General features: G+C 68.9%; 56 protein-coding genes and 1 tRNA gene (2 of these 57 only partly in view). 40 read left to right on the top strand and 17 right to left on the bottom strand.

Annotated elements, in window-relative coordinates; all coding sequences use genetic code 11:
* The 8 genes from CWC60_RS00590 to CWC60_RS00565 all read left to right on the top strand — a co-directional run.
* Positions 1-344 carry the end of a tape measure protein gene (locus tag CWC60_RS00590; RefSeq protein ID WP_109792118.1) on the top strand. The gene continues 2548 nt to the left of window position 1, outside the view, so 344 of the gene's 2892 nt are visible here — the last part of the coding sequence; its start codon lies beyond the left edge, outside the window; it ends in the stop codon at positions 342-344.
* 8 nt (positions 345-352) lie between these two features.
* Positions 353-835: a hypothetical protein gene (locus CWC60_RS23415; RefSeq protein WP_164516291.1), complete on the top strand. Its 483-nt coding sequence runs from the start codon at positions 353-355 to the stop codon at positions 833-835.
* Positions 835-1365 (top strand): DUF1833 family protein, encoded by a 531-nt coding sequence (locus tag CWC60_RS23410; RefSeq protein WP_164516290.1) that lies wholly within the window; start codon positions 835-837, stop codon positions 1363-1365. The genes CWC60_RS23415 and CWC60_RS23410 overlap by 1 nt, the downstream gene beginning before the upstream one ends.
* Positions 1366-1369: 4 nt before the next feature.
* Positions 1370-1855 carry a hypothetical protein gene (locus CWC60_RS00580; protein WP_109792117.1) on the top strand — a complete coding sequence of 162 codons (486 nt, stop codon included), beginning with the start codon at positions 1370-1372 and terminating at the stop codon, positions 1853-1855.
* Complete coding sequence (locus CWC60_RS00575; RefSeq protein WP_109792116.1) at positions 1852-5178, top strand: fibronectin type III domain-containing protein; 3327 nt, start codon at positions 1852-1854, stop codon at positions 5176-5178. Before CWC60_RS00580 ends, CWC60_RS00575 begins: the two co-directional genes overlap by 4 nt.
* 12 nt (positions 5179-5190) lie before the next feature.
* Positions 5191-7977: a hypothetical protein gene (locus tag CWC60_RS00570; protein ID WP_109792115.1), complete on the top strand. Its 2787-nt coding sequence runs from the start codon at positions 5191-5193 to the stop codon at positions 7975-7977.
* An 11-nt stretch (positions 7978-7988) separates the two neighbouring features.
* Positions 7989-8159 (top strand): hypothetical protein, encoded by a 171-nt coding sequence (locus tag CWC60_RS23405; RefSeq protein ID WP_164516289.1) that lies wholly within the window; start codon positions 7989-7991, stop codon positions 8157-8159.
* Positions 8160-8481: 322 nt separating this feature from the next.
* A complete protein-coding gene (locus tag CWC60_RS00565) occupies positions 8482-9300 on the top strand; it encodes a DNA adenine methylase (RefSeq protein WP_109792114.1) in 819 nt (272 codons plus the stop codon).
* Between the two features lie 203 nt (positions 9301-9503).
* Here the strand turns inward: CWC60_RS00565 and CWC60_RS00560 are convergent, their stop codons facing one another.
* The 3 genes from CWC60_RS00560 to CWC60_RS00550 are packed head-to-tail and all read right to left on the bottom strand — an operon-like array spanning position 9504 to position 11387.
* On the bottom strand, positions 9504-9974 hold the full coding sequence (locus CWC60_RS00560) for a nuclear transport factor 2 family protein (RefSeq protein WP_109792113.1): 471 nt from the start codon (positions 9972-9974) through the stop codon (positions 9504-9506).
* Positions 9919-10686, bottom strand: coding sequence for an SDR family NAD(P)-dependent oxidoreductase (locus tag CWC60_RS00555; protein WP_109792112.1), 768 nt, complete (start codon positions 10684-10686; stop codon positions 9919-9921). The genes CWC60_RS00560 and CWC60_RS00555 overlap by 56 nt, the downstream gene beginning before the upstream one ends.
* Entirely contained in the window at positions 10683-11387 is a 705-nt protein-coding gene (locus tag CWC60_RS00550) for a DUF6134 family protein (protein ID WP_125182698.1), read from the bottom strand. The genes CWC60_RS00555 and CWC60_RS00550 overlap by 4 nt, the downstream gene beginning before the upstream one ends.
* Positions 11388-11542: 155 nt before the next feature.
* Between CWC60_RS00550 and CWC60_RS00545 the strand changes: the two genes are divergently transcribed.
* The 14 genes from CWC60_RS00545 (at position 11543) to ftsH (ending at position 24481) form a co-directional block, all read left to right on the top strand.
* Positions 11543-12520, top strand: a complete 978-nt coding sequence (locus CWC60_RS00545; protein WP_109792110.1) for an alpha/beta hydrolase — start codon at positions 11543-11545, stop codon at positions 12518-12520.
* Between the two features lie 79 nt (positions 12521-12599).
* Positions 12600-13349, top strand: a complete 750-nt coding sequence (locus tag CWC60_RS00540; protein ID WP_109792109.1) for a YebC/PmpR family DNA-binding transcriptional regulator — start codon at positions 12600-12602, stop codon at positions 13347-13349.
* Position 13350: 1 nt separating this feature from the next.
* Positions 13351-13854: a crossover junction endodeoxyribonuclease RuvC gene (gene ruvC, locus CWC60_RS00535; RefSeq protein WP_109792108.1), complete on the top strand. Its 504-nt coding sequence runs from the start codon at positions 13351-13353 to the stop codon at positions 13852-13854.
* 49 nt (positions 13855-13903) lie between these two features.
* Entirely contained in the window at positions 13904-14512 is a 609-nt protein-coding gene (gene ruvA / locus CWC60_RS00530; RefSeq protein WP_109792107.1) for a Holliday junction branch migration protein RuvA, read from the top strand.
* Positions 14509-15561, top strand: a complete 1053-nt coding sequence (ruvB, locus tag CWC60_RS00525; protein WP_109792106.1) for a Holliday junction branch migration DNA helicase RuvB — start codon at positions 14509-14511, stop codon at positions 15559-15561. Before ruvA ends, ruvB begins: the two co-directional genes overlap by 4 nt.
* On the top strand, positions 15554-16015 hold the full coding sequence (ybgC, locus tag CWC60_RS00520; protein ID WP_109792105.1) for a tol-pal system-associated acyl-CoA thioesterase: 462 nt from the start codon (positions 15554-15556) through the stop codon (positions 16013-16015). Before ruvB ends, ybgC begins: the two co-directional genes overlap by 8 nt.
* Positions 16012-16743: a protein TolQ gene (gene tolQ / locus CWC60_RS00515; protein WP_206419692.1), complete on the top strand. Its 732-nt coding sequence runs from the start codon at positions 16012-16014 to the stop codon at positions 16741-16743. The genes ybgC and tolQ overlap by 4 nt, the downstream gene beginning before the upstream one ends.
* Positions 16743-17180, top strand: coding sequence for a biopolymer transporter ExbD (locus CWC60_RS00510; protein ID WP_109792104.1), 438 nt, complete (start codon positions 16743-16745; stop codon positions 17178-17180). The genes tolQ and CWC60_RS00510 overlap by 1 nt, the downstream gene beginning before the upstream one ends.
* A gap of 13 nt (positions 17181-17193) precedes the next feature.
* Complete coding sequence (locus CWC60_RS00505; protein WP_109792103.1) at positions 17194-18258, top strand: energy transducer TonB; 1065 nt, start codon at positions 17194-17196, stop codon at positions 18256-18258.
* Positions 18258-19613 (top strand): Tol-Pal system beta propeller repeat protein TolB, encoded by a 1356-nt coding sequence (gene tolB / locus CWC60_RS00500; RefSeq protein WP_109792102.1) that lies wholly within the window; start codon positions 18258-18260, stop codon positions 19611-19613. Before CWC60_RS00505 ends, tolB begins: the two co-directional genes overlap by 1 nt.
* 189 nt (positions 19614-19802) lie before the next feature.
* Positions 19803-20336 (top strand): peptidoglycan-associated lipoprotein Pal, encoded by a 534-nt coding sequence (gene pal / locus CWC60_RS00495; RefSeq protein WP_109792101.1) that lies wholly within the window; start codon positions 19803-19805, stop codon positions 20334-20336.
* 98 nt (positions 20337-20434) lie between these two features.
* A complete protein-coding gene (ybgF, locus tag CWC60_RS00490) occupies positions 20435-21424 on the top strand; it encodes a tol-pal system protein YbgF (RefSeq protein ID WP_109796328.1) in 990 nt (329 codons plus the stop codon).
* Positions 21399-22403, top strand: coding sequence for a tRNA lysidine(34) synthetase TilS (gene tilS, locus CWC60_RS00485; protein ID WP_109792099.1), 1005 nt, complete (start codon positions 21399-21401; stop codon positions 22401-22403). The genes ybgF and tilS overlap by 26 nt, the downstream gene beginning before the upstream one ends.
* Before the next feature lie 146 nt (positions 22404-22549).
* On the top strand, positions 22550-24481 hold the full coding sequence (ftsH, locus tag CWC60_RS00480; protein ID WP_109792098.1) for an ATP-dependent zinc metalloprotease FtsH: 1932 nt from the start codon (positions 22550-22552) through the stop codon (positions 24479-24481).
* A gap of 317 nt (positions 24482-24798) precedes the next feature.
* On the opposite strand, the gene serA is transcribed toward ftsH, so the two are convergent.
* The 5 genes from serA to CWC60_RS00455 form a co-directional block, all read right to left on the bottom strand.
* Positions 24799-26373 (bottom strand): phosphoglycerate dehydrogenase, encoded by a 1575-nt coding sequence (gene serA / locus CWC60_RS00475; RefSeq protein ID WP_109792097.1) that lies wholly within the window; start codon positions 26371-26373, stop codon positions 24799-24801.
* A gap of 177 nt (positions 26374-26550) precedes the next feature.
* A complete protein-coding gene (locus CWC60_RS00470) occupies positions 26551-27711 on the bottom strand; it encodes a phosphoserine transaminase (protein ID WP_109792096.1) in 1161 nt (386 codons plus the stop codon).
* A 389-nt stretch (positions 27712-28100) separates the two neighbouring features.
* Positions 28101-28889, bottom strand: a complete 789-nt coding sequence (locus tag CWC60_RS00465; protein ID WP_109792095.1) for an enoyl-CoA hydratase/isomerase family protein — start codon at positions 28887-28889, stop codon at positions 28101-28103.
* Positions 28890-28945: 56 nt separating this feature from the next.
* Positions 28946-30142, bottom strand: coding sequence for an acyl-CoA dehydrogenase family protein (locus CWC60_RS00460; RefSeq protein ID WP_109792094.1), 1197 nt, complete (start codon positions 30140-30142; stop codon positions 28946-28948).
* A gap of 4 nt (positions 30143-30146) precedes the next feature.
* Positions 30147-30974 carry an enoyl-CoA hydratase-related protein gene (locus CWC60_RS00455; RefSeq protein ID WP_109792093.1) on the bottom strand — a complete coding sequence of 276 codons (828 nt, stop codon included), beginning with the start codon at positions 30972-30974 and terminating at the stop codon, positions 30147-30149.
* A gap of 155 nt (positions 30975-31129) precedes the next feature.
* On the opposite strand from CWC60_RS00455, the gene CWC60_RS23180 reads away from it, so the two are divergent.
* The 4 genes from CWC60_RS23180 to rpsI all read left to right on the top strand — a co-directional run bounded on the left by CWC60_RS23180 (position 31130) and on the right by rpsI (position 33648).
* Positions 31130-32020 carry a hypothetical protein gene (locus CWC60_RS23180; protein ID WP_125182697.1) on the top strand — a complete coding sequence of 297 codons (891 nt, stop codon included), beginning with the start codon at positions 31130-31132 and terminating at the stop codon, positions 32018-32020.
* Positions 32021-32026: 6 nt separating this feature from the next.
* Complete coding sequence (locus tag CWC60_RS23175; RefSeq protein WP_125182696.1) at positions 32027-32497, top strand: hypothetical protein; 471 nt, start codon at positions 32027-32029, stop codon at positions 32495-32497.
* Positions 32498-32677: 180 nt separating this feature from the next.
* Positions 32678-33136 (top strand): 50S ribosomal protein L13, encoded by a 459-nt coding sequence (rplM, locus tag CWC60_RS00450; RefSeq protein ID WP_109792092.1) that lies wholly within the window; start codon positions 32678-32680, stop codon positions 33134-33136.
* Positions 33137-33213: 77 nt separating this feature from the next.
* A complete protein-coding gene (gene rpsI / locus CWC60_RS00445) occupies positions 33214-33648 on the top strand; it encodes a 30S ribosomal protein S9 (protein WP_109792159.1) in 435 nt (144 codons plus the stop codon).
* Between the two features lie 355 nt (positions 33649-34003).
* Here rpsI and CWC60_RS00440 read toward each other — a convergent pair whose 3' ends face one another.
* Complete coding sequence (locus tag CWC60_RS00440; protein WP_109792091.1) at positions 34004-34714, bottom strand: HAD-IA family hydrolase; 711 nt, start codon at positions 34712-34714, stop codon at positions 34004-34006.
* Between the two features lie 209 nt (positions 34715-34923).
* Here CWC60_RS00440 and CWC60_RS00435 point away from each other — a divergent pair, with 209 nt between their 5' ends.
* Genes CWC60_RS00435 through htpG form a run of 5 tightly spaced genes read left to right on the top strand, consistent with a single transcriptional unit; the run spans position 34924 to position 41545 of the window.
* Positions 34924-35880 (top strand): ABC transporter ATP-binding protein, encoded by a 957-nt coding sequence (locus tag CWC60_RS00435; protein ID WP_109792090.1) that lies wholly within the window; start codon positions 34924-34926, stop codon positions 35878-35880.
* Positions 35877-36611, top strand: coding sequence for an ABC transporter permease subunit (locus tag CWC60_RS00430; RefSeq protein WP_109792089.1), 735 nt, complete (start codon positions 35877-35879; stop codon positions 36609-36611). The genes CWC60_RS00435 and CWC60_RS00430 overlap by 4 nt, the downstream gene beginning before the upstream one ends.
* Complete coding sequence (locus CWC60_RS00425; protein ID WP_109792088.1) at positions 36608-38515, top strand: GldG family protein; 1908 nt, start codon at positions 36608-36610, stop codon at positions 38513-38515. Before CWC60_RS00430 ends, CWC60_RS00425 begins: the two co-directional genes overlap by 4 nt.
* 4 nt (positions 38516-38519) lie before the next feature.
* On the top strand, positions 38520-39647 hold the full coding sequence (locus tag CWC60_RS00420) for a DUF4340 domain-containing protein (protein WP_109792087.1): 1128 nt from the start codon (positions 38520-38522) through the stop codon (positions 39645-39647).
* An 8-nt stretch (positions 39648-39655) separates the two neighbouring features.
* Positions 39656-41545, top strand: a complete 1890-nt coding sequence (gene htpG / locus CWC60_RS00415; RefSeq protein WP_109792086.1) for a molecular chaperone HtpG — start codon at positions 39656-39658, stop codon at positions 41543-41545.
* 191 nt (positions 41546-41736) lie between these two features.
* On the opposite strand, the gene CWC60_RS00410 is transcribed toward htpG, so the two are convergent.
* Positions 41737-42129: a RidA family protein gene (locus CWC60_RS00410; protein WP_109792085.1), complete on the bottom strand. Its 393-nt coding sequence runs from the start codon at positions 42127-42129 to the stop codon at positions 41737-41739.
* A 102-nt stretch (positions 42130-42231) separates the two neighbouring features.
* Here CWC60_RS00410 and CWC60_RS00405 point away from each other — a divergent pair, with 102 nt between their 5' ends.
* Positions 42232-42693 (top strand): nucleoside deaminase, encoded by a 462-nt coding sequence (locus CWC60_RS00405; protein ID WP_241147880.1) that lies wholly within the window; start codon positions 42232-42234, stop codon positions 42691-42693.
* Positions 42694-42827: 134 nt separating this feature from the next.
* Positions 42828-43202 carry a DUF2794 domain-containing protein gene (locus CWC60_RS00400; protein WP_109792084.1) on the top strand — a complete coding sequence of 125 codons (375 nt, stop codon included), beginning with the start codon at positions 42828-42830 and terminating at the stop codon, positions 43200-43202.
* A 444-nt stretch (positions 43203-43646) separates the two neighbouring features.
* Here the strand turns inward: CWC60_RS00400 and CWC60_RS00395 are convergent, their stop codons facing one another.
* Positions 43647-44006 carry an RcnB family protein gene (locus CWC60_RS00395; RefSeq protein ID WP_109792083.1) on the bottom strand — a complete coding sequence of 120 codons (360 nt, stop codon included), beginning with the start codon at positions 44004-44006 and terminating at the stop codon, positions 43647-43649.
* Positions 44007-44170: 164 nt separating this feature from the next.
* Here CWC60_RS00395 and CWC60_RS00390 point away from each other — a divergent pair, with 164 nt between their 5' ends.
* Positions 44171-44398, top strand: coding sequence for a DUF4170 domain-containing protein (locus tag CWC60_RS00390; protein WP_109792082.1), 228 nt, complete (start codon positions 44171-44173; stop codon positions 44396-44398).
* Positions 44399-44412: 14 nt separating this feature from the next.
* Positions 44413-44925: an O-acetyl-ADP-ribose deacetylase gene (locus CWC60_RS00385; protein WP_109792081.1), complete on the top strand. Its 513-nt coding sequence runs from the start codon at positions 44413-44415 to the stop codon at positions 44923-44925.
* Here the strand turns inward: CWC60_RS00385 and CWC60_RS23170 are convergent.
* From CWC60_RS23170 to CWC60_RS00375, 3 genes are all read right to left on the bottom strand, one after another.
* A complete protein-coding gene (locus CWC60_RS23170; RefSeq protein ID WP_125182695.1) occupies positions 44883-45134 on the bottom strand; it encodes a GDCCVxC domain-containing (seleno)protein in 252 nt (83 codons plus the stop codon). The genes CWC60_RS00385 and CWC60_RS23170 overlap by 43 nt on opposite strands.
* Positions 45135-45153: 19 nt before the next feature.
* Positions 45154-45228 (bottom strand) — tRNA-Gly (locus tag CWC60_RS00380).
* Positions 45229-45434: 206 nt separating this feature from the next.
* Positions 45435-46331 (bottom strand): DMT family transporter, encoded by an 897-nt coding sequence (locus CWC60_RS00375; protein WP_109792080.1) that lies wholly within the window; start codon positions 46329-46331, stop codon positions 45435-45437.
* Positions 46332-46633: 302 nt separating this feature from the next.
* Here CWC60_RS00375 and CWC60_RS00370 point away from each other — a divergent pair, with 302 nt between their 5' ends.
* The 4 genes from CWC60_RS00370 to acs all read left to right on the top strand — a co-directional run bounded on the left by CWC60_RS00370 (position 46634) and on the right by acs (position 51582).
* Positions 46634-47593 (top strand): radical SAM protein, encoded by a 960-nt coding sequence (locus tag CWC60_RS00370; protein WP_109792079.1) that lies wholly within the window; start codon positions 46634-46636, stop codon positions 47591-47593.
* Between the two features lie 63 nt (positions 47594-47656).
* The gene (apaG, locus tag CWC60_RS00365) at positions 47657-48082 is read left to right on the top strand and encodes a Co2+/Mg2+ efflux protein ApaG (RefSeq protein ID WP_109792078.1); all 426 of its coding nucleotides are present in this window, start codon (positions 47657-47659) and stop codon (positions 48080-48082) included.
* A gap of 8 nt (positions 48083-48090) precedes the next feature.
* Complete coding sequence (locus tag CWC60_RS00360) at positions 48091-49542, top strand: TrkH family potassium uptake protein (protein ID WP_109792077.1); 1452 nt, start codon at positions 48091-48093, stop codon at positions 49540-49542.
* A 96-nt stretch (positions 49543-49638) separates the two neighbouring features.
* Entirely contained in the window at positions 49639-51582 is a 1944-nt protein-coding gene (gene acs / locus CWC60_RS00355) for an acetate--CoA ligase (RefSeq protein ID WP_109792076.1), read from the top strand.
* On the opposite strand, the gene CWC60_RS00350 is transcribed toward acs, so the two are convergent.
* The 3 genes from CWC60_RS00350 to CWC60_RS00340 all read right to left on the bottom strand — a co-directional run bounded on the left by CWC60_RS00350 (position 51564) and on the right by CWC60_RS00340 (position 54293).
* Positions 51564-53003: a sensor histidine kinase gene (locus tag CWC60_RS00350; RefSeq protein ID WP_109792075.1), complete on the bottom strand. Its 1440-nt coding sequence runs from the start codon at positions 53001-53003 to the stop codon at positions 51564-51566. The two genes, acs and CWC60_RS00350, sit on opposite strands and share 19 nt — an antisense overlap.
* A 248-nt stretch (positions 53004-53251) precedes the next feature.
* A complete protein-coding gene (locus CWC60_RS00345) occupies positions 53252-53836 on the bottom strand; it encodes an OmpA family protein (protein WP_164516287.1) in 585 nt (194 codons plus the stop codon).
* Between the two features lie 19 nt (positions 53837-53855).
* Entirely contained in the window at positions 53856-54293 is a 438-nt protein-coding gene (locus tag CWC60_RS00340; protein ID WP_164516286.1) for a FecR family protein, read from the bottom strand.
* A gap of 210 nt (positions 54294-54503) precedes the next feature.
* On the opposite strand from CWC60_RS00340, the gene CWC60_RS00335 reads away from it, so the two are divergent.
* On the top strand, positions 54504-55651 hold the 5' portion of the coding sequence (locus CWC60_RS00335) for an AMP-binding protein (protein WP_109792072.1). 454 nt of this gene lie beyond the right edge of the window; the window shows 1148 of its 1602 coding nt (coding positions 1-1148); it begins with the start codon at positions 54504-54506; its stop codon lies beyond the right edge, outside the window.

Raw genomic sequence — 55651 nt, 5'->3', positions numbered from 1 at the left:
AAGGTGAGCGGGTGCTGACCGAGGCGCAGCAGGCGGCGACGGCGCGGACCATCTCCGGCCTGGCCGAGAGCCTGCGCGCCATGGCGGCGGTCTCGTCCGGCCGGGCCGAGGTCGCCGGCGGCGGCATGAACGTCGAGATCCACAATCACCTGGGGGGCGAGGCCGAGGCGAAGGCCAGCCGCACGCCTGACGGCGGGCTGCGCATCGACTTCCTGCGGCGCCTGAAGGACGACGTCTCCGGCGACATCGCTGCCGACCTCCGCTCCGGCCAGGGCCCGGTCTTCGCCGCCATGCGCGACGGCGGCCTGCCCATGAGCCTGCCCCGGCCGAGGGCCAACCCGTGAGCGCCCCGGTGACATGGCCGGCCGGCGTGCCCTACACGCCGTTCCGCGAACCGCTGCAGCTGCAGCCCATGACCTCGTTCAACGCGGTCGAGATGGACCAGGGCTGGACCGACCGGGAATCGCTCTTCACGGTCTCGCCGGCCCGCTACCAGGTCGAGATCGAGACCACGCTGCGCCAGTTCGAGATCCTGAAGGGCTGGTGGCGGCTCAATCTCGGCCGCGGCGCCCGGACCTTCCTGATGCCGGTCTGGACGGGCGAGGCCTATGTCGAGACCGAGTGCCGCATGGCCGTCGAGCCCTGGCGCGCCGGCCAGCCGGACGGCGACCGCTGGATCGCCGCCGTCCAGATCGAGATCCTCGACCTGCCGACGCCCGAGGCCGACGTGCTGGCGGCGATGCAGATCGCCGAGGTCATGGGCGCGGCCGGCATCCAGGCGCTGGCCGATCTGGCCGAGCTGGTGCACAGCGATTACCCGGCGGCGGTGGCCTGATGCCGGCCTTCCTGACAGACGCCGAGCGCGCCAGCCTGGCGATCCGCGAGCACGAGGCCTCGCTGCCGGCCGGCGAGGTGGAGCTGGTCACCCTGGAGTTCCGCCACCCGGCGCTGAGCGAGCCGGTACGCGTGGTCAACGACCGCGTCGGCCACCAGCTGACCCTGGAGGCGACGGCGCCCGCGAACCCGGGCGAGACCGTGACCTTCCAGCGCTCGGGCTTCCAGCTGACCTGGCCGGCGACCAAGCGCGACCGCAGCCCCGAGATCGAGCTGGAGGCGATGAACGCCAACGCCGCGCTGGAGCGGGTGCTCGACCTGACGCTCGCCTCCGACGCCGCCGTCGAGCTCACCGTCCGCTCGTATCTCTCGACCGACCTCACCGGCCCGGCCGCCATCGTCGAGGGCCTGGAGATCCGCGAGAGCCTCGCCACCGACCGCGCCGTCCGGGCGCGCGCCGGCATGTTCAACTGGGAGCGGGCCGCGGGGTTGATCTACACCCGCTCCAGCCACCCGCTGATCGGGGGCTGAGGGGATGCTGAACCGTTCGGACTCCATTCGCTTCGTCCGGCCGCTGATCGGGCTGCCCTGGGAACGCGGCGCAGCCGGGCCCGACGCCTTCGACTGCGGCAGCTTCACCGCCTTCGTCCAGCGCGGGATGATGGGCCGCGAACTGCCCGTCAGCCTTGCCGACTATGGCGACCTCGTCTCGGCCGCCGCGCTCCGCCAGGCCATCGCCGACGCCGAGCTGGACGCCGCCTGGCCGGTGGTGACCCGCGCCGAGGGCGAGGAAGCGGCGCGGCTCGCCACCACCGCCGGCTGGCGCCATGGCGACGTCGTCGTCTTCCGCCGGGGCGCGTTCTGTCATGTCGGCACCTGGACGGCGCTGGGCCAGGGCGCGACGGGGCTGCTGCACTGCGCCCGCTTCGACGGCGTGGTGCTGGAGCCCTGGTCGACGGCACGCGCGCGCAGCTGGACCTCGATCGAGGCCTGCCGCCCGGCTGCGGAGGCGAAGCCGTGAACCCGCTTCTGACAGGCCCCCTGCCGGCGAACGGCGTCCGCGTGGTGATCGCGAAGGATCCGCTCCGGCCGCTGCTGGGCGCGGAGGTGCGCCAGCTGCCGACCGGGATCACGGCGGCGACAGCGCTGATGCTGCTGGACGACGCAGCCCCGGCCCGGCCGCTCTGCTGGAAGGGCGCTTCGGCGCTGCTGCGTTCTCACCCGCTGACGGGCGAGAACGAGTGGGAGACCGTCCGCTTCCTCGCCGGCGACGTGCTCTACGTCACGCCGCCGCCGCCGGCCGATAGCGAGGGCGGCTCCAATCCCATCGCCATGGTGGCCATGATCGCCCTGATGGTGGTGGCGCCCTATGCCGGCGCCGCCATGTTCGGCGCGGGCACCTTGGGAGCGGCGGTCGCGACCGCCGTGATCTCCGTCGCCGGCGGCTTCCTGATCAACGCCCTGTTCCCGCCGTCTGCGCCCGCCGCGCCGCCGCCGCTGCCGGGGCCGGGCGAGGCCTTCCGCGCCACGCTGTCGGGTCAGATCGTCCGCGCCGGCGAGCGCATCCCCGAGCTGCACGGCACGGTCCGCTTCGCGCCGAAGTGGATCGCGCCGCCCTATGGCGAGTTCGCCGACAACGAGCACCTGGTCTTCGCCCTCTACAGCCTCGGCAGGGACAAGGTCCGCCTCGACCGCCTGGAGTTCGAGGACACGGTGATCTGGACCGAGGCCGATGGCGTGACCACCGCTGGTGGCGCGCTGGAGATCGAGATCGTCGAGCCCGGCGACCCGGTGACGCTGTTCCCCGCGGCCGTCACCAGCTCCTCCGAGCCGGCCGGCACCAAGCTCCGCGCCGAGAACGAGCTGGAGGGCGGCGAGACCACCGACGACCTCTTCCTCGGGCCCTTCGCCGCCTGCCCGGCCGGCCAGGTCGCCGACCGCATCGGCGTCGACATCGAATGGCCCGGCGCGCTGTTCAAGACGGTCTCTAACCGCATCCGCCAGACCACGGTGACCTGGCGCGTCGAGGCGCGCGAGATCGACGACAACGGCGACCCGGTCGAAGGCGCGTCGTTCGAGCTGCTGGGCGCGGAGAGCTTCACCGCCGGCACCACGACGCCGCAGCGGCTCTCGAAGCTCTACGCGGTCGACCGCGGCCGCTACGAGGTCCGCGTCCGCCGCACCAACAACACGGTCGGCACCTCGGCCGCCTCCGACCGCACGGTCTGGTCGGGGCTGAAGGGCTTCGTTCCCTCCGACCAGGTCTTCGACGACGAGACGGTGCTGGCGATCCGCTTCAAGGGCACGGCGGCGACGGCGCAGAGCCGGACGCTGTTCGCCACCGCGACTGGCATCCATGAATACTGGGACGCGGGCGCCGAGGAATGGGTCGAGGGCCCGACCGCGGCGATCGAGGCGGCGGCGCGCCACATCGCCCAGGACGACCGGCAGGCCGGCCTCGCCGACCACCGCGTGGATCTGGCCACGCTGCAGGCGCTGGCCGAGACCTGGGCGGCGCGCGGCGACACGTTCAACCATCTCTTCACCGGCGATGCGACGCCCTGGGAGGAGCTCACCGCCGTGCTCCGGGCCGGCCGGGCCCAGCCGATCCGCATCGGCGCGGACCTCACCTTCTGGCGCGACGAGCCGCAGCCGATTCCGGTCGCCGCCTTCGCGCCCCACGACATCGTCCGCGGCTCGCTGCAGATCCGCCGCCTGCACGTGACCAGCGAGGACGCCAACGCCGCGCGGGTGCTGTTCACCGACGCCGCCGGCGTCGAGCGCGACGTCATCGCCGCCCTGGACGGCATCGCGCCCGACCGGGTCGCCGACGTCCGCTTCACCGGCATCGACAACTTCCCCCAGGCCTGGCGGGAGGGCGTGACCGAAGCGGCGGCGCACCGCTTCCGGCGGCTGTTCGTCACCTTCTCCGCCCTGAAACGCGGGCGCTTCCTGCGCCGCGGCCAGAAGATCGCACTGGCGCACTACCGGCCCGCCTGGGGGCAGAGCGCCATGGCGACCGGCCTCTCGCCGGATGGGCGGACGCTGACGCTCGACGAGCCGTTCGCCCTCGACGCGGAAGGCGGCGACCATGTCATCGGCCTGGTGGCGCCGGATGGCGAGCTCTGGGGCCCTGTGAAGGCGACGGTCGGCGCGCACGAGCGCACGCTGGTGATCGACGCCGCCGACCTGGCCGCCTATCTCGCCGAGCCGGCCCAGGGCCGCGACTATCACGCCAATCCGAAGGACTGGATCGCGCTCAAGCGCGACGGCCGGAAGCCGACCCGGGCCATGTTCGGCAAGGCGGACCAGGTCTGGCGGGAGCTGCTGATCCTGGACACCGAGCCCCGGCCGGACGGCACGGTCGCCATCGCCGCGGTCGTCGACGATGCCCGCGTCCACACGGCCGAGACCGACACCGCCCAGCCCGAGGAGGTCGCCGCCGCCGGCCTCGGTGCGAACTCGTCGTCGCCGGTCTGGCTGGACGTGAAGATCGCGCTCCGCGATCTCGGCGACGCCCGGGAGATGACGCTGGTCGGCCCGTCGGCGCCGGGCGCGGTGCTCTACCGCGCGCGCTTCCGGGCGGACGGCGGCGACTATGCGGAGCTCACGCCCTCGGCCGCGCCGGAGCTGAAGGGCATCGTGCCCGACGTCGACGACACGCTGGTGGTCGAGTACTGGGCCGAAGGGCCGGGCGGCGAAGGCACACGGATCGTGCGCAACATCTCCGACCAGGTCACCCCGCCGGATGCGGTCGATGCCGCGAGCTTCGCCCTCACCGAGCTGTCGAACGGCGATCTCGACTGGACCTGGGACACGGTGGCCGGCGCGGCCTCCTACGACGTCGAGTTCCTGGGCGGCGCCGCGGCCGACAGCCTGAGCCTGAAGCGCACCGAGATTGCCGCCGCCGGCGCCGCATCCTGGACGGCCGACGAACAGGCCGCGGACGGTGGGCCGTTTCGCACAGCGCGCATCCGGGTGCGCAGCGTCGGCTCCGGCGGCGTCGCCAACCCGGCCGCCGACACATACGCCAACCCGGCGCCCTCGGCGCCCACCGGCTTGTCGGCAGCCGCGATCGACAAGAACACCGGGTCCGTCTCCTGCGACCCGGTGGGCGACGCCGACGTCCAGGGCTATGTCGTCGCCTTTGCCACCTCGCCCTTCGGCCCCGGCGGCGGCTCAAAGAAGACCGGGGCTGGTCCCTCGATCACGCTCACCGGCCTCTACGGCGGCAATACCTACTACGTCCGCATGGCCGCCCATGACGGCACACTCACCGGGCTCAACTGGACCGGTCAGACGAGCTTCTTGACGCCTGCCCTCAACCCGGGCGAAGGCCCCTGATCGGAGGAAACCATGGCCACCGACTACAGCCAGTTCATCCCGCTGCTCGCCCAGGCGATGCTCGATCTGCAGAAGCTGAACGACATCGTCCACGGCGACGCCTCGGCCACCGTCGAGACCGACGCCGGCACGGTCGACAGCCTGGCCAAGGCGATCGCCGCCATCACCGCCCTGGCCGGACCGGTGCACGACGACTTCACCGGCGACGGGGTGGAGACCGACTGGACGCTGTCGACGACGCCCAAATCGGCCGATGCGCTCATGGTCTTCGTCAACGGCGTGCCGACGCGGGCGTTCACACTGGACGGGGCGACGCTGACCATCGACCCGGCGGTGACCGACACCCACAAGATCGAGACCATCGACTTCAGCTCGACCGCCGCGATCGACGCCGCTGACCTGAAGGCCGTGGCGGACACGATCGCCGACATCTCCGCCGTGGCCGCGGATCTGGCCGGCGACGACACCATCGGCCAGGCGCTGACCAAGGCCGCCGAGGCCGCGGCCAGCGCCAGCGCCGCGGCAACCTCGGAGACCAACGCGGCGACTTCCGAGACGAACGCGGCAGCCAGCGCCAGCGCCGCGGCGACCTCCGAGACCAATGCGGAGGTCTCGGCGATCACCGCGTTGACCGCGAAGATCGATGCACAGGCCGCCCAGACGGCGGCGGAAGCCGCCCAGGCTGCCGCTGAGGCAGCCGTGGGCTGGGACACCTCCGTCACTCTCGAGGCGTACGCCGCCGCCGGAGACGGCGTGACCGACGACAGCGCGGCGTGGAACAGCGCGGTCGCGGACGCCCATACCAACGGGAAGACCCTGATCCTCGACGGGCGCTCGTACTACATTCCGAACGCGACGACGCAGGATCTCACGACCGAAGTGACGGTCGTCGGCATCGGGAACTCGAAGCTCCTCGGTGGCAGCGGCGGCCCGGTCCTGTTCAGGCCCCTCTCGGCGGGATTGCGCTTCTGGAACATCTACACCGAGAACATGGCGCTCATCGACAATTTCAATGAGCTGACCGGGAACATCGATCTCATCGACATCCGGGGCTGGCGCTACAGCAACGGCGCGCAGTTCTCGGCGAGGCTCAGGGAGGACTACAGCTCCGGGTACTATCTCACGACGCTCCGCCTCCTCGACATCAGCGGCACCGGCGGCCTCGGCGGTCTGTCCTTCTCGCTCGCGGTCAAGTACGCGGACGTGGACGACTACGATGTCCGGGACATCTCCGTCCCCAACAGCGACGACCACTTCGACGGCGACGACATGATCAACTCGGGCTACGGGGACGGTCTGTTGATCGGCGACGACGACCCAGACGCGCAGGATCTGTGTGTCCGCTGGTCCATCGGTCGGGTCGCAGTGGCCGGCATTAATGACGCCCGGGTGCAGAAGAACAGTGGGCAGGTCGCGTCCTGTGACGGCGTCCGGCTGCTCGGCCAGAACATGCTCATCGGCCAGCTCCTGATCGAGGGCGTCACCAGCTACTATCGGTCCGACACGACCGCCGTATACTTCAAGGGGCAGAACTCCAGCGTCGGCCAGATTCTCACGATCAACGCCGGGCATCACGAGGCAAGCGTCGTGTTCAAGGGCGCACGCCGCGTCGCCGGATCACAGGCCAAGGGCTTCAACATCGACGTCGACAAGATCAAGCTCTTCGCCGACGACGGTGAGGACCGGGCCGCGGTGTACTTCGGGACCGACGACATCCGTGTCGGCTACCTGTCGGTCGAGGGCTACGGCGGTGACATCGAGGACCCGGACGACCCCGGCGTCCGTTTGCAGGGCTCCGGCGCGCTGGTGTACTGCGAGGCGTCGGAGTCCGAGCGGCTCCAGATCGACGGCTACTCGTTCTACAACTGCTCGGTCGGCGGCACTGCGGCTGCGGTCCGCCTGTTCACGTTGCAGGGCTACAAGGAGATCAGGATCGGGGTCGGCTACATCGACGGGGTCTCGAACGACAACCTGTTCTCGACGCAGACACCGTCCGACGATCCGACGCCGTATCCGATCCTGCACGTCTTCCACTGGGTGGAGACGACCGTGGCCGCGCGCCTGATCTCCATCGGGCCGGTCAACGCGCGGAACTTCTCGGGCAACGGTTCGGACGTCCGCCTGATCACGATGGGCGGGTCGGTCGACCTGGACCGCCTCGTCGTCCATTCGCCGATCTGCGACGCCACGGTGAACGACGGGATCACGCTCAGCTCGGGCGCGGACCCCGTCAGCGCGATTGACCACTTCGAGCTGATCGGGGGCGACCTGTCCGCTTGCCCGGACAACCAGCTCGTCGAGGGCATCACGCCCGGGACCAGGCGCATCTTTGGCTGCAAGGGCGTCTACGTCGATCCGACTGTGGTGGCGGACATCGCCGGCGGCTCGCAGACGATCAACCACTCCGGGGTCGAGCGCCTCGAGTACCTGAACGGCGATGTCGGCGGCTGGAGTGACACGGACCACGACTTCACCGCCGCCGAGGCCGGCGTGTACCTGATCGACATCTACACGTCGGTCCGTCCCGACACGGCGGAGGACGTGCTCTGGACGCTCGAGGCGGTCAAGTCGAACGGGGCCGAACCGACCCCGACCGAGAACGTGATCGCCAGGATGAAGACACTCGTCGCCCAGCGCGCCTCGACGGCGGACCACGAGAGCCTGCACGTCTCCCGGGTCTTCGAACTGGCCGTGGGCGAGAAGCTCTTCGGCCAGCTCAGCCATGACAGCGGCACGAACAAGGTGCTGCCCGGCGGCACGGCAGCCGAGAACTTCATCCAGATCACGAAGCTCTCGTAGGAGGCCGGATCATGCAGACCTGTTACCTCCGTTTCGGCGCCGGCGCCGACCTGCGGACAGCCTTCGACGCCGCCACGGCGCTGAACGCTCCGCGCACGCCCTGCACGCCCCAGACCCTCGACCACTGGGCCTGCGTCGCCCGGCCGACAGAGTGGCGGCGGTGGGGGAACAGCGATGGGTGAGAACACCGCGATCGCGGAGCCATGTGATCTCCCGTCGTGGCCGACGGGGGCCCGCATGAAGCTACCGGCGCGAGCCAGGGCGTGGGGGCGCCCCAAGGCTGCAAGTGGCCAGTTGCAGCTGACCCGTCACCCCGCTGGGGGCAGGCGCATTCTGTCGCTCAGCGATGATCAAGTCCATCCACGTCGCCGGAAAGGCCGGCGGGGGCCGCGGTGTTGACGCACCGCGAACCGGGCGAGCTGACACGCCCACGACCGCAACCGGCCGCTCTGCGGCCGTCCCGCCACCCCTGCAGGGGCGGGGCGATAGTGAAACCCGAGGATCATGGAGTCGAATCCAAACGCTCTCTCGCCCGTCGACCCGGTGCGGCCCGTCGCGCCCTATGTCGGCGGCAAGCGCAACCTGGCCAAGCGCCTGGTCGCGCGCATCAACGAGACGCCGCACGACGGCTACGCCGAGGTCTTCGTCGGCATGGGCGGCGTCTTCCTTCGCCGCACGGCCCGGCCGAAGGTCGAGGTGATCAACGACCGGAGCCGCGACGTCGCCAACTTCTTCCGCATCCTCCAGCGCCACTACACGGCCTTCATGGAGATGATGCGCTTCCAGGTCACAACCCGGGCTGAGTTCGAGCGGCTGTCGGCCACCGATCCGGCGACGCTGACCGACCTGGAGCGCGCCGCGCGCTTCCTCTATCTCCAGCGCACGGCCTTCGGCGGCAAGGTCGCGGGCCGGAACTTCGGCGTGAGCTCCGGCCATGGCGGCCGCTTCAACGTCACCACGCTGGCGCCGATGCTGGAGGACGTGCACAGCCGCCTCGCCGGCGTGGTGGTCGAATGCCTGCCATGGCGGGCCTTCATCGAGCGCTACGACCGGCCGGGCATGCTGTTCTACCTCGACCCGCCCTACTGGGGCAGCGAGGGCGACTACGGCACGGATCTGTTCGGCCGCGAGCAGTTCGCGGAGATGGCCGAGGCACTCGGCCGACTGAAGGGTTGCTTCCTGATGTCCATCAACGACACGCCGGAGATCCGGGAGCTCTTCGCCGGCTTCGCCATCGAGGAGGTCACGACGACGTACACGCTCACCAAGGGCCGTTCCCGACCGGCAGCGGAGCTGATCATCTCCGGCGGTGCTCCACCCTGATTCGGGAGAGGTCTATCAACGGTCTCTGAGGCGGCTATTATCGCCCGCTGAGAGGCGGCTAAATGTGCTCCAGATTCAAGCGGCGAGGACTCCGGAAACATGTGGCGCGCTACAAGGATCCAACCCCTCCCCGTCCCTCCCCCTGGCAGGGGGAGGGTGGCCCGCGTCAGCGGGTCGGGTGGGGGGTCGATCCTCCGAAAGGCTCAGTGCTGCGCGATGCGGCGGCGGATGCGGCGCAACACCCAGCCGAGGACGGGCAGGCGTTCGTAGAATTGCCCGGCGGCGTCCCAGTAGTCGAGATGTTCGCGGACGCGCCCCTCGGCGTCGAAGCGGATCACGCTGACGCCGTGGACGATCCAGGGCTCGCGCCCCAGCGCCCTGACGGAGCCCGACATGGTCCAGCGCACCATGCCGGTGTCGGCGGCGGTCATGCCCTTCTCGTCGACGCTCAGCGCATAGTCGCGCATGCCGTCGAACATGGCGGCGAAAACCCGGCGCAGGTCGTCCAGGCCGCGGAAATCGCTGAAGGGATCGGCGAAATGCACGTCCTCGGCGTAGATCTCGCCGAGCCGGCCGACATCCGCCGCGGTCATGCGCTCGAAGAAGGCGGCGAAGCGATCAAGCCTGGCGGCGTCCGCGGGTGGCCCGGCGGATGAGGGGGAGAGCGAGTCCATAGGGCAGGCACCTCAGCGCTTTCATGATCAGGACGAAGGGGAGCGGGAACGCGACCTCGAACCGGCCGTCCAGCACGCCGTCGGCGAGGGCGCGCGCCGCCTTGTCGACGGGCATCAGGAAGGGCATGGGAAAGTCGTTCTTCGCCGACAGCGGCGTCTCGACGAAGCCCGGCACGATGATGCCGAAATGCACGCCCTTCGGCTTCAGCTCCGTGTGCAGCGCCTCGGCCATGTTGATCAGCCCGGCCTTGCTCATCCCGTATGCGGAGGCCATGGGCAGGCCGATATAGCCCGACAGCGAAGCGGTGGGATAGATCCTGCCCGCGCCGCGCGCGGTCATCCGCGCCAGCAGCGGGCGCAGCGGCCGCGCGACGCCCATCACGTTGACCTCGAAGGTCTGCGCCAGCGCCTCCGGGTCGAAATCATCGACCGTCATGGGCCGGTAGATGCCGGCGTTGAGGATGGCGATGCCGATGGGGCCGAGGTCCCGCTCGACCGCCTCGATCACCGCCGTCATCCGCGCCTCGTCGGTGACGTCACCGGGCCAGGCCGTGATGTCGCCCAGCAGGCCATCGGCCTCCGCGGCCAGTTCCTGCAGCCTGTCCTCGCTGCGCGCGGTGGCGGCGACGCGGTAGCCGCGGCGGGCGAATTCCAGCGCCGCCTGCCGCCCCAGCCCCGAACTGGCGCCCGTAATCCAGACGATGGCGCTCATTCGCGGGCCATCCGGGGGCCGTTGACGCACTGCACGCAGCGATAGTCGATGACGCTGCCATTCTCCCTGAAACGCAGTTTCACCCAGCGGCCGTCCCCGTCGTACCAGACGTCGATGTCGCGCAGATCGCCGTCGAAGCGGTAGCGGGTGGCCTCGACCGGTCCGGCGTTGGTGGCGACCCGCTCCTGGCCGACGCGGCTGACGCGCACCTCGGCGACGTCGCCGGTCAGCGTGTTGATCAGCCGCGAGCCGGTCACCGCGCCGGGATGCCAGTGATTGCTGGGAAAGACGCCCTGATCGGTGGTCTCGGCGCCGTCCGGGCCGCTGACCACCAGCCGACCGTTCCGGCGGTCGACCCGCACCGTGCGGCGGTCGCCGTCGTCATTGGTGCTGGCCGTAAGGTCGAGCAGCGCACCGTCGCGCCAGGACGCGTCCGAGCGGTAGTCGAAGCGGAACACGGTGAAGCCGATCATCTTGACCGCCGCGTTGAACTGCGCCCTGACCCCCAGGTTCCCGCCGTCGCGCGTGAAGCGGACGACATGCTGGCCGATCCGGTCCTCGCCGCGATAGACGTCGAAGACGATGCGCTCGCCATAGGCCTTCAGCGGGTCGAAATCGGCCGGCGCCGCAGCCGCCGCGGGCCCCGCCGGCGCAAGCGCGAGCACCAGGGCGGCGGCCAAGCTCTTCATTCCGGACGGCACGATGGATACTCCTGCGGCGCGCGGGGATCTGATCCCGCATATGCGAAGCCTACGCGCCGGCGCAAGGCGTGGATCACGGGCCCTGTCGGCCTTGCCGCCGCGGGCGGCGCGTGGTCTGCTGGCCGGAGAGCTTTCCCCGCCCGCCGGACCGCCGAATGAAGCCGCTCCTCTACGTCCTGCTCGCCATCGTTCTGCTGCTGGCCCTTGCCTTCCTGCTGGGCGCGCGGGAGCGGGTGCGCACCGCCATCGGCTTCCGGCCTGCGGACCTGGGCGCCGATCCGGCGGCGGCGCTCGCGGCGTCCGAGGCGCGCTTCCGCGACATCCGTGCGGGCCAGGCCAGGGAGATCGTCTGGCGCGACCCGGCGGCGCCGGCGCGCACCGAATGGGCGGTGGTCTACGTCCATGGCTTCTCGGCCAGCAAGGCGGAGATCCGTCCCGTCCCCGACCGCATCGCCGCGGCGCTGGGGGCGAACCTGTTCTATACCCGGCTGGCCGGCCATGGCCGCACCGGCGCGGCCATGGCGGAGGCGGAGGCCGGCGACTGGCTGGATGACGTCGCCGAGGCCCTGGAGGTCGGCCGGCGCATCGGCGAGAAGGTCATCGTCATCGCCACCTCCACCGGCGCCACCGCGGTGACCCATCATGCCGTGACGGGCGATCACATGGCTGGCGTCCGGGCGCTGATCTTCGTCTCGCCCAATTTCGGCGTCCGCTCGAAGGCCGCCGCCGCGCTCACCCTGCCGTGGGCGCGCCGGCTCCTGCCGCTCGCCTTCGGGCGGGAGCGCGACACGGGCGCCGAGAATGACGAGGTGGAGCGGCACTGGCAGACGCGCTACCCGACCGTGGCGCTGCTGCCCATGGCGGCGCTGGTGAAGCACGTCGCCGCGGAGGACCACGGCCGGGCCGGGACGCCGCTGCTCGTGTTCCACTCCCCCGACGACAAGGTGGTCGATCCGGCGGCGACGCGGCGGGTCTTCGACCGCTGGGGCGGGCCGAAGCGCTGGATCGACGTGCCCGGCGCCGCCGGTCCCAGCCATCATGTCATCGCCGGCGATATCATGAGCCCCGCGACAACGGAAGAGGTCGTCGACGCCGCACTGGACTGGCTGGACGCCACAGCGGGTGCGCGCTGAGCGCGGCCGGGCTTGACCGCGGCGGGAAAAGGCTGAAAAGAAGCGCTCCACCGAACCTATCGTGAGCACGGAGGCCGCCATGGCGGGCCATTCACAGTTCAAGAACATCATGTACCGCAAGGGCGCGCAGGACGCGAAGCGCGCCAGGGTGTTCACCAAGCTGGCGCGGGAGATCACCGTGTCGGTGAAGGAATCCGGCGACGACCCGACCGCCAATCCGCGCCTGCGCGCGGCCATCGCCGCCGCCCGCAAGGAAAACATGCCCAACGACAACATCGACCGCGCCATCAAGCGCGCGACGGGCGACGGCGCCGCCGATACCTTCGAGAACATCCGCTATGAGGGCTACGGACCGGGCGGCGTGGCGCTGATCGTCGAGGCGCTGACCGACAACCGCAACCGCACCGCCTCCGAGGTCCGCTCCGCCTTCTCCAAGCACGGCGGCAGCCTGGGCGAGACCAACTCGGTCTCCTTCATGTTCGACCATGTGGGCGTGATCGAGTACCCGGCCGCCGCCGCCCGGATGGAGGCCCTGTTCGAAACGGCGGTCGAGGCCGGCGCCGACGACGTGGTCGCCGGCGAGGATGGCTTCGAGGTGATCACCGCCGTGGAAGCCTTCAACGACGTCCGCGAGGCGCTGGAGGCGGAATTCGGCGAGGCCGGGCGGGCCGGCCTGGAATGGCGGCCGCAGAACACCGTCGAGGTCGACGAGGAGAAGGCCGGCACCCTGCTGAAGCTGGTCGACGCCCTGGACGACAATGACGACGTCCAGAAGGTGCACGCCAATTTCGAGGTTTCCGACGAGGTCATGGCCCGGCTGGAAGGATGATATGACCCGGCTGCGGCTGATCGGCCTGGATCCCGGCCTGCGTCACACCGGCTGGGGCGTGGTCGATGTGGAGGGCAACCGGCTGATCTGGGTCGCCGACGGCTCGGTCGCCTCCGACCCGAAGGGCAGCCTCGCCGAGCGGCTGGTGCAGCTCCACGACGGCCTGCAGGCGGTGATCGCCGAATGGCGGCCCGACGCGGCGGCGGTCGAGGAGACCTTCGTCAACAAGAACCCGACCTCGACTCTGAAGCTGGGTCAGGCGCGCGGCGTCTCGCTGCTGGTCGCCTCCCTGAACGGCCTGCCGGTGACCGAATACGCCCCCAATGCGGTCAAGAAGGCCGTGGTCGGCACCGGCCATGCGCACAAGGACCAGATCCACCTGATGGTGAAGACGCTGCTGCCCGGCGCGCGGCTGACCAACGAACACGCCACCGACGCGCTGGCCTGCGCCATCTGCCACGCCCATCACGGTACGGGACCGACGCCATCTGCGCTGCCGCGCTGAATCTGCTACAACGGCCCGATACCGAATCATCCCCGGACCGCCGCCCGCCATGATCGCCAGCCTCAAGGGAATTCTCGACCGGATCGGCGCCGATCACGCGGTGATCGACGTCGGCGGCGTGGGCTATCTGGTGTTCTGCTCGGCCCGCACCCTGGCGGCGCTGGGGACGGAGGGCGATGCGGTCGCCATCCAGGTCGAGACCCATGTCCGCGAGGATCACATTCACCTCTACGGCTTCGCCGACCGCGCCGAGAAGGAGCTGTTCGGCCTGCTGCAGACCGTCCAGGGCGTGGGCGCGAAGGTGACGCTGCAGATCCTCTCGGCGCTGGCCGCCGACGACATCCGCATGGCCATCGCGTCCGGTGACGTCGCCACGATCACCCGCGCGCCGGGCGTCGGCAAGCGCCTGGCGCAGCGCATCGCCAGCGAACTGAAGGACAAGGTCGGCGCCCTGCCCGCCCGGCCGGCGCAGGCCGGTGCGGCTCCGGGCGCGGCCCCGGTCGGCGGCGCGGCGGGCGACGCGGCCTCGGCGCTGGTCAATCTGGGCTACCGCCGGGCCGAGGCCGAGGCGGCGGTGCTGCGCGGCGCGGCCATCGCCGGCGAGGACGCCACCGTCGAGGCCCTGATCACCGCCGGGCTGAAGGAGCTGGCGCGGTGAGCGGCGCCGAGGGCGAGCGGCTGGTGACGGGCGAGCAGCGCCCGGAGGACGGCGGCGAGATCGGCCTCAGGCCGCTGGAACTCACCGATTTCATCGGCCAGCAGAAGGTGCGCGAGAACCTGCGCGTCTTCATCGACGCCGCCCGCGCCCGGGGCGAAGCCATGGACCACACCCTGTTCTTCGGTCCGCCCGGCCTCGGCAAGACGACGCTGGCGCAGATCGTCGCCCGCGAACTCGGCGTGAACTTCCGCGCCACCTCCGGTCCGGTGATCGCCCGCGCCGGCGACCTCGCGGCCATCCTGACCAACCTGGAGGCGCGCGACGTCCTGTTCATCGACGAGGTGCACCGCCTTAATCCTGCCGTAGAAGAGATTCTATATCCCGCCATGGAGGATTTTCAGCTCGATCTGGTGATCGGCGAGGGGCCGGCCGCGCGCTCGGTGAAGATCGATCTGCCGCCGTTCACGCTGGTGGCGGCGACGACGCGCTCGGGCCTGCTGACCACGCCGCTGCGCGACCGCTTCGGCATTCCCTGCCGGCTGGAGTTCTACGCGCCTGCCGAGCTGGAGCAGATCGTCCGCCGCGGCGCCCGGGTGCTGGGGCTGAAGCTCACCGCCGACGGCGCCGCCGAGATCGCCCGACGGGCCCGCGGCACGCCGCGCGTCGCCGGACGGCTGCTCCGGCGGGTGCGGGACTTCGCCGCTGTCGCCGGCGCGGACGAAGTGGACGCGCCGAAGGCTGACGCGGCGCTGAAGCGCCTTGAGGTCGACGAGGCTGGCCTCGACGCCATGGACCGGCGCTATCTGCGCTGCATGGCGGAGAACTATGGCGGCGGGCCGGTCGGCGTCGACAACCTCGCCGCCGCCCTGTCGGAGCCGCGCGACGCCATCGAGGACATCATCGAGCCCTATCTGATCCAGCAGGCGCTGGTGGTGCGCACCCCGCGCGGGCGGATGATGACCGCCGCCGCCTGGACGCATCTGGGACTCGCGGCGCCGCAATCGGCCATGCCGGGGCAGATGGACATGCTGGACGGCGGCGATGGCTGAGCCGGCAGCGGCAGCGCTGGGCCGGGTCGAGGCCGACGCCCACCTGTTTCCCGTCCGCGTCTACTGGGAGGACACGGACGCCGGCGGCATCGTCTACTACGCCAACTATCTGAAATTCGCCGAGCGCGCGCGCTCCGACATGCTGCGCCTGATCGGCGTCGACCAGGCCGCGATCTGGCGCGACGGCGCGATGTTCGCCGTCCGCGACGTGAAGGTCGAATATCTGCGTCCGGCGCGGCTGGACGATGACCTTTTGGTGACCACGCGCCTCGATGCGCTGAAGGGCGCGACGATCGCGCTGCGGCAGGATATCTCCCGGCTTGGGGCCCCCCTTGTCCGGGCCCATGTACGTGCGGCATTTATCGGTCTCGACGGAAGGCCCCGGCGCATTCCGCCCGCGATTTGCGCCGCGATGGAACGCCTGACAGGAAACGGCAGGGAAGAATCAACATGAACGAAGACGTCATCGCCCGGCAATTCGCGGGGGCCGCCGAGGTGGATCTGTCGATGTGGTCGCTGTTCCTGCGCGCCGACATCGTCGTGCAGATCGTGATGCTGGCGCTGCTGGTCGCCTCGATCTGGTGCTGGGCCATCATCTTCGAGAAGTGGGTCCGCTACCGCCGGGTGCAGAAGCAGGCCGACGAGTTCGAGCGCCTGTTCTGGTCGGGGGGCAGCCTGGAAAAGCTCTACGACGAGATCGGCGCCAATGCCTCCCACCCGATGGCGGTGCTGTTCGCCGGGGCGATGCGGGAGTGGCGGCGCACCGCCGAACGCGGCCTGGCCCGGACCGACAAGCTCCGCGCTGGCCTGCAGGACCGCATCAGCCAGGTCATGCGCATCTCCATCGACCGGGAGGTCGACCGCCTGGAGCGCTATCTGGGCGTGCTGGCGACCGTCGGCTCGACCGCTCCGTTCCTCGGCCTGTTCGGCACCGTCTGGGGCATCATGGACAGTTTCCAGTCCATCGCGGCGACCAACAACACCTCTCTGGCGGTGGTCGCGCCGGGCATCGCCGAGGCCCTGTTCGCCACGGCGCTGGGTCTCGTCGCCGCCATCCCCGCGACCGTCGCCTACAACAAGTTCGCCAATGACATCGCCCGCTACGCCACCCGGCTGGAGGGCTTCGCAGGCGAGTTCTCGGCGATCATGTCGCGCCAGCTCGACGAAGGGGAGAGCCGCTGATGGCGATCCAGGTCCATGGCGGCCGGTTCCGGCGCAAGCGCTTCACGCCCATGTCGGAGATCAACGTCACGCCCTTCGTCGACGTCATGCTGGTGCTGCTGGTGGTCTTCATGATCGCCGCGCCGCTGCTGTCGGTCGGCGTGCCGGTGGAACTGCCCCGGGCGGTCGCGCCCAACCTGCAGGGTCTGGACGAGCCGCTGGCGGTGACCATAGACGAGGAAGGGAAGATCTATCTGCAGGAGAAGGAAATCGAACTGGGCGATCTGGTGCCGGCGCTGATCGCCATCACCAACGGCAACCAGGAGCGGCGCATCTTCGTGCGCGGCGACCGCACGATCGCCTATGGCCGGGTGATCGAGGCCATGGGCGCCATCAACGCCGCCGGATTCACGCGGGTCGCGCTGGTCGCGCAGGCGCCGGCGCGGGTCGGGGAATGATGCGGGAGGCGTGATGGTCCGGGGCGCCGCATTCTCGTTCGGCCTGCACGTCCTCGTGGTCGTGATGCTGGTGCTCGACTATGCCTTTCTGGACTCGCCGGCCGAGGTGCTGAGCGACCCCATCATCCCCGTCGAACTGACCACCATCGGCCCGGAAACCAATCAGGCCACCGCGGGCGAGAAGACCGACGCCCCGCCGCCGCCGCAGGCCACCGCGCCGGACAGCCCGCCGCCGCCTCCGCCCCCGCCGCCTGCCGCGGCGCCGGAGCCGCCGCCCCTGCCCGACACCAACGCCCTGGTGCGCGAGGCGCCGGAGCCGCCCGCCCCTGAGCCGGAGCCGGAGCCGGAACCCGATGTCGCCGTGGCGCCGCCCGCGCCGCGCCCGGCGGTCGAGGAGCGCGCCGACAAGGCGGTCGCGCCCAAGGAGAAGGTGGTCGAGGAGGCCGAGAAGCTGGCGGCGCGCGAGCCTCTGCCGGAGCCGAAGGCGCCCGAGCCCGGGCCGGAGCCGGAGAAGAAGGCGGAACCGAAGCCCGACCCGAAGCCGGAGCCCGAGAAGAAGACCGCTGCGACGCCGCCGGAACCGGCGCCAAAGCCCGCACCCGAGAAGACCGAGAAGAAGGGCCTCGATCTCGACCGGCTGGCCGCCAAGATCGACCGCATGGCCGATGAACGCCAGCCGCCGCGGCCGCGCGAGCAGGACCGGCGGCAGCTGGCCGACATCCGCATCGGCGAGGGCGGCGTGTCACAGAATCGGCTCAATCAGAAACTATCGGTTTCGGAAGTGGACCTCCTGCGACACCGGCTGCGGGAGAACTGGAGCCCGAACCACGGGGCGCCCGGCGTCGAGAGCATGCAGGTCGTGATAAGCATAGTCCTCAAACCCGACGGCACGCTGGCGGCGCCGCCCCGCGTCATCGACGGGTTCGACGCGGGTCAGTCGCGGGACGTGTTCGGCGCCTTCTCCGACAGCGCCGTCCGGGCCGTCTACAAGTCGCAGCCGCTGCCCCTGCCGCAGGAGAAGTTCCAGGACTGGCAGGAGATCGAGATCAACTTCAACCTCAGGGACATGTACGGCTGATGATCATTGCAGGAATTCGACGCCTTCCGGCCTTCGCGGCGCTGGCGCTTGTCGCCCTGGCGCTGCTGGCTGCGGCGCCGGCCCGCGCGCAGCTTCAGGTCGACGTCACCAGCGCCAATGTCGACCCGCTGCCGATCGCGGTCACCGACATCCACGGCGAGACCCGCACGACGCGCGAACTGGGCCAGGAGATCGCCTCCGTGATCCGGGGCAACCTGACCCGCTCGGGCCTGTTCCGGGTCATCGACCCGCGCGCCTATCTGGAGGAGCCGGCCGCCATCCAGGTCAGGCCCAACTTCGGCAACTGGCGCACCATCCAGGCCCAGGCCCTCGTTGCGGGCAATGTCAGCATCGAGAGCGACGGGCGGCTGCGGACGGAGTTCCGGCTGTGGGACGTCTTCGCAGGAGCCCAGCTCACCGGCCTCGTCTACTTCACCTCGCCGGAGAACGCCCGCCGCATCGGCCACATCATTTCCGACGCCATCTACAAGCGGCTCACCGGCGAGGAGGGCTATTTCGACACCCGCATCGTCTATGTCGCCGAATCGGGCCCGCCCGACCGCCGGGTCAAGCGGCTGGCAATCATGGACCAGGATTCGGCCAATCACCGCTTCCTCACCGACGGCTCCAACCTGGTGCTGACGCCGCGCTTCTCGCCGACGCAGCAGGTCGTGACCTACATGTCGTATTTCCAGAACCAGCCGCGCGTCTACCTGTTCAACATCGACACCGGCCAGCAGGAGATCCTGGGCGACTTCCCGGGCATGACCTATGCGCCGCGCTTCTCCCCGGACGGTGAACGGGTGCTGTTCTCCATGGCCGAAGGCGGCAATTCCGACGTCTTCATCATGGACCTGCGCACGCGGGTGACGCGGCGGCTGACGCGCAATCTGGCGATCGACACTTCGCCCAGCATGTCGCCGGACGGCCAGCAGGTGACCTTCAACTCCGACCGTTCCGGCGGCCAGCAGATCTACACCATGAACGCCGACGGCTCGAACGTGCAGCGCATCAGCTTTGGCGATGGCCGCTACGCGACGCCGGTCTGGTCGCCGCGCGGCGACCTGATCGCCTTCACCAAGCTGAAGGGCGGGCGTTTCTTCATCGGGGTGATGCGGCCCGACGGCACCGGCGAACGGATCCTGACCGAAAGCTTCCTGGACGAGGGGCCGACATGGTCGCCGAACGGCCGCGTCCTGATCTTCTTCCGGCAGGTGCCCGGCAGCAATGACGGCCGCGGCGGCAGCGTCAAGCTCTGGTCGGTCGACCTTACCGGGCGCAACCTCAGGGAGGTGCCGACGCCGCTGGACGCCTCGGACCCCGCCTGGTCGCCGCTGTCGGCGTTGTCGCCCTGATTTGGGGCCGAATGACACGTATTTGCCACACCGTAGGGCCGGTTCGGCCCAACTCCGCCGTTTTGCTTTGCGAACTTGGGTGTTAAATGTTGCAGCCACTGTCCGCGTCCGCGTGACTTAATCAAGCGCCGGACAGCATCTGCAACCTGACGTCACGTGGGCGTCAAGCATGAGGGAGCAACAATAAAGATGCGCCAGCGATTTCTGATCAAGATGGGCAGCCTCGCCGCTGCCCTGTTCCTCGTCGCCGCCTGCGGCGAGGAGGAGCCGGTGACCACCACCAGCGACACCGGCGGCGGACAGGCGCAGGCGGCGCCGGCGCCGGCGCCGCAGGCCGAGCCGAGCCAGCCGGCCGGCCCCCAGCCGGGCACGCAGGAACACTTCGTGCTGAACGTGGGCGACCGCGTGTTCTTCGACTTCGACCGCTACGACCTCGACGCCGAAGACATCGAAACCCTGCGCCGCCAGGCAGCCTATCTGCAGCAGTTCCCGTCGAAGAACGTGGTTATCGAGGGTCATGCCGACGAGCGCGGCACCCGCGAGTACAACCTCGGCCTCGGCGACCGCCGCGCCACCTCGGTGAAGGACTACCTGGTCAGCCTCGGCGTTGCGCCCGGCCGCATCACCACGATCTCCTACGGCAAGGAGCGTCCGGTGGCGCTGGGTCACAACGAGGAAGCCTGGGCCCAGAACCGCCGCGCGGTGACCGTCATCGCCAACTGACCAACGGGCAGGCGAGCTGAACGCATTCGCGGCGGGGGCCGGGAGGGACCCCGCCCGCGGATGCGGGTCCGCGGGGGGCGATCGAAGAAGGAGACGCGATGATATCCGCTGTTCGACCTTTTGCGCTCGCCGCCGCGGCGGCGATGCTGGCCCTGCCGGCGGTCCCGGCGTCGGCGCAGGACCTCGCGCCGCTGCAGGACCGGGTGCAGCGCCTGGAGCGCAGCATCAACGACCTCAAGGCCCATGTGCTGGGCGGCAGGCCCCTGCCGTCGGACAGCGCCGGGGCCGCGGCGACAGCGCCGCCATCCGGCGATGACAGGGCGGCTGCCGGGCTGAAGGTGCAGGCGCTGGAAACCGAGATCCGGGAACTCACCAACCGGCTCGAGGAGATCGACTTCACGGTGCGGCGGCTGAACGACCGCATGGACAAGCTGGTCGCCGACATCGATTTCCGACTGACCGCCATCGAACGCAATCTTGCCGCCGGCGGGGGCGCGCCGCCGGCCGCGGGCCAGGGTCCGGCCGGCGACGGTTCCAACAGCAGCGCCGGCGGCGTCGCGCCGGGTCCGCGCAATCTCGGGACGGTCTCGCCGGAGGCGCTGGAGCGCGTGCCGGCGCCGGCGGAGAACGGCGCCGCTGGCGGGTCGGAGAGCGCGGCGCTGGCCGCGCCGGCGCGGCCCGTCGAGACGCCGGCCGCCGCCGGGGGCACCCCGCAGGAGGCCTACAACGCTGCCTTCGACATGCTGCGCTCGAAGCGCTTCGGCGAGGCCGAGTCCGCCTTCAGCGGCTTCCTTGCCAGCTATCCGGAACACGAGCTGGCCGGCAACGCCCAGTACTGGCTGGGCGAGACCTATTATGTCCAGCAGGACTACGAGAGCGCCGCGGGGGCCTTTCTGGAGGGCTACAAGAAATACCGCGGCAGCTCGAAAGCGCCCGACAACCTGCTGAAGCTCGGCATGACGCTGACCAAGCTGGGCCAGAACAAGGACGCCTGCGCGGTCTTCGACGAGCTGCGGGACCGCTACCCCGACGCCGCGCAGACCCTGTTGCGGCGCGCCGACAGTGAGCGCCGCCGGGCGGGCTGCTGACGGCGGTCCGGCGGCGGCCTTCCGGGCCGCGCTCGCGGCCCTGCCGCCGGCGGGTCCGCACGTCGCCGTGGCGTTCTCCGGCGGCCCCGACAGCACCGCGCTGCTGCGCCTGACCCGGGACTGGGCCGCGGAAAGCGGACGGCGGGTCAGCGCCCTGGTCGTGGATCACGGATTGCGGTCCGAATCGGCGGCGGAGGCCGAGCTGGCGGCGCGCAGGGCGCGGGCGCTGGGCGTCGACGCGGCGGTGCTCGCCCGGCAGGGCGCCCGCCCCGGCTCCGGGCTGCAGGAAGCCGCGCGGGAGGCGCGTTACGCGCTGCTCCTCGACTGGTGCCGCGCGTACGGCGCTGGCGAATTGTTCATCGGCCACCACCGGGACGACCAGGCCGCGACGGTGCTGATGCGTCTCAGGCGCGGCAGCGGGCTGGACGGGCTGGCGGCGATGCGGCCCGAGAGCCGCCGCGGAGGCCTGCGCCTGATCCGGCCCCTGCTGGGCGTGGCGCGGGCCGATCTGCTGGCGCTGCTGCGCGACGCCGGCGACGACTGGATCGAGGATCCCGGCAATGACAGCCCCGAGTTCGAGCGCAACCGGCTGGACGGCTGGCTGGCGGAACTGGACGAGGACGGCCGTCTCCGCCGCCGGCTGGGCCGGCTGGCGCGGCGCGCGGCGCGGGCCGCCGACGCGCTGGAGACCGCCGCCGGCGACGCCTTCGCGGCGCTCTGCGCCGACCCGTCGGCGCGGCCGCTGGTGCTGGACCCCGCCGGCTGGCGGGCCCTGCCCGAGGAGATGGCGCTGCGCGTGCTCGACCGCGCGATCCGGGAAGTGGCGGGCGCGCGCGCGCCGCTCGGCCGGCTGGAGGACGCCATGGCGCGGCTGGAGACCCAGCGCCGGGTCACGGTGGGCGGCACGGTGCTGGCGCTGGACCGGACGGCGTTGAGCGTGGCGGCGGAGGCGCGGTCCACACGCGGCGATCAACTCTGATCCACGGAGGCGCGCGGCGAAAGATCGGCCCTTGCGCCTGCTTGCCCGAAACGCTTTAACGCTTATCTAGCAAAGGTGCGCCGAGACTGGCGGTCTCTCCGCCGGAGCGGCCGGCGCCCTGATGACATGATCGAAACGGGAAACACGTGGCACCCTTCGGAAGAAACCTTGCTCTCTGGATCATCATCGCGCTGCTCGCGCTGGCGCTGTTCAACCTGTTCCAGAGCCCCTCGAACAACACCACCGGGCAGCAGCTCACCTATTCGCAGTTCCTGACCAAGGTCGAGGAAGGCGGCGTCCGCGACGTCACCATCGAAGGCAACAACATCTCCGGCCATCTGCAGGGCGGCCAGCCCTTCCAGACCTATGCGCCCTCGGACCCGACGCTGATCGACACGCTGCGCGACCGCGGCGTGGACATCGACGCCAAGCCGCGGGAGGAGGGCAGCGCGCTGTTCTCCATCTTCGTGTCCTGGTTCCCGATGTTGCTGCTGATCGCGGTCTGGATCTTCTTCATGCGCCAGATGCAGGGCGGCGGCGGCAAGGCCATGGGCTTCGGCAAGTCCAAGGCCCGGCTGATGACCGAACGCCAGGGCCGCGTCACCTTCGAGGACGTCGCCGGCGTCGACGAGGCCAAGGAGGAGCTCGAGGAGATCGTCGAGTTCCTCAAGGACCCGCAGAAGTTCCAGCGGCTCGGCGGCCGCATCCCCAAGGGCTGCCTGCTGGTCGGACCGCCCGGCACCGGCAAGACGCTGATCGCGCGCGCCGTGGCCGGCGAGGCCAACGTGCCCTTCTTCACAATCTCGGGCTCCGACTTCGTCGAGATGTTCGTCGGCGTCGGCGCCAGCCGCGTGCGCGACATGTTCGAACAGGGCAAGAAGAACGCGCCCTGCATCATCTTCATCGACGAGATCGACGCCGTCGGCCGGCACCGCGGCGCGGGCCTCGGCGGCGGCAATGACGAGCGCGAGCAGACCCTGAACCAGCTGCTGGTCGAGATGGACGGCTTCGAGGCCAACGAGGGCGTGATCCTGATCGCCGCCACCAACCGCCCCGACGTGCTGGACCCGGCGCTGCTGCGCCCCGGCCGCTTCGACCGCCAGGTGGTGGTGCCGCTGCCCGACATCCTGGGCCGCGAGAAGATCCTGAAGGTGCACATGCGCAAGGTGCCGCTGGCGCCGAACGTGGACGCGCGCATCATCGCCCGCGGCACGCCCGGCTTCTCCGGCGCCGACCTGCAGAACCTGGTCAACGAGGCCGCGCTGCTGGCCGCGCGCAAGAACAAGCGTCTGGTCACCATGACCGAGTTCGAGGACGCCAAGGACAAGGTCATGATGGGCGCGGAGCGGCGCTCCATGGTCATGGACGAGGACGAGAAGAAGCTGACCGCCTATCACGAGGCGGGCCACGCCATCGTCGGCATCTTCATGCCGGGCTCGGACCCCATCCACAAGGCGACCATCATCCCGCGCGGCCGCGCGCTGGGCATGGTCATGCGCCTGCCGGAGAAGGACCAGCTCTCCATGCGCTACGACCAGCTCATCGCCCACCTGGCGGTGGCCATGGGCGGACGCGTGGCGGAGGAGATCATCTTCGGCAAGGACAAGATCACCACCGGCGCCGCCAGCGACATCCAGCAGGCGACCGGCCTGTCGCGGCGGATGATCACCGAATGGGGCTATTCCGACAAGGTCGGCATGGTGCGTTACTCCTCCAACGAGGAGGAGGTCTTCCTCGGCCACTCGGTGACCCAGCAGAAGAACATCTCCGAGCACACCGCCGAGCAGATCGACGAGGAAATCCGCCGCCTGATCGACGAGGCGCTGGAGACCGCGCGGGGCATTCTCACCGAGAACCTGGACCTGCTGCACCGCGTGGCCCAGGCGCTGCTGGAGTACGAGACCCTCTCGGGCGACGAGATCCAGGCGCTGAAGCGCGGCGAGAACATCGACCGTCCCGAGGACAGGACCGACAACAAGCCCAAGGCCGGCCCGGCCTCGGCCGTGCCCGAAACGGATGGCCATGAGGGCGAGCCCGACGACGGCGGCATGGAGCCGGAGCCGCAGCCCGGCAACTGACCGCTCCGCCACCGGCGCGAACGAATGAACCCCGCGGGCCGCAACCCGCGGGGTTTTTCTGTTCGGCGCCGGCGGGCCGGTCCACCCTCCCCCTTGGTCAGGGGGAGGGCAGGGTGGGGGATCGCACCGACGCTGACCCGCGCCCTCAGAGCAAACCTTGAGGAGATTGAATAGCCACTGGGGCTTTGGTGTCATGCCCGCCTTGTGCGGGCATCCGGCCAAGATCATCGACTTGCGGCGAAGCCGCTCCGGACCCCCGCACAGAGGCGGGGGTGACACGCCGAGTGAATGGCGGTTCAATCAAACAGCGGAACGACCTAGAACCTGAGGGCGTGGACCCGCTGGACGTAGTCCTTCAGGCCGGCGACCTGCTTCAGCACCGCCTCGGGCACCGGGCCGTCGACCTCGATGAAGGAGACGGCGTTGCCGTTGGCGCGACCCAGGTGGAAGGTGCCGATATTGACCCCGGCGTCGCCCAGCAGCATGCCGAGCCGGCCGATGAAGCCCGGCTTGTCCAGATTGCGGATGAACAGCATGTTCTCGCCGAATTCCGCCTCCAGCGAGATCGTGTCGATCTCGACGATGCGCGGCATGTCGCCGGCGAACAGCGTGCCGCCGATGCCGCGGGCACCGTTCTCGGTTTCCACGAACAGCCGGATCGCCGTCTGGTAGTTGCCCGGCGTCTCGTCGCGCTCCTCGACCACGTGAATGCCGCGGTCCTGCGCCAGCACGGGGGCGTTGACCATGTTGACCGAGTCCATCTGGTGCTTGAGCAGGTTCTGCAGCAGCACCGCCGAGAGCGGCTTCACGTTCAGCTTCGCCACCCGGCCCTGATAGGCGATGCGGACGGTCTTGATGGAGCTCTGCAGGGTCTGGCCCATGAAGCCGCCCAGCTGTTCCGCCAGCTTGATGTAGGGGCGCAGCCGCGGCGCCTCCTCGGCGGTGACGGAGGCCATGTTGAGCGCGTTGGAAACCGCGCCGTCGAGCAGGAAGTCCGACATCTGCTCGGCCACCTGCAGGGCGACGTTGACCTGCGCCTCGGTGGTGGAGGCGCCCAGGTGCGGGGTGGTGATAACGTCGGGCTGGCCGAACAGCACGTTCTCCTTCGCCGGCTCCTTGAGGAAGACGTCGATCGCCGCGCCGGCGACCTTGCCGTCATCGAGCGCCTTGCGCAGGTCTTCCTCGACCACCAGGCCGCCGCGGGCGCAGTTGATGATGCGCACCCCGTCCTTCATCTTCGCGATGGTCGCGGCGTCGATGATGTTGCGGGTCTGGTCGGTCAGCGGCGTGTGCAGGCTGATGAAGTCGGAACGGGCGTAGAGCTCGTCCAGCTCGACCTTCTCGACGCCGATCTCCTTGGCGCGCTCGACGGAGAGATAGGGGTCGGCGGCGATCACCCTCATGCGCAGGCCCTGGGCGCGGCTGGCGACGATGGAGCCGATATTGCCGCAGCCGATGATGCCGAGGGTCTTGGCCGTCACCTCGACGCCCATGAACTTGGACTTCTCCCACTTGCCGGCCTGGGTGGAGCGGTCGGCCTGGGGGATCTGGCGGGCCAGCGCCATCATCATGGCGATGGCGTGCTCGGCGGTGGTGATGGAGTTGCCGAAGGGCGTGTTCATGACGCAGACGCCGGCGGCGGTCGCGGCCTCGACATCGACATTGTCGACGCCGATGCCGGCGCGGCCGATGACCTTCAGGCCCGGGGCGGCAGCCAGCACGTCGGCGGTGACCTTGGTGGCGGAGCGGATGGCGAGGCCGTCATACTCGCCGATGATCTCGAGCAGCTCCTCCTTGGAGAGGCCGGGCCTCTCGTCGACCTGGACGCCGCGCTGGCGGAAGGTCTCGGCGGCGAGCGGGCTCATCTTGTCGGAAATCAGGACTTTGGGCATGGGATGTTCCTTTCCTGGAACAGACCGCAATCGCTGCGGAATGGCATTTCACTGACGGCGGCCGCTTCGCTCGGACGTCATGCCCGCCCGTGCGGGCATCCGGTTGCTGCGGTGAAGTGGCGGCGCCGGAGCCGGACCCCCGCACGAGGCGGGGGTGACCGGCGTTGCGGGGTGTATTCAGCCGGAGATGTCGGCCTTGACGGTGGCGTAGGCCCAGTCGAGCCAGGGACAGAGCGCCCTGACGTCGCCGGTCTCGACCGTGGCGCCGCACCAGATCCGGAGGCCGGGCGGCGCGTCGCGGTAGCCGTTGATGTCGTAGGCGACGCCCTCCTTCTCCAGCAGCGTGGCCATCCGCTTCGGGATGTCCTTCTGCACGTCGGCCGGCTGCGCGGCGAACCAGTCGTCGGTGATCGCCAGGCAGACCGAGGTGGAGGAGCGGCTGGCCGGGTCCTTCGCCAGGAAGTCGACCCAGTCCGTCCGCCCGGCCCAATCGGCCATGGCGTCGAGATTGGCGCGGGTGCGGCCGATCAGGCCGTCCAGTCCGCCGATGCTCTCGGCCCATTTCAGGGCGTCCAGCGCGTCCTCGACGGCCAGCATGGAGGGCGTGTTGATGGTCTCGCCCTTGAAGACGCCCTCGTTGATCTTGCCGGACTTGGTCAGGCGGAAGACCTTGGGCATCGGCCAGGGCGGGGTGTGGCTCTCCAGCCGTTCGACGGCGCGCGGCGACAGCGCGAGCATCCCGTGCGCGGCCTCGCCGCCCAGCACCTTCTGCCAGGACCAGGTGACGACGTCGAGTTTCGACCAGTCGAGCGGCATGGCGAAGGCCGCCGAGGTGGCGTCGCAGATCGCCAGGCCGGCGCGGTCGGCGGGGATCCAGTCCGCGCCGGGCACGCAGACGCCCGACGTGGTGCCGTTCCAGGTGAAGACGACGTCGCGGCTCCAGTCGACTTCGGAGAGGTCGGGCAGCGCGCCGTAGTCCGCCTCCAGCGTGCGGGCGCCCTTCAGTTTCAGCTGCTTGATCACGTCGGTGACCCAGCCGGAGCCGAAGCTCTCCCAGGCCAGGACGTCGACGGGGCGCGGGCCCAGCAGGGACCACAGCGCCATTTCCACGGCGCCGGTGTCGGAGCCGGGCACGATGCCGAGGCGCCAGTCCTCGGGCATGCCGAGGATCGCCTTCGAGCGGTCGATGACCTCTTTCAGCTTCTGCTTGCCGATGGATGCGCGGTGAGAGCGGCCGAGCGCAGCGTCGGCCAGGGCTTCGGCGGACCAGCCCGGGCGCTTGGCGCACGGACCGGACGAGAATTCAGGCGCCGCCGGACGCCTTTCCGGTTTCTGCATTGAGTACCTTCCAGTACTGAGCCTCCCGTTGGGGGGAGGTGACCCGCAGCGGAAGATAGGCTGCGACAGATTCCGGTCAACATGCGACACCGGCCTGCGACGTTATGGCGTGAGCGGTCGCTGCCGGTGGCGCGCGAGGGATGGCATGGCTGGCCCGCGCGCCTTCTGGATCATTGGGCTTTCGGCGGCGCCGGGTATCTCACCGCCGCTTCGATGTCATGCCCGCCCCCGTGCGGGCATCCGGTCAGGACCGTCGACTTGCGGCGAAGCCGCTCCGGACCCCCGCACGGAGGCGGGGGTGACAGGCTGAGTGAGTGGCGGTTCAGCCGATTGACGGAACGATCCGGGGTCAAGGCCGAAGCGGTGAGCCGGTCGTTCCCCGGATGACGTCACCGCCCCCAGTCCGGCTTGCGCTTCTCGGCGAAGGCGGCGAGGCCTTCCTCGAAGTCGTCGGTCTCCGCCAGCGCGCACATCATCTCCACCTGGGCGGCGACGTTGCGCCGGTAGTCAAGGTCCTGCGCCCGCCAGAAGGCCTGCCGGCCCAGGCGCATCACCGTCGGTGACTTGGCGGCGAACGTCCCCGCCAGCGCCATGGCGCTGTCCATCAGTTCGGCGTCCGGGACCACCTGGTTGACCAGCCCCATCGCCTTCGCCTCGGCGGGGGTGAAGGTTTCCCCGGTGAACAGCAGCTCGAAGGCGCGGTGGCGGCCGATCACCGCCGGCAGGTGGGCGAAGTGGATGGCCGGCAGCACGCCGACATCGATCTCCGGATAGCCCAGGCTCGCGCTTTCGGCGCAGACGATGACGTCGCAGGTGATGGAGAGCGTCATCCCCGCGCCGCGCGCCGGGCCGTTGACGGCGGCGATGGTCGGCTTGGCGAGCTTCGCCTGCAGGTCCAGCGTGTCGAGATAGAAGCGGTTGAGGAAGTCGCGCATGCCGAGGCCGCCGGCGCCGCGGATCATCTTCAGGTCCATGCCGCCGCAGAACATGCCCTCGACCGCGCTGGCCAGCACGATGGCGCCGACGCCGCGGTCGGCGTCCGCTTCGCGCATCCGGTCGTGGATGGCGTCGATCATGGGGAAGTCGACCGCGTTCACCGGCGCGCGGTTCATGGTGATGACCGCCACGCGGCCGCGCACCTCGTAGCCGACGCGGGCCGCGCCTTCGCTGTCGCTCATGCCTTCCTCCCCCCTTCAGGCGATTCGGGTGGATGGTAGACGGTTCGCCCTGTCCCCTACAGCCCCAGCACCGCCTTGGCGAGGACGCCGCGCTGCACTTCCGAGGTGCCGCCCGCGATGGTGAAGCCGCGGTGATGGAGCTGGCCCGAGGTGATGCCGACGGCGTAATCCGGGCCCACGGGCAACTGGTTCTCGCCGCGGAACAGGAAGCCGGAATGATCCGGCGCGCCGTAATAGCCGATGGCGCGGTAGAGCACCTCGTCCAGGTCCTGGACCATGTGGCTGCCCAGCAGTTTCGTCATGGAGGGCTCGGCGCCAACCCGCCCGCCCGCATCGGCCTCGGCCAGGATGCGCAGCGAGGTCATCTCCAGCGCCTTGAGACGGCTCTCCAGATCGGCGATCGTGAGCGCGAAGTCCGGGTCCTCCAGCAGCGGCCGGCCCTCCGAGGATTCGGCGGCGCAGACTTCCTTGACGATGGAGAGGATGCGCGTGTTCTCGGACACGCGGGAGACGAACAGCCGCTCGTCGCCCAGCAGCTTCTTGGCCACGGTCCAGCCTTCGTTCTCCCGGCCCAGCAGGTTGGCCGCCGGCACCCGCACCTCGTCGAAGGTGACGATGTTCCACAGCCGCCGGCCGTTCAGCGCGATCAGCGGCTTCACCTCGACGCCGGGCGCGGTCATGTCCATCAGCAGGAAGGAGATACCCTCCTGCTTCTTCGCGTCCGGGTCCGTGCGGACCAGGCAGAAGATCATGTCGGCGACGTCCGCCGCGCTGGTCCAGATCTTGGAGCCGGTGACGACGTACTCGTCGCCGTCGCGCACCGCCCGGGTCGACACGCCGGCCAGGTCGGAGCCCGCGCCGGGCTCGGAATAGCCCTGGCACCACCAGTGCGCGTCCGAGAGGATCTTCGGCAGGTAATGCGCCTTCTGCGCGTCGGTGCCGAAGGCGATCAGCGCCGGCCCGATCATGTGGAAGTTGAAGGCCATGGCCGGCGGCGCGTGGGCCAGGCGGCATTCCATGTCGAAGATGTGGCGTTCCATGATGGAGAAGCCGGCGCCGCCCGCCGCCTTCGGCCAGTTGGGGGCCAGCCAGCCCTTCTCCCGCAGGATGGCGTGCCAGCGCAGCATGTCCGGCTTCGCCACCATCAGGCCGCGCTTGACCTTGTCGGCGATGTCGGCGGGCAGGTTCGCCGCCAGCCAGCCGCGCACCTCCTCGCGGAAGGCCTGTTCCTTCTCCGTCGGCGAAAGGTCCATCGGCTCAGGCGCCCCGGAACTTCGGCTGGCGCTTTTCCTGCCAGGCGGCGATGCCTTCGCGGAAGTCGTCCGATTTCAGCGCCGCCTCCATCTCCGTCTGCGACTGGTCCTGGGCTTGGTCCATGTCCTGGATCAGGGAGCGCCAGACCAGATCCTTGATCACCCGCGTGGACCTGGGCGAGACGTCATCGGCCAGCATGCGGGCATAGGCCTTCGCCTCGTCCAGCACCGCTTCCGGCGCCACGGCGCGGTCGACCAGGCCCATGCGCTCGGCCTCCGCGCCCTCCACCAGCCGCGCCGAGTAGAGCAGGTCCAGCGCCCGCGACGGCCCGACCACGCGCGGCAGCAGCCAGGCCAGGCCGTACTCGGCGACCAGTCCGCGCTTTGCGAAGGCGGTGCCGAGCTTGGCCTGCGCCGAGCAGATGCGGATGTCGGCATAGAGCGCCATGACCAGGCCGACGCCGACCGCGGCGCCGTTCACCGCCGCGATCACCGGCTTGGGCACGGTGGTCAGCCAAGCGTATTTCTTCGCGAAGCCTTCCGGCAGGTCGAGGCCGTTCGCGATGGTGCCCGCGACGGGCAGGGGCTCGGCCTCCCGCCCGCCGCCAGCGGCGGTGTTGGACAGCCGGGCGACGTCCGCGCCGGCGCAGAAGCCGCGGCCCGCGCCGGTCAGCACGATGGCCCTCACCGCCGGATCGTCGCTCGCGGCCAGCATGGCGTGACGCAGCTCCCCGTTCATCACCGGGGTCATGGCGTTCATGCGGTCCGGCCGGTTCATGGTCACGACCGCCACGCCGTCCGCCGTCTCGTAGATGATCTGTTCGTAGTCCACCGGACCTCGCCTCCCCGCCGTGATGCACCTGCATTAATCGGGCGGAGGATAGCGGGGGGAGAGGGGGAAGGGGAAGTTCCAAGAATTGCAGTGGGACTTGAGCGTCGTAGAAGTTGCGTCTACAATAAATAAACGACCAATGGGGGAGGAGAGGGATGATAAAAACTGCGCATTTCCGTCGCGCCATATGGTTTTCAGATTTCAAGGGAACCTTGCAGGGTGCCTTACATTCGTGCCTGAAAGATGTCGCAGACGGTGATCCCCTGCCAGTGTTCAGCCTACCTGATGGAGATTCCTGTGTTATCGCGCGGCGGGATATTTCCCGAACACCTGTGTTTCTGCATCTGGTAAAGTTCGAAAAGGGAGCTTCGGCTGCCGTCATCCAAGCTGCAGCCACGGCACCATTTGCGGAGGCCGAGCCTGCGAATCCGCCTGACGGCCGAGAATTCATTCATACGCAACTTTTCGTGGCTGTTCGTGGAAACGACCTTGTTTGGACACTCCATAATGCCGCAATGCGGGAGGGGCCCATAACATCTCTGCTAACAAATCTAGTTAATGAATTTCATGATGATGAAGAAGCATCTCAATTTGAGCTTCAAGCAGTATTGGACTCTTCTATATTCCGGGCAGCGTTTGAAAGTGGGATTGCAGAGATTGATTTGGGAGTGGGATCTTTCAAACAAACACTTGAGTCATTGATTGGCGAAGGGCAGCCATCATTTTTTAATAAATCACGGAGTACAGAAGAAATTGAAGCCGCCTCCAATATTTCAGGAAGATTTATTTTAAAGCCTGGCAAAAGTTGCAAGAAGCCCATGGTCAAGGAACTAATGAAATCAATGGCTGACAGCACTGTTGATACGCATTCTGATGGTTTTACTATATTAACAAAGAATGGTATAAGGTTGACAAAAGACAAAATGACAATCAAAAGAGAGTATGAAGTAGAGGGTAATCGGCAAATGGTTGATGCCATTGGGGTAAAGAGTAAGCTGTTAGAGACACTCACTAATCTTGATAGCGATGGAATTCTGGAGAGTTAATTCAAAATGAAAAATCTATCATTTTCTAGAATTATATATTTTTTCGCGTCTTTAACGGTTTCCGTATTAGCAGGGTATTATTGGGGTGATGAATTAAGGCTTTCAGAAAAGCCCTCAGAATATATTGGTGTAACATTCTCTATACTGGCGGCGACATTGTTCGCTGTAATTTCTATCGTTGGTGACCCAAGCATGCTAATTCCCGGGAACTGGCGCGTGGCCCACGAAAATGCAAAAGATATACAAAAAGAAATACATAGCTTCAATTTTCTTTTTATCTTATACATTTTAGTTTTAGGGTTACTAGTCGTTACAGAAATTATTGAATTTGCCAGTTGGGATAGTTATTATTTTGTATTCAATATATTTGCCGGGATTTCAACTTTTGCGTTTCTAGCTTCATTTGGCCTGCCGTTTTCGCTGACTCGAATTCAACGAGATCGGCTCAATCAGGAGATACGAAACCGTCGGCGCTAATCCATCGTGTTCCGATAATACCCCATCCGAAAAAACAGGTATTCCGGGGCGTTAGCGGGGCCGATGGGGCTTGACGGGGCCTCTGCGCGCGCGTAGAAGCGCGCCTTCGAACGGTTCCCCGACGGGGCCGCGCGTGTCCGTGCGCGTCCCGGCCCCCGACGACCCTGAAGGACGAGAGCGATGAAAACCTTTTCCGCCACGCCGGCGACGATCGAGAAGAAGTGGATTCTGATCGACGCCGAGGACGTGGTCCTCGGCCGGCTCGCCGCCTTCGCCGCCAACCGCCTGCGCGGCAAGCACAAGCCCGGCTACACCCCGCACATGGACGACGGCGACAACGTCATCATCGTCAATGCGGGCAAGGTCAAGCTGACCGGCTACAAGCGCGACGACAAGGTCTACTACTGGCACACCGGCTATCCGGGCGGCATCAAGAGCCGCACCGCCCGCGACATCCTGGAGGGCGATCATCCCGAGCGCGTCGTCGAGAAGGCGATCCAGCGGATGATCCCGAAGGGCCCGCTCGGCCGCCAGCAGTTCAAGAACCTGCGCGTCTACGCCGGCGCCGAGCACCCCCATGAGGGCCAGCAGCCCGAAGTCATCGACTTCAAGTCCCTCAACCACAAGAATGCGAGGTAGGCCGCGTCATGGCTGAAACCGAACTCCCGAACGCCGAAGAAGGCGCCGTCACCGATCTCGCCGACCTGGGCCAGGCCATGGGCACCGAGACTGCGCCGGAACCCGTCGAGCCGCAGATCGACGCGCACGGCCGCGCCTACGCCACCGGCAAGCGCAAGGACGCGGTGGCCCGCGTCTGGGTCAAGGCCGGTGTCGGCCGCATCACCGTCAACGGCCGCGAGGTGGAAACCTATTTCGCCCGTCCGGTGCTGCGCCAGGTCATCCAGCAGCCCTTCCAGATCACCGGCCGGGACGGCCAGTTCGACGTCTACGTCACCGTCGCCGGCGGCGGCCTGTCGGGCCAGGCGGGCGCGGTGCGCCACGGCATCTCCAAGGCGCTGACGCGCTTCGAGCCGGAACTGCGCGCGGTGCTGAAGAAGAACGGCTTCCTCACCCGCGACAGCCGCACGGTGGAGCGCAAGAAGTACGGCAAGGCCAAGGCCCGCCGCTCCTTCCAGTTCTCCAAGCGCTAGGCATCAGGGACAGGCGGTTCCGGGGCCGGCGGGTCCCGGACGGGAGCGCCAGCCGATCCGTCTGCCGAAGGGGCCATGCGAGCGATCGCGTGGCCCTTTCCTTTTCCGGCCAGGCTGACACGCGAGGGATGGCGGGGCTCGCCCGCGCGCCTTCTGAATCATGGAACCGCAGGGCCGGACGTGCCGGTTCACCCCCGAACGGTGTCATGCCCGCCCCCCGAACGGGGTCAGGGGCAGGCTTGTGCGGGCATCCGGTCGAAAATCATCGATTTGCGGCGAAGCCGCTCCGGACCCCCGCACAGAGGCGGGGGCGACACGCGGAGTGAGTGGCGGTTCAATCAAGCGCCGGAACCGCTTACAACGCCCTGACCTTCTCCACCATCTCGGGGAAGCTGTCGGCGATGACGTCGTGGTCCGGGTCCGGCTCCGGATCCGGCGGGCCTTCGGCGCCCCATTCGTCGGGACGGCGCACGAAGGCCGACCTGAAGCCCACCTCGCGGGCCGCGCGCAGGTCGAAATTGTGGCAGGCCACCATCATGCACTCGCCGGGGTCGAGCCGGAGCCACTTCGCCGCCGTGCGGTAGGACTCGGGCCGGGTCTTGTAGATGCCGATCATCTCGCAGGAGATCACCGCGTCCCAGGACAGGCCGTTGGCGCGGGCGGTGTCGACGATCAGCGAAGTCGACAGGATGGTGAAGGAGGCGACGACATGGCTGGTCCGCAGATCGGCCAGCGCGGCGGGGAAGTCGGGCCAGCATTTCAGCTCGTGCCAGCGGTACCAGATCGCCTCCCGGTCCTCGCCGGTCAGGGCGCCCAGATCGTGGTCGGCGATGACCTTGTCCAGCATGGCGCGGTGGACGTCGTCGATGTTGTACTGCGCCGGGCCGTCGGCGCCGTGGTTCAGCATCTGCTTCAGCGAGCGGCGGCGGTAGTCGTTGGTGATCGCCGCCCAGTCGCGTTCGATGCCGCGCTTCCGGCCGGCCTCGGCGAAGGCCGCGGAGACCCCGCCGTGCCAGTCGAGGATGGTGCCGCCGGTGTCGAAGGTCAGCGCCCTGATCGCGCCCATGTCCGTCCCTCCCTTGTCGTTTCCGGCAGGTTAGCAGCATGCGGCCCCGGCGTCTGCGTTTGCGCAGGTCTTGAACGGCGGCCGCGGTTCGCCTAATTAGCCGTCCGGCGCTGAGCCGATCGCGACAACACCGGAGGCGTCCGTTGCGGCTCCGGGACGGATCAGCGTACCAGCGGCAGTCGAAGGGGGAGAGCGGGCACGTGACAGCGATGCTAGAGGTGTCTGATCTGGTGAAGCGCTTCGGACCGTTCGCGGCGGTCGACGGGATCAGCTTCCGCGTTCAGCGCGGCGAGGTGCTGGGTTTCCTGGGTCCCAACGGCGCGGGCAAGTCCACCACGATGAAGATGATCACCGGCTTCCTCGGCCCCACCGCGGGCACGGTGACGGTGGCCGGCATCGACGCCCTGGCCGACCCCATCGCGGCGAAACGGAAGATCGGCTATCTGCCCGAGGGCGCGCCGGCCTATCCCGACATGACCCCGGCGGGCTATCTGTCGTTCATCGCCGACGTGCGCGGGCTGAAGGGCGCGAAGAAACGCGAGCGCATCGCCGAGATCGCCGGCCGCATCGAACTGGAACGGGTGATGCACCAGCCCATCGACACCCTGTCGAAGGGCTTCAAGCGCCGCGTCGGCCTGGCCCAGGCGCTGCTGCACGACCCGGAGATCCTGATTCTGGACGAGCCGACCGACGGCCTCGACCCGAACCAGAAGCACCAGGTGCGCGACCTGATCGCCGAGCTTTCGCCCGAGAAGGCCATCATCATCTCGACCCACATCCTGGAGGAGGTCTCGGCGGTCTGCAGCCGGGCCATGATCATCGCCCGCGGCAAGGTCGTGGCCGACGGCACGCCCGACGAGCTGATGGCGCGCTCGCGCTTCCGCGGCGCGGTCGTCGCCGTCATCGAGGGCGAGGGCGCGCCGGACTTCGAGACCATCCGCGAGGACCTGCTGAAGCTGCCCGGCGTCGCCGCGGTGGAGCAGGAAGCGCCGGGCCGGCTGACGGCCCTGCCGGCCGAGGGCGCGATGATCGCCGACGCCGTCTCCGGCCTGATCCGCGCGCGCGGCTGGCCGATGCGGTCCTTCCACGTCGATCCGGGCCGCCTGGACGAGGTCTTCCGCAGCATCACATCGGGGCGCGAGGGCCCCACGGAGAAGGCCGCATGAACGCGCTGATCGTCTTCCGCCGGGAGCTCGCCGGCTATTTCCTCACCCCCGTGGCCTATGTCTTCATCGTCATCTTCCTGCTGACGACGGCGGCCTTCACCTTCTATCTCGGCAATTTCTTCGAGCGCGGCCAGGCCGACCTGAAGTCCTTCTTCACCCATCTGCCGTGGCTCTACCTGTTCCTGATCCCGGCCATCGGCATGCGGCTGTGGTCGGAGGAGCGCAAGACCGGCACGATCGAGCTTCTGCTCACCCTGCCGATCTCGGTGCCGGCGGCGGTGCTCGGCAAGTTCCTCGCCGCCTGGGCGTTCACCGCGATCGCCCTGGCGCTGACCTTCCCGCTCTGGGTCACGGTCAATTTCCTGGGCGATCCCGATAACGGCGTCATCCTGGCCGGCTATGTCGGCAGCCTGCTGATGGCCGGCGGCTATCTCGCCATCGCCAGCTGCCTGTCGGCGACGACCCAGAACCAGGTCATCGCCTTTGTCGTCGCCACCGTGGTCTGCTTCGCCTTCACGGTCTCGGGCGCGCCGCTGGTGCTGGAGTTCTTCGCCGCCTGGGCGCCGCAGAGCCTGCTCGACCTGATCGCGGGGTTCAGTTTCCTGGTCCACTTCAATTCCATCGTCGAGGGCGTGATCGACCTGCGCGACCTGGTCTATTTCGCTTCCCTGATCGCGGTCTGGCTGTTCGCCAACTGGATCGTCGTCGAACACAAGAAGCAGGCGGGATGACGGCGATGCTGAACCAGCGTTTCATCAACATCTCCGCCGTCGTCCTGGCCGCGGCGCTGTTCCTGGCGGTCAACGTCATCGCCGACCGCCTGCTGGGCGCGGCGCGCATCGACCTGACCGAACACCGGCTGTTCACCCTTTCCGACGGCACCCGGAAGCTGCTGGAAGGCCTGCAGGAGCCGGTGACGCTGAAGCTCTACTATTCGCGCTCGCTGGCTTCCAATGCCCCGGAAGTGCGCAACCACGCCGAGAACGTGATCAACATGCTGGAGGAGTACGAGGCGGTCGCCGACGGCATGATCAACCTGGAGATCATCGACCCCGAGCCCTTCTCCGAGGCCGAGGACCGCGCCGTCGACGCAGGCCTCTCGGGCGTGCCCGTGGGCGCTGCGGGCGAGAACTTCTATTTCGGCCTGGTCGGCCAGAACATGACCGACGATCAGGAGGCCATCGGCTTCTTCGCCCCCGACCGTGCGCGCTTCCTGGAATACGACCTGACCCGCACGATCCACGGCCTGTCCAACCCCGACCTGCCGGTGCTGTCGATCATCACCTCCTTCCCGCTGGAATTCGGGCCGGGCGGCATCCAGGCGGCGATGCGCGGCCAGAGCCGGGCCTATGGCATCCTGCGCCCGCTCAGGGAGTTCTTCGAGGTGCGGGTGCCGACCCCGCGCTGGGAGGAGCTGGACGCCGACACGGACGTTCTGATGCTGCTGCACGCGCGCGACCTGACCCCGAAGCAGCTCTATTCCATCGACCAGTTCATCGTGAACGGCGGCAAGGCGGTGATCTTCGCCGACCCGTTCTCGGAGACCGCGGCGCAGCTGCCGCCGCCGGGCGGCCAGCCGCCCAGCCCGCTGGACACTCATTCGTCGATTCCGAAGGCGCTGTTCGACGCCTGGGGCCTGCGCATCGACGGCGACCGCCTGGTCGCCGACCGCGGCTACGCCACCCGCGTCAATGCCGGGCAGGGCCGCCGCGCCATCGTCGACTACGTGGCCTGGCTCACCGCCGGCCCGGAAGCGCTGAATCAGGACGACGTCGTCACGGCCGAGCTGCAGATGCCGCTGCTGCTGCCCTCGATCGGCCATATCGAGCAGGCCGAGGACGCCACCGTCGACCTGCGCCCGCTGGTGCTGTCGAGCCAGGACTCGATGCTGATCGACGCCTCGGAGATCCGGTTCAGGCCGAATCCGCAGGCGCTGCTGTCGGCGTTCGAGGCCGATGACCGGCGCTACGTGCTGGCGGCCCGGCTGAAGGGCGAGGTCAGCTCCGCCTTCGCCGAAGGTCCGCCGGAGGGTGTCGAGGCCGAGCACGTGGCGAAGTCCGACGGCCCCGTCGACATGATCGTGGTCGCCGACGCGGACATGCTGGACGACCGCTACTGGGTGCAGCGCCAGGACATGTTCGGCGAGGAGGTCATGCAGCCGACCTCCGCCAACGCCAGCTTCCTGATCAACGCGCTGGACAACCTGACCGGCTCCAGCGAGCTCATCGGCCTGCGCAGCCGCGCCGAGGGCGACCGGCCCTTCGCGCGCATCGAGGAACTGCGCCGCGAGGCCGAGCAGCGCTATCTGGCCGAGGCCGAGGCGCTCGAGGCGCAGCTCTCGGAGACGGAGAAGAAGCTGGCCGAGCTGCAATCCAGGGCCGGGGAGGGTTCCACGGAGCTGCTCTCCGCCGAGGAGGAGCGGACCATCGCCGAGTTTCAGCAGCGGATGCTCGATACCAGGCGCGAACTGCGCGGCGTCCAGCACAGCCTGCGCCGCGATATCGAGGCGCTTCGCAGCGACATCCAGCTGGTCAACATCGCGCTGATGCCGGCGCTGGTGCTGCTGATCGCCATCGGCGTTGCGGTCTACCGGCGTCATCGCCGCCGCGTCAGCCAGCAACTCAGGGAGGTCTGAGACCATGCGCGCCAAAAGCTGGTTCGTCCTTCTGGCCGTCACCATCCTGGCCGTCGCCGCCGCGCTGTGGCTGGTGGCCGCGCGCGACGAGCGGCTCGCCGAGCGCGTCTACGGGGAGCCGCTCTATCCCGGCCTCGCCGCGCGGGTCAACGACATCGCCGAACTCGGCTTCGACACCGGGCTGGAGCAGTGGACCATCCGCCGCGACGACGCCGGCGTCTGGCGCATGGCAGAGCGCGGCGGCTACCCCGCCGATCCGGATCGGGTCAAGCAGGCGGCCGTGGCGCTGGGCAAGGCCGCCGTGGTGGCGCCGAAGACCGCCGACCCGGCGAAGCACGAGCGCCTCAGCCTGGTCGGCCCCGACCCGGAGGTCGAAAGCGCCGACAACGTGAAGACCGTCGCCATGACCGCGAAGACCGCGGAGGGCGAGACGCTGGCGGCGCTGATTCTGGGCAAGACGAAGCAGTTGCCCACCTCCTCCGAGCCCGGGCAGGTCTATGTCCGCCGCGAGGGCGAGGACCGCACCTGGCTGGTCGAAAGCCGCTTCGACATCCGCAAGGATCCGACGGCCTGGCTGGACAAGACGCTGCTGAAGATCGAACGCGCCCGCATCCGCGAGGTCGTGGTCGAGCATCCCGGCGGCGAGACGCTCAGGCTGAAGCGCAATCCCTATGGCGACCTGCGCCCCGTGGACATGCCGGAAGGCCGGGTTACCGAGGATATCCGGCTCACCGCCGCCCAGCGCAGCCTGGAGTTCCTGCCCTTCGCCGACGTCCGCCCCGCCGAGGAAGTCGACATGTCCGGCGCCGTGAAGACCACCTACCGCGCCGACAACGGCATGGTGGTTACCGTCCGCACGAAGGAGGCGGGCTTCGAGACGGACGGCGACCCGGCCTACTGGGTCACCTTCGACATCCGCCACGATCCCGAGAGCGTCTCGGCGGACGCCGACATGCCGGAACTGACCGGCCCCGACGAGGAAAAGCCGGTGATCGACCCGGAAGAAGGCGCAGCGCGGGCGCAGGCGGCCATGGAAAGGGCCGAAGGGTGGGCCTATCTGTTCGCCGAGTTCACCGCCCAGAACTTCATCCACCGGATGGAGACCGTGACGTCACCGAAAGAGGAAAGCTGAACAAGAAGATGACGGCCGAAAACTTCCAGTTCCAGGCGGAAGTCACCAGGCTTCTGCATATCGTCACCAACGCGCTCTACTCGGAGAAGGAGATCTTCCTCCGCGAACTGATCTCCAACGCCTCCGACGCGTGCGAGCGGCTGCGCTATCTGGCCATCGCCGATCCGTCGCTCACCGAGGGCGCCGAGCCCTTCCGCATCCGCATCGCCGTCGACCGGGAAGCGGGCACGCTGACGGTCTCCGACAACGGCGTCGGCATGACCCGGGACGAGCTGATCGAGAACCTGGGCACTATCGCCAAGTCGGGCTCGACCGCCTTTCTGGAACAGCTCGAGGGCGGCAAGTCCGCCGACCTGTCCGTGATCGGCCAGTTCGGCGTCGGCTTCTATTCGGCCTTCATGGTCGCCGACGAGGTCGAGGTGCTGACCCGCCGCGCCGGCGAGGACACGGCCTGGCGCTGGAAGAGCGACGGCTCGGGCGCCTACACGATCGAGGATGCCGAGCGCGACGGCCACGGCTCCGACGTGGTCCTGAAGATCGCCGAGGCCCAGAAGGAGTTCCTGGACCCCGACCGGTTGCGCCGGATCGTCGAGACCTACTCCGACCACATCGCCTGGCCCATCACCATCCACGCCGGCGGAGAGGAGATGGCCGACGACGCCGACGAGCCCGTCAACAAGGCCTCGGCGCTCTGGACCCGTCCGAAGTCGGAAATCACCGAGCAGGACTACAAGGAATTCTATCACCATGTCGGCGGCGGCTTCGACGAGCCTTGGCTGACCATCCACGCTCATGTCGAGGGCAAGGTCGAATACCGTCTGCTGCTGTTCGTGCCGAGCGAGCGGCCCTTCGATCTGTTCCACCCCGACCGCAAGCACCGCGTGAAGCTGTACGTCAAGCGCGTCTTCATCACCGACGAGGCGGAGGAACTGGCCCCCAGCTACATGCGCTTCCTGCGCGGCGTCGTCGATTCGGAAGACCTGCCGCTCAACGTCAGCCGCGAGATGCTGCAGAACGAGCCCCTGCTGCGGCACATGCGCGGCCAGATCGTCAAGCGCGTGCTGACCGAGCTGGAGCGCAAGGCGAAGAACGACGCCGAGGGCTTCGCGAAGTTCTGGGAGACCTTCGGCGCGGTTCTCAAGGAGGGCATCTACGAGGATCAGGAGGTCGGCGAGCGCATCCTCGAGCTTTCCCGCTTCCACTCCACGGCGGGCGAAGGGCTGGTCGGGCTCGACGAGTATGTCGCCCGCATGAAGCCGGAGCAGGAGGCGATCTACTACATCACCGCCGAAGACCTGGAACAGGCCCGCAGGAGCCCGCAGCTCGAGGGCTTCCGCGCCAGGGGCGTCGAGGTGCTGCTGCTGACCGATCCGGTGGACGACTTCTGGCTCTCGGTGCGGCCCGCCTACAATGAAAAGCCCTTCCGCTCGGTCACCCGCGGCGGCGCCGACCTCTCGAAGATCGCCGGCGGCGAGACGGAGACATCCGAAGAAGAGGACAAGGCCGACAAGCCCGGCCAGACCGAACTCGCGACCCTGATCGCCGGCATCAAGCAGGCGCTGGGCGAGAAGGTGAAGGACGTCCGCGAATCCGGCCGCCTGCAGGAAAGTCCGGTCTGTCTGGTCGCCGACGAGTTCGACATGGACCTGCGGCTGGAGCGGGTGCTGAAGGCCCACAAGCAGGTCGACCGGGCCTCGAAGCGCATCATGGAGATCAATCCGCGCCACCCGCTGATCCGCCGCCTGGCCGAACGGATCCGGGAAGGCGGCGTCGACGACGCCCTGACCGAGGCGTCGGAACTGCTGCTCGATCAGGCGCTGATCATCGAGGGCGAGCCCATCGCCGACCCGGCCGCCTTCAGCCGGCGCATGGCCGACTTCATGGTGCGGGGGCTGTAGAGCGGTCCAGCCGGCGCGCCGGGGATGGACCGGCCGGCCGGCGCGCCGTCACTCCCCGGTGGCATGCCCGCCAACGTGCGGGCATCCGGGCGATCGGACGACTTGCGGCGAAGCCGCTCCGGACCCCCGCACGGGGGCGGGGGTGACATCATTCGGGGACGCCAGTTGTTTTCAATTCCCTGGCGGCTCGCCTACGCCAGCGCGATGGCCTCGATCTCGATGTCGAAGGGCCACGGCCAGGAGCCGACGGTGACGAAGGTCCGCGCCGGCGGCTCGCTGGGGAAGTATTCGCGGTAGGCGTCGTTCACCCGGTCGAACATGCCGGCGTTCACCGCGAAGACCGTGGTCTTCATGATCTTCGACATGTCGGAGCCGTTGGCCTCCAGCACGGTCTTTATCGCGTTCAGGGAGGCCGTGGTCTGCTCCTCGATATTGCCGGTGACCAGCTTGCCCGTGTCCAGGTTCAGCGGCGGCAGGCCGCCGACGAAGATCAGCCCGCCGCCGCGGGTCGCCAGCGACAGCGGCACGCGGCCCTTGTCGACGATCTCCTGGATGACGGGATGGGTCAGGATTTCCTTGCTCATGGTCGCTCTCCCCTTCGTTCGTTTGCGCCGCCAGTCTGGGCGGAAGCCGGGGCGGCGGACAAGCCGATTGCGCCGCCGCGCGGCGCGACGTTGAATATCCGCATGGATTTCGAGAAGCCGAGTTTCATGGCCCATGCGCTGGACGCGGCAGGCGCGGCGCTGCTGCGGGGCGAGGTGCCGGTGGGCTGCGTCGTGGTGCACCATCCGACGGAGCGCATCGTCGGCCGCGCCGGCAACCAGACGGTCGGGCGCAACGATCCGACGGGCCATGCGGAAATCCTGGCGCTCCGCCAGGCCGGGCAGGCGCTCGGCGGGTATCGCCTGACCGAGTGCGACCTCTACGTCACGCTGGAGCCCTGCGCCATGTGCGCCGGCGCGATCAGCCACGCCCGCATCCGCCGGCTCTACTACGGCGCCGCGGACGGGAAGGGCGGGGCGGTGGAGAACGGCGTGCGCTTCTTCCAGCAGCCCACCTGCCACCACGCGCCGGAGGTCTATCCCGGCATCGACGAGGCCCGCGCCGCGGAACTGCTGCGCCGGTTCTTCCAGCAGAAGCGCCTCTGAAACCGCCCCCCCGGGGATGGCCGGGCCGGCGATGGGAGGCGGCTCCCGGGCCGCTGGGAAAGCCGTTGCCCTCCATCCTTTCATCGCGCGGATGAGCATGCCATCATTCCGTCACACAGCGACGGAGGTGCGACATGGGCGAGGTGGTCAGTCTGGATGACTACAGTTCCGGCGCCCGGCGGGGACAGGCCGCCGCGCCGGGCGCCAGGATGGACGTCTTCTTCGACCGACGGGAACTCGGCCTCATCCTCGACCTCTACGGCCAGATGGTCGCCAGCGGCGACTGGCGCGACTACGCCATCGGCCATGACCGCGACGTCTGCGTCTTCGCCGTCTACCAGCGCAGCTCGGAAGCGCCGCTCTACCGCATCGTCAAGCGCCCGAAACTGGCGCGCCGCCAGGGCATGTTCCAGGTGGTGGGCCGCGACGGCCGGGTGCTGAAGCGCGGCCACGACCTGGCCACGGTGCTCCGGGTCTTCGACACGAAACGCTGGAAGGTGGTCGAGTAGCCGCAAGGCGCGCGCCGCCCGGATCCGGGCGGCAGACAAAAAAAATCCCGGCGGGGTTTCCGCCGGGATCGGGTGGGCCGAGCTTCGCTTTTTGTTGCTCTTGTACGGTGCGGCCCAGTGGGTTCGGCCGGATCCTGTTGTTGTTCTTGTGCCGGCCTGACTTTCGCCCCTGCCGCCTCAGCCGTGGCCTGCCGCAGGGTGACCGTGGCCGGCGAGATGGGAAACGAGGCCGCCGGCCGCGGCGACAATCATCAGCAGGGCGGTGCTGGCAAGCCTTGTCCGGATCGCGGTCTTCATTGTCGGTCTCCCTGGTTGCGACGCCGTTTCGCGTCCCGTTGTTCCTAATCTGACCCCTGCGGCCGGCGGCGGGAACCCCCCGCCGCCACTTGCCCCAGCTCTGTCACCGCCCGGATTCGGACGGTCACAGCGGGGCGGGCCGCCGTTTCAGTCCCCGGCGCCGCGCGAGGCCGCATCGATCGCCACGACCGCGTCGATCACGCGCTTGGTGGCTTCGGCCATCAGCAGCAGGTCGCCGTCGACGCGGGCGTAGATCAGGCCCTCGGCCGGATCGCGCAGGCCGTAGCGGCCATAGTCGTAGACCGGGACATAGCGCACGCCGAAGGGCAGGCGCTCGCCGATCGTGTAGCGCTTCTTGGCCAGGCCCGGCGGCATGCAGCCATTGTTCTTCTTGGCCAGGCCGGGCGGGCAGTGGCCGGGCTGCGCCATGGCCGGGGCGGCGATCATGGGCGCGGCCATCATGGCGATGGCCGTACTCAGGAACATGGTGCGGATGGCGGTTTTCATTGTCGTTCTCTCCGTTTCCTTGCCATTCTCGGCACTGACATGTGTCCGATGACCGTATCCGGGTAGTGCGCGGCGCAACTTGCCCCTGTACGGTCACGGCCCCGATCCGCTAGGCCTCGCGGCTGAATGGCGGATGAACCCCGCGTCAACGAGGGAGCGGCGACATGAGCAGGCAGGATCTCTATCTGGTCTTCGGCGGCGCGCTGGTCGATCCGCGCGAGAACGTGCTGGCGGAGCCCGACAAGACCGACGTGGTCGGCGTCTTCGCCACCTACGATGCGGCGCTGAAGGCCTGGCGCGGGCGCAGCCAGGCCAATGTGGACGACGCCTATGTCCGCTATTTCATCGCGCCGCTGCATCGCCTGATGCACCCGGACGAAGAGGGCGTCTGAGGGCGCGGGGTAGGATGCAGACCGAAGTCGTCACCGGCGACATCACGGCGCTGTCGGTCGACGCCATCGTCAACGCCGCCAACGAGAGCCTGCTGGGCGGCGGCGGGGTCGACGGCGCGATCCACCGCGCCGCGGGGCCGGAGCTGCTGGCCGAATGCCGCGCCTTGGGCGGCTGTCCCACCGGACAGGCGCGGATCACGCAGGGCTACCGGCTGCCCGCGCGGCATGTCATCCACACCGTGGGGCCCGTCTGGCAGGGCGGCGCGGCCGGCGAGCCGGAGCTGCTCGCCGCCTGCTACCGCAACAGCCTGGCGCTCGCCACGGAGCACGGCCTGGCCTCCATCGCCTTCCCCGCCATCTCGACCGGCGTCTACGGCTATCCGCTGGAACAGGCGACGGAGATCGCCGTGGAGGTCGTGCTGACGGCGCGGGAACGGCCGGCGCACGTCATCTTCTGCTGCTTCGACGGACCGGCGGCGGCGGTCTATGAGCGCGTGCTGGACGCGCAGCAGCCGTTCCCCCGCTGAACCGGCGGGCAGGGTGTGTCGCCATGGCTGCAATAGACGCAGCAGTCCCCCGGCGCGGGGCGGTGAAGATCGCCGCAGGCCGGGCATTCCCGGAACCAGATGCAGGCGTCCTCGGGCATCGTCTCGACCGCCCGCGCGCCGCAGGCCGGGCAGGTGATGGTCGATTGCAGGCGGATGGTTACGGCTTCCGCCGTGCCGGGATCGGTCATGGCGCGCCTCGCGGAAATCTGGAGCGGGTGATGGGAATCGAACCCACGACTCTCAGCTTGGGAAGCTGAAGCTCTACCACTGAGCTACACCCGCATGGTCCCGATTCCTAGACCCGCCCGGCCCGGCTGGCAAGCGGTTGGTTGATGCCGCCGACCCCCTCCCCGACCCTCCCCCTGGAATCAGGGGGCGGCGCAGGCCGGAGCCCGGAACCCATGCCTGAGCATATGCGGCTTCGCGGCGTCAGCCGGTCGGTTCAGAAGGCGCGCGGGCCGGCCCCGCCATCCCCCGCGCGCCCTCATTCACTTCCTGGCTTGCTGCCGCAACAGCAACAGCACCACGCCGGCGACGATGAGGGCCGCGCCGGCGACGGCCAGCGCATCGGGGACGTCGCCGAAGACGGCGAAGTCGTAGAGGCTGGCGAAGACCAGCGTCGAGTAGAAAGCCGGAATGACGTGGCTCGCCGCGCCGCGTTTCATGGCCTGGATGAACAGGCTCTGCGCGCCCACCATGGCGACACCGATCAGCACCAGCAGCGGCCATTGTTCCGGCGTCGGCGCGCGCCAGACGAAGGCCGCCGCCGTGCCGGCGATGCAGGCGCCGAGGCAGTTGTTGATCAGCAGGATGCGGATCGGCGGCTCCCGGTCCGAGAGGCGCTTGATCATGATCGCCTCGAGACCCATGAAGGCCGCGGCGCCCAGGGCGATCGCAGCCGCCGGCTGGTAGGCCGCGGTTCCGGGGCGGATCAGCACCAGCGCGCCGGTCAGCGCCACGGCCACCGCCAGCCAGCGCCAGGGTCCGACGCGTTCCCCCAGGAACAGGATCGCCAGCCCCATGGTGACCACGGGGCTGAGAAAGCTGATCGCCGTGGCGTCGGCCAGCGGCATGCGCGCGGCGGCCGCGAACAGGCAGGTCGCGCCCAGCCAGCCGGCCGCCGTCCGTCCGGCATGGACCGGCCAGGCCGCGCCGCGGAAGTCCGGCCTGAGCCAGAGCGCGAAGGCGGCGACCGTCATGAAGCCGAAGACGAAGCGCGCGGCGCTGACCTGAAAGGGGTGCAGTCCGCTTCCCTCTCCGCCCAGGCCCAGCGCCTTGGCGATCAGGGAGGTCACCGCGATCAGCGCGCTGGCGCCGACCATGGCCAGGATGGCGAGACGCCGGCGGCGGGCGTCCTCGGCGGTAAAGGCGGGGGTGACTGTCATGCGCCGCCTTTGCCACCGCCCCGCCGGTCCGGCAAGCGCCGATTCCGCGGCCCTCGTCTTTCGCCCCCTCCCCGGCCTTCCCCCTCGCGAGGGGGAGGGAGTAGGCTCGGCGAAACCATTCCTCCCCCTGGGATCAGGGGGCGGTCGGCGCGGCACGCGCCGGGAGGGGGGTCGGGCGGCGCCGGCGCCCTCATAACGCCGCTTCACCGCTGCGTGAATCGGCGGTGCTGCAAGTTGACACCGGGGCCGGCGCAGCCAAGCTTCCGGACTTCAAAGGAAAACGCCGCCGAACGGGAGACAACATGACCGACGCCGCCGCCCAGCAGAGGGCGCCCGGGCTGGACCCCGCCAAGTTCCGCGATCCCGAAATCACCGCCGACGGCTCGGCCCGCGCCTCGGTGGCGCTGGACCGCCTGCAGACGCTCTGGTTCAACACCGGCACGCTCTGCAATCTCGAATGCGTCAATTGCTACATCGAATCCAGCCCCACCAACGACCGGCTGCAATATCTGCCTCTGGCCGAGGCGGAGCGGTTCATGGACGAGCTGGACCGCGACTTCCGCGCCGTCGAGATCGGCTTCACCGGCGGCGAGCCGTTCATGAATCCGGATTTCATGGCGATGCTGGAATCGGCGCTGGTGCGCGGCTACCGGGCGCTGGTGCTGACCAACGCCATGCGGCCGATGATGAAGCGCGCCGGGGAACTGCTGGCGCTGCGCGAGCGCTTCGGCGAGCGGCTGCATGTCCGGGTCTCGATTGACCACTATTCGCGGGAACTGCACGATCTGGAGCGCGGCGCCGGCGCATGGGACCGGATGCTGCCGGGCCTCGACTGGCTGGCGGCGAACGGCTTCCGCCTCTCGGTCGCCGGCCGGACCTTCTGGAAGGAGTCCGAAGACAGCCTGCGCGAAGGTTTCGGACGCTTCCTGGCGGCCCGCGGCATCGGCCTCGACGCGGCAGACCCGGAACGGCTGGTGCTGTTCCCGGAAATGGACGCCGCCGCCGACGTGCCGGAGATCACCACCGCCTGCTGGGGCATCCTGGACGTTGAGCCCTCGTCCATGATGTGCGCCAGCTCGCGCATGGTGATCCACCGCAAGGGCGCGCCCTCGGCGACCGTGGCGCCTTGCACCCTGCTGCCCTACGAGACCGGCCTGGAGATGGGCCGGACCCTGGCCGAGGCCCGCGCCGAAGTGAAGCTGAACCACCCGCACTGCGCCAGGTTCTGCGTGCTGGGCGGCGGTTCCTGCTCCCGGGCCTGAGCGGAAAACGGCGGGGCGGTCACGGGCTGGCAAGTTCCCCCGGAATCATGCTCAATAGCGGACATGGCCAGTGACCCGACATTCGACAGCCAGGGGCGCTACGTCGCCGTGACCCGCGGCGTGACCGTGCGCGTCAAGCCGGCCTATCTGCCGCGCCAGTCCGACCCCGAGAGCGGCCGGCACGTCTGGGCCTACGAGGTCACGATCGAGAACGGCGGCAGCGAGACCGTGCAGCTTCTCAACCGCCACTGGCGCATCACCGACGGACACGGCCGCGTCGAGATCGTGGACGGCCCCGGCGTCGTGGGCGAGCAGCCGGTCCTGCAGCCCGGTCAGCGCCACACCTATGCCAGCGGCTGTCCCCTGCCGACGCCGAGCGGAATCATGGTCGGCCACTACGAGATGGTGAACGAGAAGGGCGAACGCTTCCTGGTCGAGATACCGGCCTTCTCCCTGGATCTGCCGGGCGGCGACCGGGCCGTGAACTAGGGCCGATCATGGAGGGCGCGCGGGGGGTCCTGCTGATCAACGGCGTGCTGGTCGTCCTGCTGGGCCTCGCCATGCTGGCGCCCATGCTGGTGGACCTCGCCTACGGTCACAGGGACTATCTGGTGTTCCTGTCCTCGGCCGCGGTGACCGTCTTCGCCGGCGGCGCGGTGGTGACGTCGACCTTCAGCCGGGGCCTGCAGCTCAACGTGCGCCAGGCGTTCATCCTGACCACCAGCGTCTGGGTGGTGCTGCCGGCCTTTGCGGCGCTGCCCTTCCTGTTCTGCGAACTCCGCATGTCCTACACCGACTCCTATTTCGAGGCGATGTCGGGCCTGACGACCACCGGTTCGACGGTGATCGTCGGCCTGGACGGCGCGCCGCCGGGCATCCTGATCTGGCGCGCCATCCTGCAATGGCTGGGCGGCGTCGGCATCATCGTCACGGCCATCGCCGTGCTGCCGGTGCTCAGGGTCGGCGGCATGCAGCTCTTCCGCACCGAAAGCTCGGAGAAGCACGAGAAGGATCTGCCGCGGGCGGCGCAGATCGCGGCCGCGACGGTTATCGTCTACGTGATCCTGAGCATCGCCTGCACCGCGGCGTTGTGGTTCGCCGGGCTGAGCGCTTTCGACGCCATCGCCCATGCCATGACGACGGTCGCCACGGGCGGTTTCTCGACCTCCGACAGCTCGGTCGGCGGGCTCGCCAACGCCGCCGCCGAATGGATCATAATCGTCTTCATGACGCTCAGCGCGATGCCGTTCATCCTCTATCTGCAGGTCGTCCGCGGCCGGCCGGCCGCGTTCTGGCGCGACACCCAGGTGCGCTGGTTCCTGGCCACCATCGCCGGGGCGACGGCGCTGGTGCTGCTGCTCTCCGGCGTCCGCGGCCTCGCCGGGACGGAACTCGAGGCGGTTCGGCTGAGCGCCTTCAACACCATCTCCGTCATTACCGGCACGGGCTATGCCAGCGGCGACTATGGCGGCTGGGGCCGGGCGGTGATCGTGCTGTTCTTCTTCTACACCTTCATCGGCGGCTGCGCCGGCTCGACCTCCTGCGGCATCAAGATCTTCCGTTTCCGGGTGATGTTCGAAAGCGCCCGGGTGCAGATCCATCAGCTTGTCCAGCCCAATGCGGTGATGGTGCCGCGCTTCAACGGCCGGGCCCTGGAGACCCACGTCATCGACGCGGTGATGAGCTTCTTCTTCCTGTTCGCCATGGTCTTCGGCGTGCTCGCCTTCCTGCTGACCCTGACCGGCCTGGACATGACCACGGCGCTGTCGGGCGCGGCGACGGCGGTCGCCAATGTCGGTCCCGGTCTGGGCGACATCATCGGCCCGGCGGGCACGTTCAAGCCGCTGCCCGATTCGGCGAAGTGGATGCTGGCGGCGGGCATGCTGCTCGGCCGGCTGGAGTTGTTCACGGTGCTGGTGCTGTTCACCCGGCGGTTCTGGCGGACCTGAGCATTGACCTTGCGGCGCCTTGCCGCCTTACATTGTGGCAGGCGCGGCGGGAAAACCGGCGCAAGCAGACAAGACAGTCCGAGGGAGGCCCGATCCATGAGCGCAGACCTGCACCCCGTCCCCGACGAGTGGGCCAGGACGGCCAAGATCGACAACGACAAGTATCAGGAGATGTACCGCGCCTCGATCGAGGATCCGGAAACCTTCTGGGGCGAACAGGGACGCCGCATCACCTGGTTCCGCGACTACACGAAGATCCGCGACGTCTCCTACGACGCCGACGATCTGCACATCCGCTGGTACGAGGACGGCACGCTGAACGCCGCCTACAACTGCCTCGACCGGCACCTGGCCGACAAGGGCGACCAGCCGGCGATCATCTGGGAGGGCGACGAGCCCGACACCGACGAGACCGTCACCTACCGCGACCTGCACGCGCGCGTCGGCCGCCTGGCCAACGGGCTGAAGGCGCTGGGCGTCAGCAAGGGCGACCGGGTGACGATCTACATGCCGATGATCATCGAGGCGGCGGTGGCCATGCTGGCCTGCGCCCGCATCGGCGCGATCCATTCGGTGGTGTTCGGCGGCTTCTCGCCGGATTCGCTGGCCGGGCGCATCCAGGACTGCGAGAGCAACTGCGTGATCACCGCCGACGAGGGCGTGCGCGGCGGCCGCCGGATTCCGCTGAAGGCCAACACCGACGCCGCGCTGGCGGAGTGTCCCGGCGTCGAGCATGTCGTCGTCGTGCGCCATACCGGCGGCGATGTCGCCTGGAAGGATGGCCGCGACGTCTGGTACCACGAACTGGTCGAGGGCCAGTCGGATGACTGCCCGGCCGAGGAGATGAACGCCGAGGATCCGCTGTTCATCCTCTATACCTCCGGCTCGACGGGCAAGCCGAAGGGCGTCATGCACACCACCGGCGGCTACATGGTCTACACCTCGATGACGCACGAATACGTCTTCGACTACCGCCCGGGCGACATCTACTGGTGCACCGCGGATGTCGGCTGGGTGACGGGCCACAGCTACATCCTCTACGGCCCGCTGGCCAACGGGGCGACCACGCTGATGTTCGAGGGCGTGCCGAACTACCCGGATGTCTCCCGCTTCTGGCAGGTCTGCGACAAGCACAACGTGCAGATCTTCTACACCGCGCCGACGGCGATCCGCGCCCTGATGGGCGCCGGGCCCGACCCGGTGAAGAAGACCTCGCGCAAGTCGCTCAGGCTGCTCGGCACGGTCGGCGAGCCGATCAATCCGGAGGCCTGGAACTGGTACTATGACGTGGTCGGCGAGGGCCGCTGCCCGATCGTCGACACCTGGTGGCAGACCGAGACCGGCGGCATCCTGATCAGCCCGCTGCCGGGCGCCACCGATCTCAAGCCCGGATCGGCGACGCGGCCCTTCTTCGGCATCAGGCCGATCCTGGTCGACGAGTTCGGCAAGGAGCTCGAAGGCGCGGTCAGCGGCAATCTGTGCATTACCGAGAGCTGGCCCGGCCAGATGCGGACGGTCTACGGCGACCACGAGCGCTTCGTGCAGACCTATTTCTCGACCTATCCGGGCCGCTATTTCACCGGCGACGGGGCGCGGCGCGACGAGGACGGCTATTTCTGGATCACCGGCCGCGTCGACGATGTGATCAACGTCTCCGGCCACCGCATGGGCACCGCCGAGGTGGAGAGCGCCCTGGTCGCCCACGACAAGGTCTCGGAAGCCGCGGTGGTGGGCTATCCCCACGACCTCAAGGGCCAGGGCATCTACGCCTATGTCACGCTGATGGCCGGTGAATCGCCCAACGACGATCTGCGCAAGGAACTGGTGCAGTGGGTGCGCAAGGAGATCGGCCCGATCGCCTCGCCGGACCTGATCCAGTGGGCGCCGGGCCTGCCCAAGACGCGCTCGGGCAAGATCATGCGTCGCATCCTGCGCAAGATCGCCGAGGACGATTACGGCAGCCTGGGGGACACCTCGACGCTGGCCGATCCGGCGGTGGTCGACGACCTGATCGAGAACCGTCAGAACCGGCGCGACTGACCGCCGGCCCCGGCCGCGACGCCGCCGGCGGACGCCGGCTTCTGCCCGGCCGGCGCCGGCTGATCGGCCAGCGGCAGGGTGACGGTCACCGACGTGCCCGCGCCGGGCGCGCTCTCGATGGTCATGGTCCCCCGGTAGGAGGCGATCAGGTCGCGGCAGAAGGTGAGGCCGAGTCCCGTGCCCTTCTCGCCGGAGGTGCCGGAGCTGGAATAGCGGATCTCCGGCGCGTTGACCTTCTCCAGCGTGGTCCCGGCCATGCCGACGCCGTCGTCGCGGATCACCAGCCGGGCCTGACCGCCGCTGCGCCCGATCTCGACGCCGACCGTGCCGCCGGGGCGGGTGAACTTCAGCGCATTGGCCAGCAGGTTGCGGACGATGGTCTCGACGCCCAGCGGATGGGCCAGCACGACGATGTCGCCGCCGCCGCCGGGCGGCTCGAAGTTCACGCCCTTGGCCTCGAAGGCGCTGGCCAGTGGCGCATGGCCGGCGGCGACCGCGGCGTTCAGGTCGACGGGCTCGCGCTCCAGGTCGCGCGGCTGGCTCTGCGTCCAGGCCAGCAGGCTGTCGACCAGGTCATGGGCCTGGCGGGCGGCGACGTGGATGTCGTCGGCCATCTCGAGCGCGCTTTCGGTCCGGCCCATGCGGGCCAGATGGCGCATCGCCTCGGTGCCTCCGACCAGGCTGTTGAAGGGCGTCTTCAGGTCGTGCGCCAGCAGCGAGATCAGGCGGTCGCGGCGCCGCACCTCGGCGCGGAGCGTGACCGACATGCGCCCGGTGAGCAGGCTCAGCGCCCAGAGGGCGTAGAACAGGGAGACGACTTCGAGACCCGCGACGGTGGTCGCCACCGGGCCGGAGAGATTGAGTATCTCGTCGAACTGGTGGCCGCTGACGACCTCCACCGTCACCACCGCCAGCACGATCCCGAAGACCCCGGAGATGCCGGCGGCGGGAATGCGGCTGCCATTGCCGATCTGACGCCGCGATTTCCAGGGCCGCAGCGAGACGACCAGCCAGAAGCAGAGGGCCGCGCCGGCGGACATGGTGACCGCCAGGCGCATGCGGGCGTCCGGATCGCCCAGATAGAACCACCCGGCGCCGAGACCAACCGCGGCGACGACCGCCAGCAGCGGCCGGATCGTGACCGGACGCGACAGGAAGGCGCGGGTGCCGAGGATGGCGGTGGCGAAACCGCCCACGATCAGCATGTCGCTCACGACGACCGAGATGAAGCCCGGAATGACCTCGCGCAGCGCCACCAGCAGGGAGCCCAGGGCCACCGATGCGAAGCCCAGGGACCACAGGCGCGCGGCGACGGCCGCCGACCGCACGGGCGGCCGCCGCTGCATCCACAGGAAGTAGGCCGTCGCCAGATTGGTCGCGAAGGCAACGACCTGAATTGTGCCGATATCCAGTTCGATCACGCCGGCCTCGGGGTCCAGGAGTCGAATCCCATAGGCCGCGCCCCGCTAAGAAACGGTGAAGACAATTTCGTTTCCCGGGTGGTTCCGCTGTTTGATCGAGCGGCCCCTCACCCGGCGCGTCACCCCCCCCCGCTGTGCGGGGGTCCGGAGCGGTTTCGCCGCAAGTCGACGGTCCTGACCGGATGCCCGCACGGGGGCGGGCATGACACCGAAGCTCCACTGGCGATTCAATTTCCCCGAGGATTGTTCTAGCGGACGATGACCTCGGCGCGGCGGTTGAGTTCGGAGCGGCGGTCCTCTCCCGGCTCCAGCGGCTCGCGCTCGCCGCGGCCCCAGATCTCGATGCGGCCGGCCTCCAGGCCGGCGGCGACGAGCTGCTCGCGCACCGCCTCGGCGCGGCGGAGCGAGAGCGCGTCGTTGTAGCCGTCCTCGCCCGCCGTGTCGGTGTGGCCGACGATCACCACGTCGGCCGGCGCGTGTTCCTCGATGGCCGCGGCGATCCGGGGGATCAGCGCCAGCGAATCCGCGTCCAGCACGTCGGAGCCGAACTCGTAGCGCAGCGTGAACTGCTTCGGCGCCCGGGGCATGGCGCCGATGGCGGCCCCGTAGTCGCGTTCGACCGCGGCGGCGTCGGTCCGGTCCACTGTCGCCTGTCCGCTCTTGGCGACGCGGGCGCGCTGGAAGGCGTCGGCGATGACGACCTCCTCGCTGCCGGGATTGACGGCGATCTGGCCGACGCTGCCGTCGTCGTCGGCCAGCAGGACGATCTCGTCCTCGGTGGCGCAGGCGGCCAGCAGCAATGCCGCGGCCAAGGCGATGACTGTTCTGTGCATGGTCATGTCTTCCGCCGCCTCAGTCCGCAACGCGCATCAGGAAGCGCGTGCCGCGCACCGCCAGCACCGTGTGCGGCGTCTCCACCAGCATCTGGTCGCGGCCGCGCTTGGCCAGCCGGCCCGACCGCGCCGAGAGCGACCCGCGCTCCAGCCGGCTGCGGAACGCGCCTTCGTTGGTGGTGGGGTTGAAGCTGTAGCCGGCGACCGCGAAACTGCTCGACGGGCCCAGCGCGATCAGCGAATTGTCGGTGAAGGTGAGACCCGCCGTGGCCTCCGGGCCGGTATGGACGACGTCCTTCTCGGCAATGCGGAAGCCGGGGGCCGCCGGCAGGCGGTCGCCGCCGCGCTCCACCTCGACCTTGCCCTCGACGGTCTTCACCGTCGCCACGTAGTCGGCCGCCATGGCGGCGGGCGCGGCAAGCGCCCCGGCCAGCAGGCAGATCGTCAGAAGCCGCATCGTGATGTCCTCCCTCGCGGGCTGTGGCGGATCACCCTTCCCCGGCGGCATTGAAGCGCAACGCGGCCACGAAGGCCAACAGCAATGGGACGTGGCGGACATCACAGAGCGGTCATTCGGACGGGGCCAGCCGGTCATCGCCGCCCCATTGGCAAGCGTGGCGAAAGCTGCAACGCTCGGGTTTCAACGATCTCCGGGGAGGGACGATCCATGCAGGTGCACGATCCACGCATACCGGCCTTCGAGGACTGCGTCGTGCCGGAGATGCTGAAGAAGCAGGCGGCCCGCCAGCCCGGCAAGGTCTACGCGGTCTTCGAGGACGGCGAGGAGTGGACCTATGCCGAGATGCTGTCCAGGGCGCGCCGCGCCGCCGCCGGCTTCCGGGCGCTGGGCGTCGAACGCGGCGATCATGTGCTCTCCTGGCTGCCCAACGGGCGGGAGGCGCTGCTCACCTGGTTCGGACTCAACATGCTGGGCGCGGTCTACGTGCCGGTGAACACCAGCTATCGCGGCGGCCTGCTGGAGCATGTCGTGGCGCTCTCCGACGCCAGGCTGATCGTCGTCCACAGCCAGCTCATGGGCCGGCTCGCCGACATCGACCGGGCGCGGCTCACGGACGCCATCGTCGTCGGCGGCGAAGCGGCGGCGATCGAGGGGCTGACGGCGCATCCGGCCGAGGCCCTGCAGCCCGGGGAGGAGGCGGAGGCCGAGGAGCCGGTGACGCCCTGGGAGAGCCAGTACATCATCTTCACCTCCGGCACGACGGGGCCGTCCAAGGCCGTGCTCTCGCCCTATCTGCAGGCCTACGCCATGTCCTGCGAGAGCTATCATTTCCTGAACGCCGAGGACCGGGTGCTGGTCAACCTGCCGCTGTTCCATGTCGGCGGCACCATCTTCGTCTACGTCATGCTCCATCACGGCGGCTCGGTGCTGATCGAGGAAGGTTTCCGCACCGACGGCTTCTGGGAGACGGTGCGCCGCCACGAGGTCACAGCCACCTGCCTGGTGGGCGCCATGACGCCATTCCTGCTCAAGCTGCCGCCATCGAACCGCGACCGCGATCACCCGATGCGGTCCATCGTGACGATCCCGTGGAACGAGGACTCGCTGGCGCTGGGCAAGCGCTATGGGGTCGACATGTACACCGGCTTCAACATGACCGAGATCTCGTCCCCCATCGTCTCCGAGGCCAATCCGCCGGCGCTCGGCACCTGCGGCAAGTCCCGCGAGGGCGTCGAGGTGCGCGTGGTCGACGACAATGACTGCGAGGTCCCGCCCGGCGTCGTCGGCGAGCTGATCGTGCGCACGGACCGGCCCTGGGCGATGAACGCGGGCTGCTACAAGAACCCGGAGGCGAC

The sequence above is a fragment of the Minwuia thermotolerans genome (genome assembly GCF_002924445.1).
In the GTDB taxonomy this organism is placed as follows: domain Bacteria; phylum Pseudomonadota; class Alphaproteobacteria; order Minwuiales; family Minwuiaceae; genus Minwuia; species Minwuia thermotolerans.
The sequence above is the reverse complement of the archived record's forward strand: the minus strand, read 5'-3'. Positions and strand labels throughout refer to the sequence as shown.

Excerpts from the sequence above, each read along its gene's own strand:
- CWC60_RS23410 (WP_164516290.1), top strand. The coding sequence starts at position 835 with ATGCCGGCCTTCCTGACAGACGCCGAGCGCGCCAGCCTGGCGATCCGC.
- CWC60_RS00580 (WP_109792117.1), top strand. The coding sequence starts at position 1,370 with ATGCTGAACCGTTCGGACTCCATTCGCTTCGTCCGGCCGCTGATCGGG.
- CWC60_RS00570 (WP_109792115.1), top strand. The coding sequence starts at position 5,191 with ATGGCCACCGACTACAGCCAGTTCATCCCGCTGCTCGCCCAGGCGATG.
- CWC60_RS23405 (WP_164516289.1), top strand. The coding sequence starts at position 7,989 with ATGCAGACCTGTTACCTCCGTTTCGGCGCCGGCGCCGACCTGCGGACA.
- CWC60_RS00565 (WP_109792114.1), top strand. The coding sequence starts at position 8,482 with ATGGAGTCGAATCCAAACGCTCTCTCGCCCGTCGACCCGGTGCGGCCC.
- CWC60_RS00560 (WP_109792113.1), bottom strand. The coding sequence starts at position 9,974 with ATGGACTCGCTCTCCCCCTCATCCGCCGGGCCACCCGCGGACGCCGCC.
- CWC60_RS00555 (WP_109792112.1), bottom strand. The coding sequence starts at position 10,686 with ATGAGCGCCATCGTCTGGATTACGGGCGCCAGTTCGGGGCTGGGGCGG.
- CWC60_RS00545 (WP_109792110.1), top strand. The coding sequence starts at position 11,543 with ATGAAGCCGCTCCTCTACGTCCTGCTCGCCATCGTTCTGCTGCTGGCC.
- CWC60_RS00540 (WP_109792109.1), top strand. The coding sequence starts at position 12,600 with ATGGCGGGCCATTCACAGTTCAAGAACATCATGTACCGCAAGGGCGCG.
- ruvC (WP_109792108.1), top strand. The coding sequence starts at position 13,351 with ATGACCCGGCTGCGGCTGATCGGCCTGGATCCCGGCCTGCGTCACACC.
- ruvA (WP_109792107.1), top strand. The coding sequence starts at position 13,904 with ATGATCGCCAGCCTCAAGGGAATTCTCGACCGGATCGGCGCCGATCAC.
- ybgC (WP_109792105.1), top strand. The coding sequence starts at position 15,554 with ATGGCTGAGCCGGCAGCGGCAGCGCTGGGCCGGGTCGAGGCCGACGCC.
- tolQ (WP_206419692.1), top strand. The coding sequence starts at position 16,012 with ATGAACGAAGACGTCATCGCCCGGCAATTCGCGGGGGCCGCCGAGGTG.
- CWC60_RS00510 (WP_109792104.1), top strand. The coding sequence starts at position 16,743 with ATGGCGATCCAGGTCCATGGCGGCCGGTTCCGGCGCAAGCGCTTCACG.
- CWC60_RS00505 (WP_109792103.1), top strand. The coding sequence starts at position 17,194 with ATGGTCCGGGGCGCCGCATTCTCGTTCGGCCTGCACGTCCTCGTGGTC.
- tolB (WP_109792102.1), top strand. The coding sequence starts at position 18,258 with ATGATCATTGCAGGAATTCGACGCCTTCCGGCCTTCGCGGCGCTGGCG.
- pal (WP_109792101.1), top strand. The coding sequence starts at position 19,803 with ATGCGCCAGCGATTTCTGATCAAGATGGGCAGCCTCGCCGCTGCCCTG.
- ybgF (WP_109796328.1), top strand. The coding sequence starts at position 20,435 with ATGATATCCGCTGTTCGACCTTTTGCGCTCGCCGCCGCGGCGGCGATG.
- serA (WP_109792097.1), bottom strand. The coding sequence starts at position 26,373 with ATGCCCAAAGTCCTGATTTCCGACAAGATGAGCCCGCTCGCCGCCGAG.
- CWC60_RS00470 (WP_109792096.1), bottom strand. The coding sequence starts at position 27,711 with ATGCAGAAACCGGAAAGGCGTCCGGCGGCGCCTGAATTCTCGTCCGGT.
- CWC60_RS00465 (WP_109792095.1), bottom strand. The coding sequence starts at position 28,889 with ATGAGCGACAGCGAAGGCGCGGCCCGCGTCGGCTACGAGGTGCGCGGC.
- CWC60_RS00460 (WP_109792094.1), bottom strand. The coding sequence starts at position 30,142 with ATGGACCTTTCGCCGACGGAGAAGGAACAGGCCTTCCGCGAGGAGGTG.
- CWC60_RS23180 (WP_125182697.1), top strand. The coding sequence starts at position 31,130 with ATGATAAAAACTGCGCATTTCCGTCGCGCCATATGGTTTTCAGATTTC.
- CWC60_RS23175 (WP_125182696.1), top strand. The coding sequence starts at position 32,027 with ATGAAAAATCTATCATTTTCTAGAATTATATATTTTTTCGCGTCTTTA.
- rplM (WP_109792092.1), top strand. The coding sequence starts at position 32,678 with ATGAAAACCTTTTCCGCCACGCCGGCGACGATCGAGAAGAAGTGGATT.
- rpsI (WP_109792159.1), top strand. The coding sequence starts at position 33,214 with ATGGGCACCGAGACTGCGCCGGAACCCGTCGAGCCGCAGATCGACGCG.
- CWC60_RS00440 (WP_109792091.1), bottom strand. The coding sequence starts at position 34,714 with ATGGGCGCGATCAGGGCGCTGACCTTCGACACCGGCGGCACCATCCTC.
- CWC60_RS00435 (WP_109792090.1), top strand. The coding sequence starts at position 34,924 with ATGCTAGAGGTGTCTGATCTGGTGAAGCGCTTCGGACCGTTCGCGGCG.
- CWC60_RS00430 (WP_109792089.1), top strand. The coding sequence starts at position 35,877 with ATGAACGCGCTGATCGTCTTCCGCCGGGAGCTCGCCGGCTATTTCCTC.
- CWC60_RS00425 (WP_109792088.1), top strand. The coding sequence starts at position 36,608 with ATGACGGCGATGCTGAACCAGCGTTTCATCAACATCTCCGCCGTCGTC.
- CWC60_RS00420 (WP_109792087.1), top strand. The coding sequence starts at position 38,520 with ATGCGCGCCAAAAGCTGGTTCGTCCTTCTGGCCGTCACCATCCTGGCC.
- htpG (WP_109792086.1), top strand. The coding sequence starts at position 39,656 with ATGACGGCCGAAAACTTCCAGTTCCAGGCGGAAGTCACCAGGCTTCTG.
- CWC60_RS00410 (WP_109792085.1), bottom strand. The coding sequence starts at position 42,129 with ATGAGCAAGGAAATCCTGACCCATCCCGTCATCCAGGAGATCGTCGAC.
- CWC60_RS00405 (WP_241147880.1), top strand. The coding sequence starts at position 42,232 with ATGGATTTCGAGAAGCCGAGTTTCATGGCCCATGCGCTGGACGCGGCA.
- CWC60_RS00400 (WP_109792084.1), top strand. The coding sequence starts at position 42,828 with ATGGGCGAGGTGGTCAGTCTGGATGACTACAGTTCCGGCGCCCGGCGG.
- CWC60_RS00395 (WP_109792083.1), bottom strand. The coding sequence starts at position 44,006 with ATGAAAACCGCCATCCGCACCATGTTCCTGAGTACGGCCATCGCCATG.
- CWC60_RS00390 (WP_109792082.1), top strand. The coding sequence starts at position 44,171 with ATGAGCAGGCAGGATCTCTATCTGGTCTTCGGCGGCGCGCTGGTCGAT.
- CWC60_RS00385 (WP_109792081.1), top strand. The coding sequence starts at position 44,413 with ATGCAGACCGAAGTCGTCACCGGCGACATCACGGCGCTGTCGGTCGAC.
- CWC60_RS23170 (WP_125182695.1), bottom strand. The coding sequence starts at position 45,134 with ATGACCGATCCCGGCACGGCGGAAGCCGTAACCATCCGCCTGCAATCG.
- CWC60_RS00375 (WP_109792080.1), bottom strand. The coding sequence starts at position 46,331 with ATGACAGTCACCCCCGCCTTTACCGCCGAGGACGCCCGCCGCCGGCGT.
- CWC60_RS00370 (WP_109792079.1), top strand. The coding sequence starts at position 46,634 with ATGACCGACGCCGCCGCCCAGCAGAGGGCGCCCGGGCTGGACCCCGCC.
- apaG (WP_109792078.1), top strand. The coding sequence starts at position 47,657 with ATGGCCAGTGACCCGACATTCGACAGCCAGGGGCGCTACGTCGCCGTG.
- CWC60_RS00360 (WP_109792077.1), top strand. The coding sequence starts at position 48,091 with ATGGAGGGCGCGCGGGGGGTCCTGCTGATCAACGGCGTGCTGGTCGTC.
- acs (WP_109792076.1), top strand. The coding sequence starts at position 49,639 with ATGAGCGCAGACCTGCACCCCGTCCCCGACGAGTGGGCCAGGACGGCC.
- CWC60_RS00345 (WP_164516287.1), bottom strand. The coding sequence starts at position 53,836 with ATGCACAGAACAGTCATCGCCTTGGCCGCGGCATTGCTGCTGGCCGCC.
- CWC60_RS00340 (WP_164516286.1), bottom strand. The coding sequence starts at position 54,293 with ATGCGGCTTCTGACGATCTGCCTGCTGGCCGGGGCGCTTGCCGCGCCC.